The organism is Methylobacterium oxalidis (assembly GCF_007992195.1).
GTDB classification, from domain to species: Bacteria; Pseudomonadota; Alphaproteobacteria; order Rhizobiales; family Beijerinckiaceae; genus Methylobacterium; species Methylobacterium oxalidis.
On the sequence record NZ_BJZU01000065.1, the window covers coordinates 1 to 56,208 of the forward strand.

At 71.8% G+C, this 56,208-nt stretch carries 49 protein-coding genes (1 of these 49 only partly in view); 15 read left to right on the forward strand and 34 right to left on the reverse strand.

Annotated features, from left to right (window positions below):
• Positions 1 to 116: 116 nt before the first annotated feature.
• The 9 genes from MOX02_RS16135 to MOX02_RS16175 are packed head-to-tail and all read right to left on the reverse strand — an operon-like array spanning position 117 to position 12,766.
• Positions 117 to 1,439, reverse strand: a complete 1,323-nt coding sequence (locus MOX02_RS16135) for a nucleotide sugar dehydrogenase (RefSeq protein WP_147026821.1) — start codon at positions 1,437 to 1,439, stop codon at positions 117 to 119.
• 7 nt (positions 1,440 to 1,446) lie between these two features.
• Positions 1,447 to 2,595, reverse strand: a complete 1,149-nt coding sequence (locus MOX02_RS16140) for an ABC transporter permease (RefSeq protein ID WP_147026822.1) — start codon at positions 2,593 to 2,595, stop codon at positions 1,447 to 1,449.
• A complete protein-coding gene (locus tag MOX02_RS16145) occupies positions 2,595 to 3,641 on the reverse strand; it encodes an ABC transporter permease (RefSeq protein ID WP_373866753.1) in 1,047 nt (348 codons plus the stop codon). The genes MOX02_RS16140 and MOX02_RS16145 overlap by 1 nt, the downstream gene beginning before the upstream one ends.
• Positions 3,638 to 5,533: an ABC transporter substrate-binding protein gene (locus MOX02_RS16150; RefSeq protein ID WP_147026823.1), complete on the reverse strand. Its 1,896-nt coding sequence runs from the start codon at positions 5,531 to 5,533 to the stop codon at positions 3,638 to 3,640. Before MOX02_RS16150 ends, MOX02_RS16145 begins: the two co-directional genes overlap by 4 nt.
• A complete protein-coding gene (locus MOX02_RS16155) occupies positions 5,530 to 6,429 on the reverse strand; it encodes a hypothetical protein (protein WP_147026824.1) in 900 nt (299 codons plus the stop codon). The genes MOX02_RS16150 and MOX02_RS16155 overlap by 4 nt, the downstream gene beginning before the upstream one ends.
• Positions 6,429 to 8,270, reverse strand: coding sequence for an ABC transporter ATP-binding protein (locus MOX02_RS16160; protein ID WP_147026825.1), 1,842 nt, complete (start codon positions 8,268 to 8,270; stop codon positions 6,429 to 6,431). The genes MOX02_RS16155 and MOX02_RS16160 overlap by 1 nt, the downstream gene beginning before the upstream one ends.
• Complete coding sequence (locus MOX02_RS16165; RefSeq protein WP_147026826.1) at positions 8,267 to 10,213, reverse strand: glycosyltransferase; 1,947 nt, start codon at positions 10,211 to 10,213, stop codon at positions 8,267 to 8,269. The genes MOX02_RS16160 and MOX02_RS16165 overlap by 4 nt, the downstream gene beginning before the upstream one ends.
• On the reverse strand, positions 10,201 to 11,499 hold the full coding sequence (locus MOX02_RS16170; RefSeq protein ID WP_147026827.1) for a glycosyltransferase family 4 protein: 1,299 nt from the start codon (positions 11,497 to 11,499) through the stop codon (positions 10,201 to 10,203). The genes MOX02_RS16165 and MOX02_RS16170 overlap by 13 nt, the downstream gene beginning before the upstream one ends.
• A gap of 13 nt (positions 11,500 to 11,512) precedes the next feature.
• Positions 11,513 to 12,766: a glycosyltransferase family protein gene (locus tag MOX02_RS16175; protein ID WP_147026828.1), complete on the reverse strand. Its 1,254-nt coding sequence runs from the start codon at positions 12,764 to 12,766 to the stop codon at positions 11,513 to 11,515.
• 136 nt (positions 12,767 to 12,902) lie between these two features.
• Here MOX02_RS16175 and MOX02_RS16180 point away from each other — a divergent pair, with 136 nt between their 5' ends.
• Complete coding sequence (locus MOX02_RS16180; protein ID WP_147026829.1) at positions 12,903 to 15,542, forward strand: ABC transporter ATP-binding protein; 2,640 nt, start codon at positions 12,903 to 12,905, stop codon at positions 15,540 to 15,542.
• Between the two features lie 135 nt (positions 15,543 to 15,677).
• A complete protein-coding gene (locus tag MOX02_RS16185; protein WP_147026830.1) occupies positions 15,678 to 16,382 on the forward strand; it encodes a GntR family transcriptional regulator in 705 nt (234 codons plus the stop codon).
• A 9-nt stretch (positions 16,383 to 16,391) separates the two neighbouring features.
• On the opposite strand, the gene MOX02_RS16190 is transcribed toward MOX02_RS16185, so the two are convergent.
• On the reverse strand, positions 16,392 to 16,820 hold the full coding sequence (locus tag MOX02_RS16190) for a nuclear transport factor 2 family protein (RefSeq protein ID WP_147026831.1): 429 nt from the start codon (positions 16,818 to 16,820) through the stop codon (positions 16,392 to 16,394).
• Between the two features lie 224 nt (positions 16,821 to 17,044).
• On the opposite strand from MOX02_RS16190, the gene MOX02_RS16195 reads away from it, so the two are divergent.
• Genes MOX02_RS16195 through MOX02_RS16210 form a run of 4 tightly spaced genes read left to right on the forward strand, consistent with a single transcriptional unit; the run spans position 17,045 to position 22,574 of the window.
• Positions 17,045 to 18,259, forward strand: coding sequence for an ABC transporter substrate-binding protein (locus tag MOX02_RS16195; protein WP_238178704.1), 1,215 nt, complete (start codon positions 17,045 to 17,047; stop codon positions 18,257 to 18,259).
• Positions 18,260 to 18,287: 28 nt separating this feature from the next.
• Positions 18,288 to 19,157 (forward strand): branched-chain amino acid ABC transporter permease, encoded by an 870-nt coding sequence (locus MOX02_RS16200; protein ID WP_147026832.1) that lies wholly within the window; start codon positions 18,288 to 18,290, stop codon positions 19,155 to 19,157.
• Positions 19,158 to 19,161: 4 nt separating this feature from the next.
• Positions 19,162 to 21,630, forward strand: coding sequence for a branched-chain amino acid ABC transporter ATP-binding protein/permease (locus tag MOX02_RS16205; protein WP_147026833.1), 2,469 nt, complete (start codon positions 19,162 to 19,164; stop codon positions 21,628 to 21,630).
• 56 nt (positions 21,631 to 21,686) lie between these two features.
• Positions 21,687 to 22,574 (forward strand): polysaccharide deacetylase family protein, encoded by an 888-nt coding sequence (locus MOX02_RS16210; protein WP_147026834.1) that lies wholly within the window; start codon positions 21,687 to 21,689, stop codon positions 22,572 to 22,574.
• A 13-nt stretch (positions 22,575 to 22,587) separates the two neighbouring features.
• Here the strand turns inward: MOX02_RS16210 and MOX02_RS16215 are convergent, their stop codons facing one another.
• Positions 22,588 to 23,631 (reverse strand): YihY/virulence factor BrkB family protein, encoded by a 1,044-nt coding sequence (locus MOX02_RS16215; protein ID WP_147026835.1) that lies wholly within the window; start codon positions 23,629 to 23,631, stop codon positions 22,588 to 22,590.
• Positions 23,632 to 23,869: 238 nt separating this feature from the next.
• On the opposite strand from MOX02_RS16215, the gene MOX02_RS16220 reads away from it, so the two are divergent.
• Entirely contained in the window at positions 23,870 to 25,597 is a 1,728-nt protein-coding gene (locus MOX02_RS16220; RefSeq protein WP_147026836.1) for a patatin-like phospholipase family protein, read from the forward strand.
• A 245-nt stretch (positions 25,598 to 25,842) separates the two neighbouring features.
• Positions 25,843 to 26,151 (forward strand): hypothetical protein, encoded by a 309-nt coding sequence (locus MOX02_RS16225; protein WP_147026837.1) that lies wholly within the window; start codon positions 25,843 to 25,845, stop codon positions 26,149 to 26,151.
• Between the two features lie 42 nt (positions 26,152 to 26,193).
• Here MOX02_RS16225 and sorU read toward each other — a convergent pair whose 3' ends face one another.
• The 11 genes from sorU to MOX02_RS16280 form a co-directional block, all read right to left on the reverse strand.
• Positions 26,194 to 26,535 carry a SorU family sulfite dehydrogenase c-type cytochrome subunit gene (sorU, locus tag MOX02_RS16230; RefSeq protein WP_147026838.1) on the reverse strand — a complete coding sequence of 114 codons (342 nt, stop codon included), beginning with the start codon at positions 26,533 to 26,535 and terminating at the stop codon, positions 26,194 to 26,196.
• A complete protein-coding gene (gene sorT, locus MOX02_RS16235) occupies positions 26,532 to 27,767 on the reverse strand; it encodes a SorT family sulfite dehydrogenase catalytic subunit (protein ID WP_147026839.1) in 1,236 nt (411 codons plus the stop codon). The genes sorU and sorT overlap by 4 nt, the downstream gene beginning before the upstream one ends.
• 132 nt (positions 27,768 to 27,899) lie before the next feature.
• Positions 27,900 to 29,309 (reverse strand): chromate efflux transporter, encoded by a 1,410-nt coding sequence (chrA, locus tag MOX02_RS16240; RefSeq protein ID WP_147026877.1) that lies wholly within the window; start codon positions 29,307 to 29,309, stop codon positions 27,900 to 27,902.
• Positions 29,310 to 29,345: 36 nt separating this feature from the next.
• Entirely contained in the window at positions 29,346 to 29,633 is a 288-nt protein-coding gene (locus MOX02_RS16245) for an MTH1187 family thiamine-binding protein (protein WP_147026840.1), read from the reverse strand.
• 102 nt (positions 29,634 to 29,735) lie between these two features.
• Positions 29,736 to 30,764, reverse strand: a complete 1,029-nt coding sequence (gene bcsN, locus MOX02_RS16250) for a cellulose biosynthesis protein BcsN (protein ID WP_238178706.1) — start codon at positions 30,762 to 30,764, stop codon at positions 29,736 to 29,738.
• Positions 30,761 to 32,737 (reverse strand): hypothetical protein, encoded by a 1,977-nt coding sequence (locus MOX02_RS16255; RefSeq protein ID WP_373866754.1) that lies wholly within the window; start codon positions 32,735 to 32,737, stop codon positions 30,761 to 30,763. Before MOX02_RS16255 ends, bcsN begins: the two co-directional genes overlap by 4 nt.
• The gene (locus MOX02_RS16260) at positions 32,734 to 33,861 is read right to left on the reverse strand and encodes a family 8 glycosyl hydrolase (RefSeq protein ID WP_170267897.1); all 1,128 of its coding nucleotides are present in this window, start codon (positions 33,859 to 33,861) and stop codon (positions 32,734 to 32,736) included. Before MOX02_RS16260 ends, MOX02_RS16255 begins: the two co-directional genes overlap by 4 nt.
• 38 nt (positions 33,862 to 33,899) lie before the next feature.
• Positions 33,900 to 36,446, reverse strand: coding sequence for a cellulose biosynthesis cyclic di-GMP-binding regulatory protein BcsB (locus tag MOX02_RS16265; RefSeq protein ID WP_147026842.1), 2,547 nt, complete (start codon positions 36,444 to 36,446; stop codon positions 33,900 to 33,902).
• Between the two features lie 7 nt (positions 36,447 to 36,453).
• Positions 36,454 to 38,838 carry a UDP-forming cellulose synthase catalytic subunit gene (bcsA, locus tag MOX02_RS16270; RefSeq protein ID WP_147026843.1) on the reverse strand — a complete coding sequence of 795 codons (2,385 nt, stop codon included), beginning with the start codon at positions 38,836 to 38,838 and terminating at the stop codon, positions 36,454 to 36,456.
• 410 nt (positions 38,839 to 39,248) lie between these two features.
• Positions 39,249 to 39,989 carry a cellulose biosynthesis protein BcsS gene (gene bcsS / locus MOX02_RS16275; protein ID WP_238178721.1) on the reverse strand — a complete coding sequence of 247 codons (741 nt, stop codon included), beginning with the start codon at positions 39,987 to 39,989 and terminating at the stop codon, positions 39,249 to 39,251.
• A gap of 173 nt (positions 39,990 to 40,162) precedes the next feature.
• Positions 40,163 to 42,592, reverse strand: a complete 2,430-nt coding sequence (locus MOX02_RS16280; RefSeq protein ID WP_147026845.1) for a response regulator — start codon at positions 42,590 to 42,592, stop codon at positions 40,163 to 40,165.
• A gap of 390 nt (positions 42,593 to 42,982) precedes the next feature.
• Here MOX02_RS16280 and MOX02_RS16285 point away from each other — a divergent pair, with 390 nt between their 5' ends.
• Entirely contained in the window at positions 42,983 to 43,813 is an 831-nt protein-coding gene (locus MOX02_RS16285; RefSeq protein WP_147026846.1) for an alpha/beta fold hydrolase, read from the forward strand.
• Positions 43,814 to 43,901: 88 nt separating this feature from the next.
• On the opposite strand, the gene MOX02_RS16290 is transcribed toward MOX02_RS16285, so the two are convergent.
• The 4 genes from MOX02_RS16290 to MOX02_RS16305 all read right to left on the reverse strand — a co-directional run bounded on the left by MOX02_RS16290 (position 43,902) and on the right by MOX02_RS16305 (position 48,055).
• Entirely contained in the window at positions 43,902 to 44,654 is a 753-nt protein-coding gene (locus MOX02_RS16290; protein ID WP_147026847.1) for a TerC family protein, read from the reverse strand.
• 295 nt (positions 44,655 to 44,949) lie between these two features.
• Positions 44,950 to 46,476 carry a tripartite tricarboxylate transporter permease gene (locus MOX02_RS16295; RefSeq protein ID WP_147026848.1) on the reverse strand — a complete coding sequence of 509 codons (1,527 nt, stop codon included), beginning with the start codon at positions 46,474 to 46,476 and terminating at the stop codon, positions 44,950 to 44,952.
• Between the two features lie 31 nt (positions 46,477 to 46,507).
• Positions 46,508 to 47,005 carry a tripartite tricarboxylate transporter TctB family protein gene (locus MOX02_RS16300; protein ID WP_147026849.1) on the reverse strand — a complete coding sequence of 166 codons (498 nt, stop codon included), beginning with the start codon at positions 47,003 to 47,005 and terminating at the stop codon, positions 46,508 to 46,510.
• Positions 47,006 to 47,068: 63 nt separating this feature from the next.
• Positions 47,069 to 48,055: a Bug family tripartite tricarboxylate transporter substrate binding protein gene (locus MOX02_RS16305; protein WP_147026850.1), complete on the reverse strand. Its 987-nt coding sequence runs from the start codon at positions 48,053 to 48,055 to the stop codon at positions 47,069 to 47,071.
• Between the two features lie 374 nt (positions 48,056 to 48,429).
• Between MOX02_RS16305 and MOX02_RS16310 the strand changes: the two genes are divergently transcribed.
• On the forward strand, positions 48,430 to 48,702 hold the full coding sequence (locus tag MOX02_RS16310; protein ID WP_147026851.1) for a DUF2312 domain-containing protein: 273 nt from the start codon (positions 48,430 to 48,432) through the stop codon (positions 48,700 to 48,702).
• A gap of 222 nt (positions 48,703 to 48,924) precedes the next feature.
• Here the strand turns inward: MOX02_RS16310 and MOX02_RS16315 are convergent, their stop codons facing one another.
• Positions 48,925 to 49,185, reverse strand: coding sequence for a DUF6894 family protein (locus MOX02_RS16315; protein WP_147026852.1), 261 nt, complete (start codon positions 49,183 to 49,185; stop codon positions 48,925 to 48,927).
• A 698-nt stretch (positions 49,186 to 49,883) separates the two neighbouring features.
• Between MOX02_RS16315 and MOX02_RS16320 the strand changes: the two genes are divergently transcribed.
• The gene (locus MOX02_RS16320) at positions 49,884 to 50,342 is read left to right on the forward strand and encodes a hypothetical protein (RefSeq protein ID WP_147026853.1); all 459 of its coding nucleotides are present in this window, start codon (positions 49,884 to 49,886) and stop codon (positions 50,340 to 50,342) included.
• Between the two features lie 26 nt (positions 50,343 to 50,368).
• Here MOX02_RS16320 and MOX02_RS16325 read toward each other — a convergent pair whose 3' ends face one another.
• A complete protein-coding gene (locus tag MOX02_RS16325; protein ID WP_147026854.1) occupies positions 50,369 to 50,611 on the reverse strand; it encodes a hypothetical protein in 243 nt (80 codons plus the stop codon).
• A gap of 146 nt (positions 50,612 to 50,757) precedes the next feature.
• Complete coding sequence (locus tag MOX02_RS16330) at positions 50,758 to 51,180, reverse strand: hypothetical protein (protein ID WP_147026855.1); 423 nt, start codon at positions 51,178 to 51,180, stop codon at positions 50,758 to 50,760.
• 100 nt (positions 51,181 to 51,280) lie between these two features.
• On the opposite strand from MOX02_RS16330, the gene MOX02_RS16335 reads away from it, so the two are divergent.
• Both MOX02_RS16335 and MOX02_RS16340 read left to right on the forward strand, forming a co-directional pair.
• Entirely contained in the window at positions 51,281 to 51,598 is a 318-nt protein-coding gene (locus tag MOX02_RS16335) for a hypothetical protein (protein ID WP_147026856.1), read from the forward strand.
• A gap of 257 nt (positions 51,599 to 51,855) precedes the next feature.
• The gene (locus MOX02_RS16340) at positions 51,856 to 52,155 is read left to right on the forward strand and encodes a hypothetical protein (protein WP_373866755.1); all 300 of its coding nucleotides are present in this window, start codon (positions 51,856 to 51,858) and stop codon (positions 52,153 to 52,155) included.
• Positions 52,156 to 52,211: 56 nt separating this feature from the next.
• On the opposite strand, the gene MOX02_RS16345 is transcribed toward MOX02_RS16340, so the two are convergent.
• On the reverse strand, positions 52,212 to 53,045 hold the full coding sequence (locus MOX02_RS16345; RefSeq protein WP_147026857.1) for a L,D-transpeptidase: 834 nt from the start codon (positions 53,043 to 53,045) through the stop codon (positions 52,212 to 52,214).
• A gap of 205 nt (positions 53,046 to 53,250) precedes the next feature.
• Here MOX02_RS16345 and MOX02_RS31295 point away from each other — a divergent pair, with 205 nt between their 5' ends.
• Positions 53,251 to 53,394: a hypothetical protein gene (locus tag MOX02_RS31295; RefSeq protein WP_170267893.1), complete on the forward strand. Its 144-nt coding sequence runs from the start codon at positions 53,251 to 53,253 to the stop codon at positions 53,392 to 53,394.
• Between the two features lie 57 nt (positions 53,395 to 53,451).
• Here the strand turns inward: MOX02_RS31295 and MOX02_RS16350 are convergent, their stop codons facing one another.
• From MOX02_RS16350 to MOX02_RS32960, 4 genes are all read right to left on the reverse strand, one after another.
• A complete protein-coding gene (locus MOX02_RS16350; protein ID WP_170267894.1) occupies positions 53,452 to 53,979 on the reverse strand; it encodes a M10 family metallopeptidase C-terminal domain-containing protein in 528 nt (175 codons plus the stop codon).
• Positions 53,976 to 54,068 carry a hypothetical protein gene (locus MOX02_RS32955; RefSeq protein WP_373866756.1) on the reverse strand — a complete coding sequence of 31 codons (93 nt, stop codon included), beginning with the start codon at positions 54,066 to 54,068 and terminating at the stop codon, positions 53,976 to 53,978. The genes MOX02_RS16350 and MOX02_RS32955 overlap by 4 nt, the downstream gene beginning before the upstream one ends.
• A complete protein-coding gene (locus MOX02_RS16355; RefSeq protein WP_147026859.1) occupies positions 54,065 to 54,616 on the reverse strand; it encodes a CAP domain-containing protein in 552 nt (183 codons plus the stop codon). Before MOX02_RS16355 ends, MOX02_RS32955 begins: the two co-directional genes overlap by 4 nt.
• A 184-nt stretch (positions 54,617 to 54,800) precedes the next feature.
• Positions 54,801 to 55,613 (reverse strand): lytic transglycosylase domain-containing protein, encoded by an 813-nt coding sequence (locus MOX02_RS32960; protein WP_147026860.1) that lies wholly within the window; start codon positions 55,611 to 55,613, stop codon positions 54,801 to 54,803.
• Positions 55,614 to 55,947: 334 nt separating this feature from the next.
• Here MOX02_RS32960 and MOX02_RS16365 point away from each other — a divergent pair, with 334 nt between their 5' ends.
• Positions 55,948 to 56,208: the 5' portion of a hypothetical protein gene (locus MOX02_RS16365; protein ID WP_147026861.1), read on the forward strand. Its footprint extends 177 nt past the window's final position; only the first 261 of its 438 coding nucleotides appear in the window; it begins with the start codon at positions 55,948 to 55,950; its stop codon lies off the right edge, out of view.

Genomic DNA, 56,208 nt, shown 5'->3' on the forward strand with positions numbered 1-56,208 from the left:
TGCGATCTCGATGATCGACGGCTCCTCCAGCGGCGCTTCCTTGGGCGCCGAGGCGATGTTCACCGCCGACACCCTAGAGATCTACCAACACTGACGGCGCGCCGGTCCCCGGCCCGTCAGCACTTGAACACGTTCGCGGCGGCGTTGCCGGTGCGCGCGCAGACGTTGCGCGTGTCGACGACGATCCGCGCGTGCCGGACGAGGGTGGCGTAGTCGACGCCGTCGTGGTCGGTGACAACGAGGACGGCGTCCGCCGCCGCCACGATCTCCGGCGTGAGCGCCGTCGCGGCGCGGCCCGCGAGATGGGGGAACTCCCGCGTCGGCGGGATCTGCTCCACGAACGGATCGTGGTAGGCGACCCGCGCGCCGCGCGCCTCCAGGAGGTCCATCAGCTTGAGGGCCGGGCTCTCGCGCACGTCGTCGATGTTGCGCTTGTAGGCCATGCCGATCATCAGGATCGCGGCGCCGCCGAGGGGCCGGCCGAGCTCCCGGTCGACGAGCAGGGCCAGCCGCTCGACCACGTAGTGGGGCATGCGCCGGTTGACCTCGCCGGCGAGCTCGATGAAGCGCGTGGCGATGTCGTGCTCGCGCGCCTTCCAGGTCAGGTAGAACGGGTCGATCGGGATGCAGTGCCCGCCGAGGCCCGGCCCCGGCTCGAACGGCATGAAGCCGAAGGGCTTCGTGGCCGCCGCCCCGATCACCTCCCAGACGTCGATCCCGAGGGCGTCGTAGACGACCTTCAGCTCGTTCACGAGGGCGATGTTGACGGCCCGGAAGATGTTCTCGGTCAGCTTCACGGCCTCCGCCGCCTCCGCGGAGGAGACCGGCACCGTGCGGGCCACGATCGGGTCGTAGAGCAGGCAGGCGAGGTCGCGGGCCGCCTCGCCGTCGCCGCCCACCACCTTGGGCAGGTCGGCGAGCCCGTAGCGGGCGTTGCCGGGGTCCTCGCGCTCCGGCGAGAAGGCGAGGTGGAAGTCCGATCCGCTCGCCAGGCCGGTGGATTCGAGAATCGGCCGGACGATTTCGGTGGTGGTGCCGGGCCAGGTGGTCGATTCGAGCACGACGAGCTGGCCGCGCCGGAGCGTCCTCGCGATGTCCCGGGCGGTGGCGCGCACGTAGGAGAGGTCGGGCTCGCGCTGGCGCGTGAGCGGCGTCGGCACGCAGATCAGGATGGCGTCGGGCCGGGACAGGCCCGCCATGTCGGCGCTCGCCCGGAACCGGCCGGTCGCGAGCGCCGCCCGCAGGCCCTCGGTGTCGAGATGGGCGATCACCGGCCGGCCTTCGTTGATCAGGCCGACGCGCTCGGCGTTGATGTCGTAGCCCGTGACCCGAAAGCCGGCGCGCACCGCGGCGAGCGCCAGCGGCAGGCCGACATAGCCGAGGCCGATCACCCCGATCTCGGCGGTGCGGTCCCGGAGGCGGCTCGTCAGGTCGGGCATCGTCGGCTCACGTGTAGGGGTCGGCGGCGTCGCGCAGGCCGTCGCCCATGAAGTTGAAGGCGAGCACCGTCACCAGCACCGGCACCACGGGCCAGAGCAGCCAGGGGTAGAGCTGGACGGCGGCGAGGTTCTGGGCCTCGTTGAGGAGCACGCCCCAGCTCGTCACCGGCGGGCGCAGGCCGAGGCCGAGGAAGGAGAGCGCGGTCTCGCCGAGAATCATGGTCGGGATCGCCAGCGTCGCCGAGGCGATCAGGTGGCTCATGAAGTTCGGGATCAGGTGGCGGGCGATCACCCGGGCGGGGCTCGCGCCCATCAGCTCGGCGGCCTGCACGAAATCCTCCTCGCGCAAAGCGAGGAGCTTGGCGCGCACCGCGCGGGCGAGGCCCGGCCAGTCGAGCAGGCCGAGGATGACGGTGATGCCGAAGAACACCCAGAGCGGGCTCCAGGTCGGCGGCAGCGCGGCCGAGAGGGCGAGCCACAGCGGCAGCTCGGGCAGCGAGCGCACCACCTCGATCAGGCGCTGCACGCCCGCGTCGACGACGCCCCCGAAATAGCCGGCGACGCCGCCGAACAGCAGGCCGAGCACGAAGGAGATCGTGACGCCGGCGAGCCCGATCACCAGCGAGATCCGCGCGCCGTAGACCATGCGGGAGAACAGGTCGCGCCCGAGTCGGTCGGTGCCGAGCAGGAACAGGGTGCCGCCCTCCGGCGGGCAGACGAGGTGACGGTCGCCCGGGACGAGGCCGAGGAAGGCGTAGCCGTCGCCGCGGCAGAGGAAGCGCAGCGGCTGGGGCCGGTCCGTGTCGGTCCGGTACACGCGGCGGAAGGTCCGCATGTCGAGCTCCGCCCGGTAGGGATAGACGAAGGGGCCGACGAGGCGCCCCTCGTGGAACAGGTGCACGCCCTGCGGCGGGGCGTAGAGGAAGTCGCCGTTGCGCCGCGCCTGGCCGTAGGGGGCGAGCCACTCGACGAAGGGCACGGCGGCGTAGAGCGCGAGCAGGATCGCGGCCGAGACCACCGCCAGCCGGTGGCGCAGGAAGCGCCGGCCGATGAGGCGCCACGCGGAGGCCGAGCCGGCGCGCCGGTCGCCGCTGGCCTCCGCCTCCGGGTCGAAGGGCGCGGGATCGACGAAGTGGCCGGGCTCGGAGGTGCCCATCAGCGCGCGCCCATGCGGATGCGCGGGTCGAGCCAGACCAGGGCGAGGTCGGAGATCAGCATGCCGACGAGGGTGAGGCCGGCAGTGAACATCAGGATGAAGCCCGCCATGAACTGGTCCTGGCTGCGCAGGGCTTCGAGCAGCAGGGGCCCGACGGTGGGCAGGCTCAGCACCAGGGAGACCAGCACGGAGCCGGAGACGAGGTGCGGCAGCAGGTTGCCGATATCGGCCACGAACGGGTTGAGCGACATCCGGAACGGGTATTTCAGGAGCGCCCGCAGCGGCGGCAGCCCCTTCGCCCGCGCGGTGACCGTGTAGGGCTTGGCGAGCTCGTCGAGGAGGTTGGCGCGCATGCGCCGGATCATCGCCGCGGTGCCGCCGAGCCCGATCACCAGGGTCGGCACGACGAGATGGGCGAGGAGCGAGCGGACCTTCGGCCAGTCCCAGGGTTTGCCGGTGAAGGCCGGGTCGTAGAGGCCGCCGATCGAGAGGCCGAACCAGCGGTTGGCGTAGAACAGCAGGATCAGGGCGAGCAGGAAGCCCGGCACGGCGAGCCCCACGTAGCCGAGCACCGTGACGACGGCGTCGCCCGCGGTGTGCCGGTGGGTCGCCGAGTAGAGCGCGATCGGGATCGCCACCGCGTGCACGAAGGCGAGCGCGGCGAGGTTGACGACGAGCGTCAGCCAGAGCGCGTCGCCCACCACCTCGGCCACCGGGCGGTCGTACTCGAAGGACCAGCCCCAGTCGCCCTGCAGGAGCCCCGAGAAGCCGGCCGGGCCGGGCCACAGGCCGACCCACATCAGGTACTGCTCGTAGACCGGCCGATCGAGCCCGTACTGGCGGATCAGCAGCTCGGCCCTGGAGACGGAGGCCGCCTCGCCGCTCGCGCGCAGCTCGGCGATGCGGTTCGTCAGGTAGTCGCCCGGCGGCAGCTTGATCACCAGGAAGACCAGGGCCGAGATCACGGCGAGCGTCACCGCCATCGTGAGGCACCGGCGCAGGACGAGGCCGAGCACCCGCACGCCCGTCGCCGCGACGCCCGTCATCGGGCGTTCGCCCGGCGCTCGGCGGCGCCGTCCCAGAACACCTCGTCGAGGCGCTGCACGCCGATCAGGGCGGTCGGGTCCCAGGAATAGAGGGCGCGCTCGGGCAGGTTGGCGAGCCGGTCCATCGCCACGACCGGTTGCAGGGCGCCGGCCACGGTGCCGATCACCCACTGGTTCTCGGCGTGGTTGCGCAGCATCTCGCGCCAGATCGCGCCCTGGCGCTCCGTGTCGTCGGTGAGGCGCCACTCCCGCTCGAGGGCGATCAGCCGCTCCACCTCCGGCACGTCGCAGGGCTCGCCGCTGCGCCCGCGCGATTCCACGTTCAGGCTCCAGCGCGGCCAGGCGTAGTGGTCGGGCTGGGCCGGGGTCAGCTCGGCCGGCGGCATGATCGCGGTCGGCACCGCGAGGTCGAGCCCCTGCGCGGCGACCATCACGGTCAGGCCGGCGACGGAGCGGCGGCGCAGGTTGGTGCGCTCCTGCGGCTTGACCATGAGTCGGATGCCGACCTCGCGCCAGAACTCGGCGATCAGGAGGAGGCCGTCGAGGACCATCGCCGCCTCGCCGTCGCTCTCCGCCACCACGTCGAGGGTGCGCCCGTCCTCCATCAGCCGGATGCCGGCCGCGTCGCGGCGGGAGAGCCCCGCCGCGTCGAGGAGCCGGCCGGCCTCCCCGGGATCGTAGGCGGCGTGGAGCGTGCGCAGCTCCGGCGAGAACAGCGGGCTCTCCGGCACGACGGTGTTGTTGCCCTCGGTGCCGAGGCCGAACAGCAGCGTGTTGTTGAGGGTGCGCCGGTCGATGGCGAGGGACAGGGCCCGGCGATAGCGCACGTCCCGGTTGAGCCTGCGCCAGACGGGATCGAGGGTCGTCAGGTTCGGGTAGAGGGCGATCTCGGTGCCGCGGGCGATCGGCCAGAGGTTGGTGCGGTAGCCGTGCGCCGCCTCGCCCTCCTTCAGGCTGGGGATGTCGGTCATCATCAGGCCGCGGAACATCAGGTCCGCCTCGCCCGCGTTGGTCTTGGCGGCGAGGAGCCCCGAGGCGGAGACGTCCATGACGATGCGGTCGAGGTAGGGAAGCTGCGTCCCGGCCGGGTCGACCCGGTGGTAATGGGGGTTGCGCTCGAAGGCGAAGCGGGTGGCGGGCGCCCGGGTGCGGGGCCTCCACGCCTGGAGCGTCGGGCAGTCGGGGTTGCCGAGCTCGTAATTGTCGTCGAGCCGATTGTGGAGCGCGGTCCAGCCCCGCAGCTTCTGGTCCCGGGCCGCGGCCTCCGCCGCCTCCCGGCCGGCGTAGCGCGGGTGGAAGGGCTTCAGGTAGTGGGCCGGCCGGTAGATCAGCGGGTCGCGCGGCGCGGCGAGCGCGGGCAGGAAGCGCGGGTTCGGCCGCTCCCAGAGGTAGCGGATCGTCCGCTCATCCGGGACCTCGACCCGCGGCGGCCTGCCCTCCACGAGGAAGAAGTCCGGCGGCCCGCCCGGGCTCAGCTCGGGATCGTTGGCGACATCCTCCCAGAAGTAGCGGAAATCCTCGGTCGTGAAGGGCGTCCCATCCGACCAGCGATGGCCCGCGCGGAGATGAAAGGTGAAGGCGCCGCCCTCCACGTCGACCCGCTCCAGCACGTCGGGGCGCAGCGTCAGGTCCGGCCCGTAGCCGACGAGGCGGGTGTAGCCGTAGACCGAGAGGTAGCGGACGTCCCGCGCCTTGGCGATCAGGGTGCGGACGGTGCCGCCGGGCGCGCCGACCTTCCGGCCGCGGGCGGCGAGGTCCACAACGAGGGGCGTCGCGGGCGGCCCGGCCTCTATGGCCCCGGCGGCCCGCGGGCCGAGGGTGCAGGTGGCGCCGAGCCCCGCGAGCAGCGCGCGGCGGGAGAGGCCGCTCCCCCCGGGGGGCTGCGCCGTCACCGCGCCTTCCCCGCGTGCGGGAGAGCCGGCGGCGCGCCGGCCTCGTGCAGGGTCACGGCAGTGAGCCGGGCCGGCGCGTAGCCGGTCGCGCGGTGGAGGTCGTCGAAGGCGTGGGCGCGGGCGATGCAGGCGGCGGCCTCGCGCACGAGCGGGTCGTCGGCCGGCTGCTCGAAGGCGCGGCCGTTGCGCAGCCAGCGGATCGGCTCCCGGCCCTCGGCCGCGTCCGTCACCATCGCGATCGTCGGGTGGGCGGGCCCGCCATGGGCGTGGATCCGGTGCGCGGCCGCGTCGTCGTCGAACAGGAGGCGGGTGATGCCCCGCTCCCGCGCCTCGATCACCCTGCGGCCCTGCGAGACGTGGTCGTCGAAGAAGGCCACCGTCGCGGCCGGGTCGATGTCCCGAAGGTCGGCGGCCGACCAGTCGCCGCTCGCGTAGCGCGCGGCGGCGTCGCGATACTGGAGGCCGGACAGGTCCGGGTCGAAGCAGAGGATGGCGGCGTCCGGGCAGGCCTGCCGGATCACCCAGGTCGTCAGCCCGCGGAACACGCCGGACTCGATGACGTGGCGCGGCGCCAGCGCGCGCATCGCCACGTAGAGCTGGAGCGCGCCGTTGAACCCGCTGCCGCCGCGGCGCTGGCGCACGGGCGCCTCCGGGATCAGGGCCCAGAACCGGTCGACATCCGCCCGCACCGCCCCGGCCGGGATGCCGGCGGCGGCGAGGTCGGCCGCCAATCGCTCCGCGGCGCCGGACAGGAGGCGCTCGACCTCCCGCGTCGAGAGGGGCCGGTGCACCCAGTCGGGCGAGGCCGGCACGAGATCGTAGCCGAGCCGGTCGAAGAGCGGCCCCAGCACCCGCCGGCGCAGGCGCTCCATCAGGATCGGCGGACGGGGGTGCATCAGGCGGCCCGCGCGTCGCGCGCCGCGGACCGGCGGACCCGGTGGCCGGGCTCGATCTCCTGCAGGATCCCCGTCTCGTCCGGCGCGAGGCGGAAGGGCTCGGGCCATCTCGCGGGATCGGACAGGTCGCGAGTCACCGCGGCGAAGTCGAGGGGATGGTCGAGGCTCGGGTCGGGGACGGCGGCGAGGAGCGTGCGGGTGTAGGGATGGGCCGGATCGCGGAACAGGACGGCGCGCGGGGCCTCCTCCACGATGCGGCCGCGGCACATCACGCTGATCGTGTCGGCCATGTAGTCGATCACGGCGAGGTTGTGGGACACGATCAGGTAGGAGAGGCCGAGCGCCGCCTGCAGGTCCTTCAGCAGATTGAGGATCTGGGCCTGGACGGAGACGTCGAGCGCCGAGACCGGCTCGTCGAGCACGAGCAGGCGCGGCTCGAGGGCCAGCGCCCGGGCGATGCCGATGCGCTGGCGCTGGCCGCCGGAGAAGGCGTGCGGGTAGCGCCCGAGCGCTCCCGGATCGAGGCCGACCATCGCCATCAGCTCGGCCGGGCGGGACCGGCGGATAGCGGGGTCGAGGCCGTGGATCTCCATCGGCTCGGACAGGATCTGGCGCACGCTCATGCGCGGGTCGAGCGAGGCGTAGGGGTCCTGGAACACGTACTGGACGTGGCGGCGGTAGGCGAACAGGTCCCCGCCCGCGAGGCCGTGCACGTCGCGCGGGCCGCGCCCGTCGTCGAACAGGATGCGGCCGGCATCGGGCTTGAGCGCCCGCATCACCATCCGCGCCAGCGTCGTCTTGCCCGAGCCCGACTCGCCGACGAGCCCGAGCGTCTGCCCCGCCCGGATCTCGAGGGAGGCCTCGGCGACGGCGCGCACATTGCGGGGCGCCGACCAGAAGCGGCCGCTGCGCAGCGTGAAGCTCCGGCTCACGCCCTCGACGCGCAGGATCGGCCCGGCGGGCGCCGGGACGGCGCGGGCTGCGGGAAGCGCGGGCCGCGCCTCGCGGATCGGGGTGAGGCGCTCCCCCGGCGCCATGTCGAAGCGCGGCACCGCGTCGAGCAGGGCGCGCAGGTAGGCGTGCCCCGGACGGCGCATGACGGTCCGGAGCGGGCCGGCCTCCATCAGCCGCCCGCGATAGAGCACCGCGATGTCGTGGGCCATGTTGGCGACGACACCGAGATCGTGCGTGATCAGCAGGATCGACATGCCCGTCTCCTCCTGGAGGCGGGCGAGGAGCGCCAGGATCTGCGCCTGCGTCGTGACGTCGAGGGCGGTCGTCGGCTCGTCGGCGACGAGGAGGGGCGGCCTCAGGATGAGTGCCATGGCTATCATGGCGCGCTGGCGCAGGCCGCCGGACAGCTCGAATGGGTAGGTGGTGAGGGCGCGGGCCGGATCCGGGAAGCCGACCCGCACCAGCGCCTCGCGGGTGCGGGCGTCGGCCTCCGCCCGGCCCGCGCCAGTATGGACGCGCAGGGCCTCGCCGATCTGGTCGCCGATCGTGTGGAGCGGCGACAGGCAGGTCATCGGCTCCTGGAAGATCATGGCGATGCGCCGGCCGCGCAGCCGCCGCATCGCCGGCCCGTCCGCCGGCAGCGCCGCGAGATCGGATGATCGCCCACCATCATCGTACAGGATGCGGCCTTTCGTGATGGTCGCCGCTCTCGGAAGGATCCTCAGGATCGCCTGCGCGGTCACCGACTTGCCGGATCCGGACTCGCCCACGAGCGCCAGCGTCCGCCCGCGCGCCACGTCGAGGGACAGGCGATGCAGCACCTCCACGGGCCCTCCGTCGCCGCGGAACGCCACGGAGAGGTCCCGGATGGACAGGAGCGGGCTCACGACACCCTCGCGCGCAGACCGGAGGCGGAACAAGGCCACGCCGGCGCGGGTGCGTCCATCGCCGGCACCCGGAACAGATGTCGCGGGTCGAGGCACTCAACCGCCGGGTGCCGAGCCAGGAGCGGCAGCAGCCGATCGAGGAAGGCCCAGATCGCCGCGTCGTGGGCGCGGTGATGCGTCAGGATGCCGATCGGTCCCGACGCCTCGGCCACGCGTCGGGAGAGCCGGTCGAGAAGGACCTCGGGGTCGACGAGCGAGCGGGTGCCCCGCCAGTCGATCGGATCGAGATCGACGTCGGCGCGGATCAAGCCCGGCACGGAAGGCCCCGGGACGGACGACAGGCCCGTGTAGCCGAGGCCCGGCAGGGCCGCGGCGAGGTCGGGAGCCAGCCGGTTCCAGGGCGGCACGAAGACGGGGAGCAGGCGGTCCGCGGGCAGGCGCTCGCGGGCGATGCTGAGCGCGGAGGCCGCCTCCCGGGCGCGCACCCCCAGGGGCCGGTCGGCCCCGAACTCAGCGGGCTTGGCGCCGGCTGGGGCGTGGTTCGCGTGGGCGAGGCCGTGCACGGCCGCGCTGACGGTCGGGTCGGCGCCGCTCAGCGCGGCGGCAAGGGATGCCTCGGCCGCCGCCGGGATCGCCGCGACGAGCAGGGGACAGGCGGCGGCGCGCGCCAGGGCGAGCAGCCGGTCGAGGGCGGGCGTCGCCGCGACCGCATCGTCGTCACGCCACCAGATCGCGACGCGGCGGCCCTCGTCGGCGGCCGCGTCGAGGGCCGCGCGCAGACCTGCCAGCCCGCTCTGCCCCCGCACCGGAGGCCGTGCTGTCCGCCCGGCCAGGGCCTCGATGATCGCGACCGAGCGGTCGATCCCGCCGAGATCGATGCCGTGGGGCGGGGGCGGTGCCGCCGCGAGGCTCCGCCGGACGGCGGCGCGGAGGATGGCCCCGTCGAGCCCGGCTTCGGGCAGCACGCCGGCGAGGCCGCGTGCGGCGAGGCGTTCGGCGCGAAGGCGCTGCTCGGTCTCGCGGCCCGCCTCGAACGGCACCAGCAGGGCGGGCGTGCCCGTCGCCAGGAGGTCCACCGCCGTGTTGTAGCCGCAGGCGCTGACCGACAGGGCCGAGCCCGCCAGGAGCGCGCGGAAATCCGGGCGCGACCGACCGATCGTGCCGGCCGGCAGGCCCTCGCCGATCTCGGCCAGCACGGCGTCGGGCACGCCGTGTCCGGCGAGGATGCGCCAGCCGAGATCGGGCGTGCCGCGTGCCGCCTCCGCGGCCGCGCGCAGCAGCCCCGTGCCGGCCGCGCTCGAGCCGGCGGAGACCAGGATTCCGCGGCGCTCCCCGGCGGGCGGACAGGGCACGCCTTCGTCGACGTAGCCCGTGTAGCGGAGGCGTGCGGCCAGTTCCGTGTCGACGGGCCAGGAGGCGTCGAGCGGCGCGAGCGCCGGATCGCCGTGGACCAGCACCGCGTCGTACCAAGCGGCGATCCGCTCGCCCGCTTCCCGGACCTTCGCCGCCCGGTCTGGCGCCACGAGGATGTCGCGGATCGAGGCCAGCACCACGGGGCGCGGGATCCGGGCGCGGGCCGCCTCCAGGAGGGCCAGGAACTCGTCCGCCAGGGCGCGCCGGCCGAAGGGGAAGAGCTCGGTGACGACGGCGTCGGGCCGGCACCGCGCGAACGTCTCCAGCAGCAGACGACGGCGACGGGCGAGGTGATGCTCCCCGGCCGGCCCGCCATCCGCGTCGAGCAGGGTGCCGAAGGCCGTGCCCTCGACGCGCACGGGCGGAAGCTCAACGACCTCGACGCCTTCGAGGGAGACCATCGGCGCCGGGCGGCCGCCGGTGACCAGCACGACCGCGTGCCCGGCGCAGGCGAGGCCGCGGGCGAGCGCGGCCGCACGGGTGAGATGGCCTGCCCCGAGCAGGTGCGTGACGGCGATCAGGACGCGCATGCGCAGTCCTCCGACGCCGCTTCGGCCTCGACCTGGGCCGTAACTTCGCGGGCGAGACCTGCCGACGCGGCGAGACGCGCGGCGATGCGGTCGATCCCCGCATCCATCGTGAAATCCGCCCGCAGCCGCCCGTAGGCGGCTGCAGAGAGACGGGCGCGGAGCGCCGGGTCCCGCGCGAGCCGGTCGATGGCCGCCGCGAGCGCCGCCGGGTCTCCCGGCTCCACGAGGAGGCCGTGCGTGCCGTCCCCGACGAACTCGGTCGTGCCCGCGAACGCGCTGGCGAGGATGGGGAGGCGCTGGCTCGCCGCCTCCATCAGCACGTTCGGCAGGCCGTCGCGGTCGCCGGAGGCGGCGCGCTTCGTCGGCAGGACGAACAGGTCGGCCTCGCGCATCGCCGCGATCACCTCCGGCTGGGAGCGCGAACCGCGGAAGTCGACCCGGCCGGCGAGACCGAGGCGGCGGACCTCCCCGGCGATCGCCGCGGCACGCTCCCCGCTCCCGATCAGCGCGAGGCGCCAGTGCAGGTCCCCCGGCAGCAGGGCGAGCGCGGCGACGAGATCGTCGTGGCCCTTCTTCGCGACGAAGCGCCCGACGCAGAGAAGGCGGAGCGGGTCGGCCGGGTCCGATCCGTCCCGCGGCGCGCGGGCGGGCGGAGGCGCCGGGAAGCGCCCGAGGTCGAGCCCGTGATAGGCGAGCGCGACACGCCCCTCCGGCGCCAGGGCCCGCAAGCGCGCGAGCCCGTCCTTCGTGCAGGTCACGCCCCAGGCCGCGTCCGCGAGCTTGTCGGACAGGTCCCAGTCCGGCGTCGTCCATATGTCCTTGGCGTGCGCCGAGAAGCTCCAGGCCCGTCCGGTCAGGATCGCGCAGTAGCGGGCGACGCTCGCCGGCGTGTGCAGGAAATGGACGTGGAGGTGAGCGAGGTCGCCCGGCATCTCGCGCCCGAGCACCATCGCCTGCCCGATCCGCCGCAGGCGGGAGGCGGTGGGGTCGCGGCGCAGATCGCGCATGGCCGCGGCGAGGAAGGCGCGGAAACCCGCGCGGCGGACGGCCCAGGCGAGCCCGCGCGCCACCCGGAGCGGCTCCCGGTGGAGGTATTCGGGCAGGTAGGCGACCGGCGCGCGGATCTGCGCGTGCATCGGGTGGCGCGCCGCGTCGTGCGGCCGGCGCATCGACCAGATCTCCAGCGCGAAGCCCCGCTGCTCCAGCGCCAGGATCTCCTGCGCGATGAAGGTCTCGGTGAGGCGGGGATAGCCCTTGAGCAGGATCGCGATGCGCCGCTCCGTCATGGGCCGGCCCTCGTCATGGGCAGGCCCTGCGCAAGAGGGCGCAATCCGCCTCCGGTGCCGGCCGGACGTGCTCGCTGAGCGCGAAGATCCGGCTCATGACGTTGGGCAGCCCGTCGAGGAGGCCCGGCACGACGATCCGCGACGGCGGAAGCTGATCCGGCAGGGCACGGAGCGCCGCCGCCATGCGGTCCGCCCGGACTGCGTCCGGCCCGGGGAGGATCCGCGCGAGGCCGAGGCGGTCCGCCGCCACGGCGCGGATCTCCTGCTCCCGCCGCGGATGCGTCCGCGGAACCAGGAGGGCCGGCTTGTCGAAGGACAGGATCTCGCAGAACGTGTTGTAGCCGCCCATCGCGACGATGCCCGCCGCCCGGTGCATCAGGTGCTCGATCTCGCTGTCGAAGGTGATGGCGGCGACCTTCGGCAGCCGCGCGATCCGCGCCCGGAAGCCGGCGCGGAGCGCCGGATCGAGGAAGGGGCCGAAGGCGACCAGGGCGGGCAGCAGGAGACCGGGATCGGCCTCGTAGGCTGCGAGCACGCCGTCGATGAGCGAGACCCCGTCCTCGCCGCCGCCGGGGGTGACGAGGATGAAGGGCTCGCGGGCGATCTCAGGCTCGGCCCGCGCCGCCCGCGGGTCCGGCAGGCCGCGCCTGAGGTACCCCGTGAACCGCACGCGCTCCCGGATCGCGGGCCCGAGCGGCAGCGCCGCCAGAGGGTCGTGGATCAGCGCGACGCCGTAGACCCAGACCTCGTCGTAGAAGCGTGCCAGCGCCTCGGCCGAGCGCTTGCGCGCCCACTCGGCGACGAGGCGCTCGGGCGCGTCGAGCACGTCGCGGATCCCGAGGACCAGCCTGCAGCCGCGCGCGGAGAGCCGCTCCAGCGCGGGCAGCATGTCCCCGTGGAAGCCCGCCGGCTCCTTGTCGACGATCGTGACATGCGGCTCGAACAGCTCGGCCGTGCGCAGGATCGTCGCCGCACGGTCGGCCACCGTGCGGCCGAGATCGGTCCCCGGCTCGCGGCTCGCGTAGCTCCCGTCGGGGCGCTTGGCGACGGGCGGCAGGTGCACCAGGGAGACGCCCTCGGCGAAGGCGAATCGGTCGATCACCGGCGAGCCGGAGGCGATCACCACCCGCGCTCCGGGATCGGCCCCGACGACGGCGTGGGCGATGGCGCGGGCGCGGCGCAGGTGCCCGAGCCCGAACGTATCGTGGCTGTAGATCAGGACGCGACGGTGCGTGTGCGGGTCGTCGACCTCTGGCAGGGTACGCATCTCGATCCCGCAACGCCCCGGATCGACGGTTCCGTCAGCGGCCACTGTTGGCATAAATTGCGCCAGACTGACAATCTGCAACTTGCGATCTTAGCCGTTGCCCCCTCCATATTCGCGCGGAGGTCGATCCGAGACGATGCGCGAATTGCAGCCGAGCCTGTTCGGATACGTCTGGCGCCACTCGAAACGCGATCAGCTCGCGATCTGCGCCGTCGTCCTGGCCTCCCTGCCCTTCTACTTCGCGTCCCTCGACCTGCCCCGCCGCATCGTCAACGACGCCATCATGGGCAAGGCGTTCACGCACGGCGAGCCTACGTCGAGCTTTCTCGAACTGACGATTCACTGGCCGGGCTGGCTCGGCGGCGGCGCCACCACCCTGTTCGAGGGCTTCCAGCTCGGCCGCATCGAGCTGCTGCTCGGGCTCTCGGGTCTGTTCCTCCTGCTCGTCCTGATCAACGGGGCGTTCAAGTTCTGGATCAACCTCTCGAAGGGGGTGCTGGGCGAGCGCATGCTCCGGCGCCTGCGCTTCCAGCTCTTCACGCTGATGCTGCGCTTCACGCCCGAGGCGCAGCGCGAGGTGAAGGCGTCGGAGACCGCGACGATCATCCGCGACGAGGTCGAGCCGATCGGCTCCTTCATCGGCGACGCGATCGTCGTGCCGGTCTTCCTCGGCACGCAGGCCGCCACGGCGCTGACCTTCATCATGATGCAGAACGTCTGGCTCGGCCTCGTCGCCGCGGCCATCGTCGGCGTCCAGATCGTGGTGATCCCGCGGCTGCGGCGCGAGATCATCCGCCTGAGCCGTACCCGCCAGCTCCGGTCCCGGGAACTCGCCGGCCATGTCGGCGAGGTGCTGGAAGGGCTCGACGCCGTGACGCTGAACGACGCGGGCCGGTGGGAGCGGGCCGAGTTCGGCGGGCGGCTACACAATCTCTACGGGCTGCGGCTGCGGATCTACAGGCGCAAGTTCGCCGTGAAGTACCTGAACAACCTGCTGGCCCAGGTCACGCCGTTTCTGTTCTACGCGATCGGCGGCTACTTCGCCCTGCACGGCGAACTGAACATCGGCCAGCTCGTGGCGGTGCTGGCCGCCTACCGGGATCTGCCGCCGCCCCTGAAGGAACTGATCGACTGGGACCAGCAGCGCCTCGACGTCGAGGTGAAGTACGAGACCGTCGCGGCGCATTTCGCGCCCCACCGCCTGCGCGCCGCGGACGCCGCCGACGCGGAGGCGGAAGCCGCGCCGGCCGGGTCGCTGCGGCTGGAGAAGGTCGGCCTGCGGGATCCCCACGACGGGGCGATCGTGGCGGTCGGCGACGCGACGATCCCCCTGCCGGCGCGCGTCGGGGTCCTCTCCCACGACGCCGAGCTCGCGCACGCGATGGCCCGGGTGCTGGCGGGTCTCGACGCGCCGCAGAGCGGCACGATCCGGATCGGCTCCGAGGACATCGCCGCGCTGCCCGTGTCCGTCCGGGCGCGGACCGTCGCCTACGCGGGCCGGAGCCCGATCCTGTTTCCCGGCTCGATCCGCGAGAACGTGGTCTACGGCCTGCACCGCACCCCGACCGAAGCTCTGGCCGCCGACGCGACCTGGCGCGCGGAAGCGCTCCGGACCGGGAACCCGGCCGAGTGCGTCGAGCAGAACTGGATCGACTACGCGACGCTCGGGCTGGAGGGCGCGGACGCCCTCGACCAGCGCATCCTCGCGCTCCTCGGGCGCCTCGGCATGGAGGAGGACCTGTACCGCTTCGGCCTCTCGGCGCTGAGCCGCGTCACGCCCGACATGCCGGTCGGCGCCCGCCTGATCGCGGCGCGCCGGCACCTGCACACGGTCCTCGCCCGCGCCAAGAAGGGCGGCCTCGTGATCCCCTTCGCCTTCGACCGCTTCAACGAGGAGATGACGGTCGCCGAGAACCTGCTCTTCGGCGTGCCGCGCGAGACGGGCCTCATGGAGCGCCTCGCCTTCGAGCCGCGCTTCACGCGGGCGCTGGAGCGGGCAGGCCTGCTCGAACCCCTCGCCGAGATGGGCCTCGCGATCGCCCGCCACCACGTCGAGATCTTCCGCGACCTGTCGCCCGGCGTGGTCCTGTTCCGCCGCTTCTCGCTGATCTCCCCGGACGCGCTGCCCGACTACGTGCGCCTGCTGGAGCGCATCGGCAAGAACGGGCGTCTGCGGGCCGACGACCGGCACGCCTTCCTCACCCTGACGCTGCGCTACACGGAGACGCGTCAGCGCTTCGGCCTCCTCGACGCCGCCCTGCGGGCCCGCATCGTGGCGGCGCGGGGCTCCGTGCAGGCCGCGCTGCGCGGGCCGGACGGGCACGAGATCGAGCCCTACGCGCCCGAGGCGATCAACCCGCGCAGCACCATCCTCGACAACCTCCTGTTCGGGCGCATCAACACCCGGCGCATGCACGCGGAGGCCGAGGTCCGCGAGCACGTGCAGGCGGCCGCGCGGCGTTTCGATCTCGAGATGGCGATCCAGCGCCGCGGCCTCGACTTCGAGGTCGGCAACCGCGGCCAGCACCTGACCGACGACCAGCGCGCCAAGATCGACCTCGCGCGCGCGCTCATCAAGAACCCGGTGATCCTCGTCGTGGAGGATACCGGCACCTTCACAGGGCCCGAGCTCGCGGACCTCTTGGAGGCGCAGCCCGGTCCGGGCCCCTCCCTCGTCTATCTCGGGGCGGACGCGGCGCGCACAGACGTCTTCGACGCGGTCATCGCCGTCGAGCGGTCGGCGCCCGCGCGTGTCCCCAGCCCGGCGCCCGCCTGAGCCTTCGGCGGTCCCTGGCCCGCGACGTGCCTTCGCCGTGGACGGCGCGGGTTTCAGGGGCGCTCCTCGCTTTGGAAGCGGCGGCGCTTCGCCTATCCGAGGGTGAGGGCCCGTCGCGGCCGAGGCAGTGCGCGGATGACGGACGTTCGAGGACGGCGCGAGGGTAAGGACCGCGTGGGGGCGATCTGCCGCTCGCTGCGACGCGCCATCGTCGAGCGCGCCCTCGTTCCGGGCGACCGCCTGCCCGAGGACGCGCTCGGCGAGCGCTTCGGCGTGAGCCGCACCATCGTGCGGCAGGCCCTCGGGCAGCTCGCGGGCGAGGGCCTGGTCGAGCTGCGCCGCAACCGGATCGCGGTCGTGGCGACGCCGAGCTGGGAGGAGGCGCGGGACACGTTCGACGTGCGCATGGGCCTCGAGCGGCTCGTGGTGGCCCGCCTCGCGGGCCGTCTCACCGCCGAGCAGCGGGCGGACCTCGCAGCCCATATCGAGGGCGAGGAGGCGGCGGGCGGCGGGCCCGACGCCGCCTCGATCCGCCTCGCGACCGAGTTCCACGTCCTGCTCGCCGAGATGACCGGGAGCTCGGTGCTCCGCCGCTACGTTGCCGAGCTCGGCTACCGCTGCGCTCTGATCCTGTCGCTCTACGCGAGGCCGCACTCCGCGGACTGCGCGGTGAGCGAGCACCGCGCCATCGTCGCCGCCCTGGTCGAGGGCGACGTCGCGCGGGCGACCGCCCTGATGGACCACCACCTCGACGCCGTGGCCGAGCGGGCGCTGATCGTCGCCGCGCCGATGCGCGACGAGGATCTCGCCCGCCGGCTCGCGCCCTACGTCGAGACCTGAGGGCGCCGCTCAGTCGGCGAGGCCGGCCCGCGTCAGCAGCCGCTCGGCGCTGTCGTTCCAGACCTCCATCGTCACGATCAGCCCATCGCGGACGGTGAAGCGGTCGACGTAGCGGTTGCCCTCGAACGTCGTGCCGTCCGGCCACGCGCCGTAGAGCGTGCCCAGGCTGTAGACCGTGGTCTGCCCCTCGCCCGGCACCACGTCGAGGCGCTCCATGCTCTTCTTCACCCAGGCGTAGCGGTCGGCATTGAACGCCGTGACCTCGCGCGGATGGCGGAAGCGCCGGGCCCCCGTGAAGACGATCTCGAGGTCCGGCGCGATGTAGCGCGCGGCCGTCTCCGGGTCCGGCACCATCGAGGCTTCGAGATAGGCCGTGACGATCGCGGCGGCCTCCCGGGTCGCGTCGGTCGCGCTGCTGTCGCTCGTGTTCTGGCTCATGGGTCGTGCGCTCCCGTTCCGGCGGCCTGTCCCGCCTCGTCTGCCGAGACTGACAGGACTTCGGCGTCGATGCCTGCGAAAAGTGTATGCAGTTTTTCGCGTAACTGTGCACATTTTGTGCGGCACCTGCACGCGATCGATCATGACATGAGAAAATCCGTCTGTACTCTGGTGGCACGGGCGTTGCGGACCGCCCCTGAAGGCCCGCCGGAGACCGAACCGCCATGTCCCTCCGCCAGACGTCCTCCCGCCCGAATCGCTTTCGCCCGACGCGATCCCGGTTCTGCCGCCTCGCCGTTCTGTCGCTCCTCGCGGGTCTCGTGCCGCTCGGCGCGCCCCGAGCCGCGGACCCGGTCAAGATCGGGCTCGTCACCGCGCTGAGCGGCCAGTCCGCGAAATCCGGTGAGGCGATCTCCCGCGGCATCGGCCTCGCGATCGACGAGATCAACGCCAAGGGCGGCGTCCTCGGCCGGCCCCTCGAGCTGGTGGCGCGCGACGACGAGGCCAATCCCTCGAAGGGCGTGCTCGCGGCCCGCGAATTGATCCAGCGGGCGGGCGTCATCGCGCTGATCGGCGGCCTCGACACGCCGGTCTCGATGGCGATCGTGCCGATCGCCAATCAGATGAAGGTGCCCTTCGTCGGCCCCTGGGCGGCCGGCACCGGCATCACCCGCAACGGCGCCGCCGACAACTACGCCTTCCGGGTCTCGGCGGTGGACGCGCTCGTGGACGAGGCCCTCGTCGCCTACGCGGTGAAGACCTACGGCGCGAAGAAGCCGGGCATGATCCTCGTCAACAACGCCTGGGGCGAATCGAACCAGCAGGGCCTCACCGCGGCCCTGAAGGCGGCGAACCTCCCGGCCGCCGGCATAGAGAAGTACGAGGCCAACGACGTCGACATGGTGCCCCAGCTCACCCGCCTGCGCGATGCGGGCGCCGACGCCCTGTTCCTCGTCGGCAATGTCGGCCCCTCCGCGCAGGTGGTGAAGTCCCTCGACCGGATGGGCTGGAACGTGCCGGTGATCTCGCACTGGGGCCCCGCGGGCGGCCGCTTCGACGAGCTCGCCGGCCCGAGCGCCGCCAAGGTCCATTTCGTCCAGACCTTCACCTTCGCGGGCAACGACTCGCCGAAGGCCAAGGCCGTACTCGAGGCGCTGAAGGCCAAGTATCCGGCGATCCGCTCGATGGCCGACGTGACGCCCGCGGTCGGCATCGCCAACGCCTACGATGCCACGCATCTCATCGCGCTGGCCATCACGGCTGCCGGCTCCACGGAGGGGCCGAAGGTCCGCGACGGCTTCTACAAGGTCGCCACCTATCCGGGGCTGATCAAGACCTACGAGAAGCCCTTCGCGCCCGGCCAGCACGACGCGCTCGGGCCGAAGGACTACGTCTTCACCCGCTTCCAGAACGGCGAGATCGTCGCCGTCACGCAGTGACCGGCGCCGGGGACGGGAGGGCACGCCCATGCTGACCAGCGTTCTCGTCAGCGGCCTCGGCCTTGGCAGCATGTACGGGCTGATCGCGCTGGGCTTCCACATCACCTACGCGGTCTCCGGCACCGTCAACTTCGCGCAGGGCAGCGCCGTCACGCTCGGGGCCGTGCTCGGTTACTGGTTCGCGGTCGGCCTCGGCTGGCCGATGCCGCTCGCGGTGGCGGGCGCCCTCGTCGGCTGCGCGCTGCTCGGCCTCGTGGTCGAACGGGCCCTGGTGCGGCCGTTCGTGGTGCGCAACTCCGACGCGTGGCTGCTCGCCACCGTGGCGGGCGGCATCATCCTCGACAACGCCCTCCTGTTCACCTTCGGCAAGGAGCCGCGCAGCCTGCCCTCCGTCCTGGTGGGCCGTCCCATCGAGGTGTTCGGGGCCGGCATCTACCTGCTGCAGCTCGTGATCCCGGTCGTGGGCATCGCGGCGGCCCTGGCGCTGCGGGCGGTGTTCCGGGGCACCGATCTCGGCCGGGTCCTCCTCGCGGTGGCGCAGAACGCGGACGCCGCCCGCCTGATGGGGATCGACGTGCGCCGCACGGTCGCCTGCGCCTTCGCGCTGTCCGGGCTGCTGGCGGGCGCGGCCGGACTGCTGATCGCGCCCCTGTTCTCGGTCTCGGCGGAGATGGGCACGCTGTTCGGCATCAAGGCGTTCGCGGTGGCGATCCTCGGCGGCATCGGCTCGGCCACGGGGGTGGTCCTCGCCGGCCTCCTCTACGGGCTCGTGGAGGCGGGCGTCACGGCGACGCTCGGCTCCACCTACACGCAGATCGTGGTCTTCTCCGTCATCATCCTGGCGCTGGCCCTGCGCCCGGACGGGCTCCTCGGCCGGGCCGCCGTGAACAAGGTCTGAGCCCATGCGGAGCCTGCGCGCGCCGGCGGCCATGCCGCTCGCCATCCTGGCACTCACGCTCGCGGGACTCGGCCTCGTGGCCGCGAGCCACGGCTACAGCCACTTCGTGATCGCGCTGGTGGCGCTCACCGTCGTGGCCGGCACCGGCCTCAACGTGCTCCTGGGGCTGGCGGGACTGATCTCCTTCGGCCATGCGGGCTTCTACGCGCTCGGCGCCTACGCGAGCGCGATCCTGACGCTGTCCGGCGTCAGCTTCTGGCTGGCCCTTCCCGCCGCCGGGCTCCTTGCCGCGATCGTCGGCGCCCTGCTCGCCGTGCCGGCCATGCGCGTGAAGGGGCCCTACCTCGCCATGATGACGATCGCCTTCGGCTTCCTCGTGGAGCACGCCCTGATCGAGGGCGGGGAACTCACGGGGGGCCAGAACGGGCTCATCATCACCTCCGGGCCGGTCCTGTTCGGCGAGACCCTGGCCGAGCGCGGCCTCGCGATCCTCTCGGTGATCGGCGCTGGCATCAGCCTCTACGGCTTCCACCGCCTGCGCCTCGCCCGGCTCGGGCGCGCCATGCGCGCCGTCCGGGACGCGGAGGCCGCGGCGGCCTCCCTCGGCTTCGCCCCCGTGCGGGTGAAGACGGCCGCCTTCGCGATCTCGGCGGGCCTCACCGGGCTCGCGGGGGCGGTGCTGCCGCCCCTGATGCTGTTCATCGCCCCGAGCTCCTTCCCATTCTCGCAGTCGATCCTGTTCGTGCTCTCCGTGGTGGTGGGCGGGGCCGGCACGGTGCTCGGGCCGCTCTGCGGCGCCCTCGTCACCGTCCTCCTGCCGGAGCTCCTCTCGGGCCTCGCCGAGTACAGGCTGATCTTCTTCGGGATCACCACGCTGGTCGTGCTCTGGCTGGTCCCGGCCGGCATCGTCGGCACGCTGGCCCGGCTCCTGCCCCGCGCGCCGGACGAGCGGGCACCGCAGCCGGACGCGGCGGAGCGCCTGCCCGAGCGCGCGGGCGGCGACCCGCTCGTCATCGAGGGCATCGGCATCAGCTTCGGCGGCATCCGCGCGGCGCAGGGGGTCTCGCTCACGGCGGAGGCCGGGCGCGTCACGAGCATCATCGGCCCGAACGGGGCCGGCAAGACCACCGTGCTCAACATGGTCTCGGGCTTCTACCGGCCGGATGCCGGCGCGATCCGGCTCGGCGCGCGCGACCTCGCGGGGGCGCCCGCCCACGCCATCGCCCGGGCCGGCATCGCCCGCACCTACCAGACCACGCGCCTGTTCGGCTCGCTCAGCGTGCTCGACAACGTGGCGCTCGCGGTCGCGCCGGGCAGCCTCCTGCGCCGGACGGCCGCCGCGGACGCCCGCAAGGCCGCCGCTCTCCTCGCCTTCGCGGGCTACGCGGGGCCTCTCGGGCGGGCGGCCGCCGAGCTTCCGCATGTCGACCGCCGGCTCGTCGAGATCGCGCGGGCGCTCGCCGGCGACCCGAAGGTGCTGCTGCTCGACGAGCCGGCCGCCGGCCTGACGCGGGCCGACACCGACCGGATCGGCGCCCTCCTGCGCCGCATCGCCGGATCGGGCGTCGCCGTCATTCTCGTCGAGCACGACATGCCCCTGGTGATGGGCACCTCCGACCACATCCTCGTGATGGATGCGGGCCGCCCGATCGCGAAGGGCACGCCGGCCGAGGTCCGCCGCGACCCGGCCGTGCTGCGCGCCTATCTGGGCGGCGCCGAGACGCCGGCGCGGCCCCGCCCCGCCCCCTGGCAGGCCCCCGCCGACCCGGTCCTGGCGAGCCACCGCCTGAGTGCCGGCTACGGCGCGGCGCCGGTGCTCGACGACCTCGCCCTGGCGGTCCGCCCGGGCGAGACGGTAGCGCTCCTCGGCGCCAACGGCGCCGGCAAGTCCACGGCGATGCGGGCGCTGTCGGGCCTGCTGCGCCCGGTCGAGGGCGAGATCGTCCTGTCGGACCGTCCGGTCGCCCAGCTTCCGGCCCACGCCATCGCCCGCCTCGGCCTCGCCCTCGTGCCGGAGGGGCGGCAGGTCTTCCCGGAACTGACCGTCGTCGAGAACATCCGGCTCGGCGCCCGCAGCCGGGGCGGCCGCATCGACCCGGCCGAGGTCGAGGCCCTGCTCGACCGCTTCCCGCGCCTGCGCGAGCGCGCCTCGAGCCGGGCGGGCCTGCTCTCCGGCGGCGAGCAGCAGATGCTCGCCATCGCCCGCGGGCTGATGGCGCGGCCGCGCATCCTGCTCCTCGACGAGCCCTCCCTCGGCCTCGCGCCCTCCATGATCAACACCCTCTACGGCGTGGTGGCGGACCTGCGCGACCAGGGCGTCACGATCCTGATCGTCGACCAGATGGCGGCCCTCGCCCTCACCGTCGCCGATCGCGGCTACGTACTGGAGCAGGGCCGCGTCGTGGCCGAGGGCAGTGCCGCAGAGCTCCAGGCGGACAAGGGCCTGGAGGCGGCCTACCTCGGAGCGGCCTGACGAACCCCCTCGAACACCCGGCGGCCGCCGCGGGCGGGCCGGGCAGCGGAGCGCGCATGCCCACGACCTCGGACCACGGACGCTACGCCTACAGCGCCCTGCCCGACCGGCCCGTCTACGACTGGCCGGGGGCTAGGCGCCTCGCCGTCTATCTCGGCCTGAACCTCGAGACCTTCGCCTTCGGCTCCGGGCTCGGAGCCGAGCTCGCGCCGGGCGGCCCCCAGCCGGACGTCCTCAACTACGCCTGGCGCGATTGGGGCAACCGGGTCGGCGCGTGGCGCGTCCGCGACATGCTCGACGAGCTCGGCCTGCCGGCCGGCGTGCTCGTCAACAGCAACCTCTACCGGGACTGCCCGGGGCTGGTGGAGGCGTTCCGGGCGCGCGGCGACGAGATCGTCGCGCACGGGCGCACCAACGCCGAGCGGCAGGGCGAGCACGACGAGGCCGGAGAGCGCGCCCTCATCGCCGAGGCGACGGCAGTCATCGCGCGCGCCGAGGGACGGGCGCCGGCGGGCTGGCTCGGCCCCTGGATCTCGCAATCCCCCCTCACGCCGGATCTCCTGGCCGAGGCCGGCTACCGCTACCTGCTCGACTGGGCGCACGACGACCAGCCGGTCTGGTTCGCGACCCGGAACGGCAGGCGCATCCTCTCGGTGCCCTACCCGCAGGAACTGAACGACATCCCGGCGATCGTCGCACGCAAGGATTCCGGCGCGCAGTTCGCCGAGATGATCGTCGACACCTTCGAGGAGATGCTGGAGCAGTCCCGCGCGGCCCCCCTGGTGATGGGCATCGCGCTGCATCCCTACATCGTCGGCCAGCCCCACCGCCTGCGGCCCTTGAGGCGGGCGCTCCGCCACATCGCGGAGCGGCGCGAGGCGGTCTGGCTGACGACACCGGGCGCCATCGCCGAGCACGCGGCCGGGCTGCCCGCGATCCCCTGAGCAGCCCTGCGCCTCAGGGCTGCGCCGGGCCGACCGTGTCGGCCGCGCGCGCCCGCCGCTGGCCGAGCGGCTTCGGCCGGCCCGCCGTGCTGTCGCGCGCGGTCTGCCGCTCCAGCTCGGCGTTCAGCTCCGCGCCGAGCAGCACGATGACGAGCGACAGCCAGATCCAGGTCATGAAGCCGATGCCCGCGCCGAGGGACCCGTACACCCGGTTGTAGCTGTCGAAGCTCGCCACGTACCACGAGAACAGGACCGAGCCGGCGACCCAGCCGAGCGCCGCCGCGACGCTGCCCCAGGTGACCCAGCGCCACTTGGCCTCCCGCCGGCTCGGGCCGTACCGGTAGATCAGCGACAGCCCGAGGCTGACGAGGACGAGCAGCGCCGGCCAGCGCGCGACGCGCATCAGCGTGTCCGTGGACGAGCCGAAGCCGAGCCGATCGAGGGTCACCGGCAGCAGCACCACCATGCCGATGGCGGCGAGCGCGAACAGCAGGCCGCTCAGCGTGAACAGGAAGGTCGTGGCGTAGAACCGCACCAGCGTACGCTTCTCGCGCTCCTTGTAGATCACGTTGAGGGCGTCGAAGAGGGCGCTGACGCCGGAATTGGCGCTCCAGACCGCGATGAGCAGGCTGACGAGAGAGGCGGTGCTGAGGCGGCCGGTGCTCTGCTCGGCAATGCGCCCGAGTTGGTCGGCGAGGAGATCGAGCACGCCGCTCGGCAGCACCCCGGCGAGCAGGCTCAGGTGCTTGCCGATGACGCCCGGGTCCGAGAACAGGGCGTAGAGCGAGACGATCGCCGCGAGGCCGGGGAAGGTCGCCAGCAGAGCGAAGAAGCTGACGCCCCCGGCCGTCGCGAGGACCCGGTCCTGCGGCACGGACGCGACGATGCGCCAGAGCACGTCCCGCCAGCCGAGCGCCGGGATCTCCGAAGGCTCCGCGGCGGTCCGGCCGCGACCCGGCTCGTCGGCGCGCTCGCGTGCGCGCTCCAGGGCCGCCGCATCGGGCGGGCGCGTGCCGACCGAGAGCCAGTCCTCGCCCTCGGTCTCGTCCGGATCCATCGGCGCCTCGCGCTGCGGTGATGTCGTCCGGCCATCATACCGCCGGAGCGGCCACACCGCGCGGCCCACGGAGCCGCAACCGTACCGCGCGCCGCGGGGGCGAAGCGGCATGGTAGGATCGACCGGGCGTGGCGGGGGCCGGGACAGGAACGGCCGGCGTTCGGGACAGCACGATGAAGCCTGCACGCGTCCGCGACACCGCCCGGCCCGCACGCCGCCGCCCGAGGCGGGAGGCCGGATGAACCTTCCGGAAATCCCGTTCCTGGCAGGGCTCGGCCCCGCGGCGGCCGAGGCCGTGCGCGAGCGCTTCGCGGCGGTGGCGGTCGCGGGCGGGCGCCCGGTCTTCGAGGAGGGCGAGGAGGGCGACGCGCTCTACACGCTGGTCTCGGGCGCCGTCGGCATCTCGACCCGCGATCCCGCAGACGGCCGGGCGCGCCGGATCGCGCGGCTCATCCCACCCGAGACCTTCGGCGAGATGGCGCTCCTCTCGGCGGAGCCGCGCTCGGCCACCGCGACGGCCCTGCGCGACACGCACCTCCTGCGGCTGACCCGCGACGCCTTCGAGGACGTGGTCGAGCGCCACCCCGGCACGCTTCTCTACTTCGCCCGGCAACTGGCCGCCCGCCTGCGCGCCGCCTCCGACCGCCGCCCGATCGAGCACAGCCCGCGCAGCTTCGCCGTGCTAGCCGTCACCGAGGGTCTCGACGCCGCCGCGTTCGGGCAGACGCTCGCCCACGCCTTCGACGAGACCCTGGCCGGTACGACGGGCTGCCTCGACGCTTGGCCGGAAGGCGCGGACGAGACGTGGTTCCACGACTACGAGACGCGCCACGCGCGCACGATCTTCGCGGCGCACCGCATCACCGACTGTCCCTGGTGCCAGCTCTGCCTGCGCCACGCCGACCACATCCTGCTGCTCGCCGAGCCCGGCCAGCCGCCGCGGCCGGGAGCGCAGGACTGCGTCGCGCGTGTCCGCTCCGACTGGATCCGGATCGACCTCGCGGTGCGCCAGGACGCGCGGGCGGCCCTGCCCCGGCCGCTGCACCCGGCGGTCGCGGCGCTTCCGGCGACCCTTCGGCTCCAGGTGCGGGATGGGCACCCGGACGACCTCCGCCGGCTCGCCCGGCTCGCCAGCGGAACGGCCCGCGGCCTCGTGCTGGGCGGCGGCGGGGCGCGGGGCTTCGCCCATATCGGCGTGCTGCGGGCCCTCCACGAGGCCGGCCTCGCGGTCGACTTCGTCGGCGGCACCAGCATGGGCGCGGTCATCGCCGCGAGCGTTGCGATGGGCCTCGGCCCCGATCCGATACGGGCGCAGATCGCGGCGACCTTCGGTGGCCGGAATCCGCTCAACGACTACACGCTGCCCTACCATGCGCTCACGCGCGGGGCGAAGGTCGATGCCGGGCTGCGGCACCGCTTCGGCAGCGCGCGCATCGAGGACCTGTGGCTGCCCTTCTTCTGCGTGTCGTCGAACCTCACCACGGGCACCGCGATGGTCCACCGCAGCGGCGACCTCGCGGGGGCGCTGCGCGCCAGCATCGCGATCCCGGGCCTGCTCCCGCCCGTCCTGTCGGAAGCGGGCGTGCTGGTCGACGGCGGCATGATGAACAACCTGCCCGCCGACGTGATGGCCGGCCTCGGCCGCGGGCCCGTGCTGGCTGTCGACGTCGGCAGCGACCTCGCCTTCCAGGCCATGCCGCGCCGCTCCTGGCGCGGCCACGTCGCGCGCCGCCTGCTCGGCTCGCCCGACGCGATGCCGGCCATCGCGCCCCTGCTCCTGCGCGCGGCGACCGTCTCGAGCGACGCGCAGACGCTGATGGCGGTCAGCCGCGCGAGCGTGGTGCTCAAGCCGCCGCTCGCAGGCATCGACCTGCGGGCCTGGTCGAGCTTCGAGATCACGGCCGAGCTCGGCTACCAGCATGCCCGCGACGCGATCGCGACCGGCCGGCTGCGGGGCTGGGCCTGACGCAGGTGTGTGCCACAGCTCCCGGAACGAGGTGGCACCCGGGAGCGCCGGCGCGAGGTACGTAGTCGCTGCGGGACGGCCGTCGCATTCCCGCGTCGATTTCGCGGTTTCCCGTCTGGCCGGATCCGGCCGGGTGCTTCACACCTCGTCCTGCCGAGCCCGCATCCGAGGGGATCGCGGGCAGAGAGGATCGAACCGCTCGGCCATCGCGGCGTTTATAGCGGCTGACGAGGAGGAAACGGGACATGAAGGCATTGATTGCAGTCGCAGCCTTGGGTCTGAGCCTGGTTGGGCCAGCCCTGGCGCAGCCCTACGGCGGCGGCGACTACGGCTACCGTGACCGCGGCGACCGCTACAGGGACCGCGACTACGGCTATCGCGACCGCGACGATTACCGGGACCGCGGCCGCGGCAGGGATTTCGCGTTCGACGAGCGCGAGTACCTGCGCTGCAATCCGGATGTGCGCCGGGCGGTGGCCACCGGCCGGATGGAATCCGGTCTGCTGCACTACCGCGTGCACGGCCGCCGCGAGGGCCGGCGCCTGAGCTGCTGACGGACGATACGGCGCCGCGGCCTGCACGACCGCGGCGTCGTTCTACCGGGCCTTGCCCGCCACCGCGGCGACGTAGGCCGAGACCGCCTCGACCTGCTCGGGCGTGAGATCCTCGAAGGCCGGCATCACGCCGATGCCGTTCTGAACGGCCGCCTTGACCCGCCCCGCGTCGGGTTTCAACTCGTCGAGCACCGGCCCGACCTGCCCCGTCGTCCCGGCATCGGCCAGGGTGTGGCAGGCGCCACACCGGGGCTCGGCCTGCTCCAGGAAGACCTGCCGGCCGAGCGCGACCGCATCGGCGCCGGCCGGCCCGGACGAGAGCAGGAGGCCGGCGAGCACGCCGGCGCCCGCGAGGCGTCCGCAGAGAGTGGCGAACCCGCTCATGCCACCTCGACCGTGAGCGCCGGGCCGCGCCAGCCGTTGTGGCTGTAGCCGCCGCCGTTGATCTCCGATTCCTCCGGCTGCACGTTGCCCTTCGCGTCGGTGGCGCGGCTCGCCAGGACGTGCCGGCCCGCGGGCAGGTCGACGGGCAGCACGAAGGCCCGCCACGCGAAGCGGCCGAGATCGGGCCCGACGAAGGCGGCCTCCCGCCAGGTCGCGCCGCCGTCGACCGAGACCTCGACGCGCGAGACCGCGTTCATGCCGCCGAAGGCGACGCCGACGATCTGGTTGCGGCCGGCCTTGGCGCCCTCGAGCGGCGCGGTGATCCAGGAGCGCACCGGCTGCTCCCAGACGGAGGGCTGCGACGGGCTGCCCTTCTCGCCGACCCCGTGCATCCGGTAGCTCGACGCCTGGATCTTGGCGTCGGTCTCCTGCTCGGTGAGGGCGACCGTCTTCACGTACTTGATGTTGTTCACGCCCGAGTAGCCGGGCACGATCATCCGCAGCGGGCCGCCATGGGCGAGCGAGATCGGCTTGCCGTTCATCTCCCAGGCGAGGATCACGGTGTCCAGGTTCGCGATCGGCACCGAGCGTTCGACGATCACGTCCTTGGGCTTGAGGCCGGCAGGCAGCTCCTCGCCGCCCGTGCCGGTGATGAAGCGCGCTCTGCCGTCCGCGCCGCCGAGCGCCTCGACCACCGCCTTGAGGGGCACCCCGCTCCAGATGACGCAGCCGGCCGCGCCGACCGTCCAGGGCGTGCCGCTGATCTTCTGGCCGCCCGTGAGCTTGTCCTGGAAGTACTTGCGGCCGTTGCCGGAGCATTGCAGCACGGTGGCGACCGTCGCGAGGCCGAGGCCCTTGAGCTCGGCCACCGTGAGGGTCCGCGGCTCGCGAACGCCCGCGATCTCGACCCGCCAGCCGTCCCGATCGGCCAGGATCGAGTCCGGCGGCGGGTTCACGTTGTTGCGGATGTAGAGCCGGTCCTCGTCGGTGACGAGGCTGGTGCCGATGGCGCCGCGCTTCGTCTCGATCGTCTGGTTCGAGTGGACGATCAGCGTCTCGGGGTCCTTCCACGCCACGTAGGCGGGCAGCGGCTTCGCGGCCGGCGGAGCGGCCGGCGCCTGAGCCGGAGCCGGTTCCTGGGCCGAGGCCGCGGATCCGAACCCGGCCGCCACCGCGAGGCCGGTGCCGCCCGCCAGGAAACCGCGGCGGTCGATGACACCCTTATCGCCCATCATCTCCTCCAGAAAATATTCTTCTTCATGTCGTGTTCGCACGAGAAGCTTATTCTGTCGAGCCGCCGAACCGAACGTGGCGGCCGGGATCGCGTACATCGGCTCGGATCTGTTCAGGAGATCGCGAAGCGATCAGACGAGCCCCGACAGGCGCAGGGCGACGCCGGCCGCGCTGCAGGCCGCGAGCGTCGGCAGCATGCCGGCCCCGAACCGGAACACCGCCACGAGTGCCCCAAGGGTCAGAGCGAGGGCGAACGGGTCGAGGCTCGCGAGGTTCGGCACGTCGAGCCGAAGCGGGCCGAGCCACACCGGGCGTACCTCGGCAAAGACCGTGTGAAGCGCGAACCAGACGGCGAGGTTGAGTATCACGCCGACCACCGCGGCGGTGATCGCCGCCAGGGCGGCCGCGAGCGCCCGGTTGCCGCGCAACCGCTCGACGTAGGGCGCGCCCACGAAGATCCAGAGGAAGCAGGGCGCGAAGGTGACCCAGGTGGTGAGCAGCCCGCCGAGCGTGCCGGCGACGAGCGGCGGCAGCGCACCGGGCGCCCGGTACGCGGCGAGGAAGCCCACGAACTGCGTGACCATGATGAGCGGTCCCGGCGTCGTCTCGGCCATGCCGAGGCCGTCCAGCATCTCGCCGGGCCGCAGCCAGCCGTAATGGTCCACGGCCTGCTGGGCGACGTAGGTGAGCACGGCGTAGGCGCCACCGAACGTCACCATCGCCATCTTCGAGAAGAACACCGCGATCTGCCCGAAGATGTCGCCCGGGCCGAGCAGGACGAGGATCGCCGCGACCGGCAGCAGCCAGATCGCCGCCCAGAGGGCAAGGACCCGTGCGGTCCGGCCGGGCGACGTATGCTCCTGCGGAAGCTCGGCGTCGGCGAGCAGGTAGGGACCGTCGTCCGCCGCCGCGCTGCCGTGGCCGCCGCCCGCCTGGAACTGCGGCAGGCCCGCCCGTCCGCCGAGATACCCGACGAGGGCTGCCGCCAGCACGATCACCGGGAAGGGAATGTCGAGGAAGAAGATCGCGACGAAGGAGAGGGCCGCGAGCGCCACCATCACCGGTCCCCGCAGGGCCCGGCGCCCGATCCGCAGCACGGCCTGCGCCACCACGGCGAGAACGGCCGCCTTGAGGCCGAAGAACAGGCCGGCGACGAGGCCGACATTGCCGTAGAGCGCATAGATCCAGCTGAGCGCCATGATCGCGACGACGCCCGGCAGCACGAACAGGCCGCCGGCCACGAGGCCGCCGCGGGTGCCGTGCATGAGCCAGCCCACGTAGGTGGCGAGCTGCTGCGCTTCCGGCCCGGGCAGGAGGGTGCAGAAGTTCAGCGCGTGCAGGAACCGGCTCTCCGAGATCCAGCGCTTCTCCTCGACGAGGACGCGGTGCATCACGGAGATCTGCCCGGCCGGACCACCGAAGGAGAGCGCGGCGATGCGCGCCCACACCGGCAGTGCCTCGGCGAGGGTGACGGGCCGGGGCGGAGCACGTCCGGCCGCGTCCCGGGCCGGCACTTCTTCGCCGATCGCGGCGCTCTCCATCACGCGGTCTTTCCTCGCCTCGTCCGTGGCGGCCCGTCAGGACACGGCTGTGAGCTTGTCCGCCATCGACTGCTGCTTGTCCCGCCGGGTCGAGAAGATCATCGTGAAGAAGGTTCGCTGGACTCCGAGCTCCGCCAAGCGCGCCTCGCAGCGCTCGGCGAGATCGCAGATGTCGCGCAGCTCGCCCTCGATGTTGGTGCCGTTCGGGTGCATCGTCGCGGTCAGGCCGCTCGCCTCGATGATCGCCTTGATCTCGCGCACGTAGGGCGAGACGGACGGGCCGACGCCCATCGGCACGATGCACAGGTCTGCGGCAACTCTCATCGCTGGATCCTTCGACGCGCGGACCGGCGCGAGCCTCCCGCCGGCCGAGCGGATCTGTAGGCCCCGGCGCAGGACCGCGCAATTCCGCGCGGGACGAGGGCCTCAGGGCCCACGCTTCGGGGGCGGCTGGTAAGCCTCGGACGGCAGGTCGCGGGAGAGACTCTCGCCCGTGCTGCGTCCCGGCGCCGGGCTCGGCGTGAGGCTGGTGCCCGGCGCCTCGGCCGGACGCAGCCCGTCCGTGATGTAGCGCTGCGGCCCGCCGCCGCTCGGGGCTGGCGGTGGGACGGCGGCGGGCGCGCCCGCCTCGGGCGCCGACGGAGCGAGGTAGCGCCGGCCGGTATCCGTGGGGCTCGGCTGCGGCGGCGGAGGCGCGGGCACGCGCGACTGCTCCACCTTGGGCGGCGGTGGGGCCGGCGGCGCGGCCGGCAGTTCCGGCTTCGGAGGCGCCTCCGCCGCTGGTGCCGGCCGGGCGGTCCGCGGTGCCGGCGGCTTGCGTCGCACCGGAGGCCGCGGCGCGGCAACGGGTGCACTGCGGACGCCCGTCGGCAGGCTGATGACCATCCGCTCGACCGCACCGACGAGATCGTCGAGGCTCGCCCGGGCGGTGCGGCAGAGCCGGATCCGCAGCGAGAGGGCCCGCCGCCCGTCCCGCCACTCGGGCAGCGGCCCGAACAGACCACCCTGCACCTCCGCGCGCGGGCCGGCGCGGGGCCGCTCGAACCATTGCCACGCGTAGAGGCAATCGGGCCCGAGCGCGATGCCGACCGGGCCGTAGGCGTTCCGGCGGGGGGCCGCCAGCACGCGCATCGGCTGGCCGGGGAAGCGGACCGCGATCTCGCCCTCGATGCCGAACTGGCTCGGCTTGGCGAGCCGCGGCGGGAAGGCGAGCAGGAGGTCGCCGGTCTCGTTGCGCAGCGCGATCTCGGCGTGGTTGCGTCCGTCGCCGCCCTCGTACTGGATGCGCTGATCGAACCCGTCCCGAACGGGGGTCGTGACCACCGCCGTCACGGCACCGGCACCGGGCATGTGCAGGACGGGTGCCGCGCCCTGCGCGCGAGCGGCACCCGCCCCGAGAGTGAGCCCGCAGGCGAGCGCGGACGCCGCGGCGAGACCTCGAAGCGGCAGGATCAAGGAAAGGCTCTCGGGTTCGGGGCAGCGCGCTCGGAGGTGGACTTGCCCGGCACCGAGAAGCGGTCGCTCTCGGGCGCGCTGGAGCGGGTGCGCTCCGCCTGCTGCTCCTGCCACAGCGTTCCCTGCGGCGGGGACGCGAGGCCCTCGGGCTTGTCGAGGCCGTTGTCGCCGGGAAGCAGCGCGTAGCCGAAGCGCTCGTAGGGCATGGTGCCCGCCCCCGCCACGCGGCGCGCCACGAGGGGTGCCGGGCCCGTTGCCGGCTCGCGGGCGTAGGTGCCCGCCGGCACCGGCTCGGCGAGCGCCCGCTGCGCGGAGGCCGGCGGGTAGCGCAGCGGGTTCTCGAGCGGGACGGCGAGCGGGAACTCGCCGCGCTGGACGGCGGAGGGCCTCGCGTCGGTCCGCGCCGCGACGCCGGAGGCGTCCGGCCGGGGAACCCTGCCGTAAATCTGCGGCTCGGGCTTCTGAGCCGGGGGCGCCGCCGCAGCGCGGGCCGGCGGGGCAGGCTGCGGCGCGCAGGCCAGGGGCGGGCCGCCCTCGTCCTCGCGGAACAGCATGTCGACGACTTTCGGGAACAGGCCGTCGTAGCGGTTCACCGTCTCGAGATAGGGCCGCTGGCGCTTCAGCCGCTGCAGGGTCAATGCGTAGCCGAACACCGTGCTCTCGCCCGGCATCCAGGCGACGGCGCGCTGGAACCATTCGAGGGCCGCATCGAACTGGCAGGAATTGTAGGCGTACCAAGCGAGCCCCTGCGCCCCCTCCCCCGAGCCCGAAGCCATGACGACCTTGGCGTAGCGCTCGATGCGCGCGGGCTCGATGAAGGGCGGGCTCGGCAGCGTGAGCTTGCGCTCCAGGATGTCGATGAACAGGATCTCGTTGCCCACAAACCGGTCGCGCCAGGCGTAAGCGACTTCCTCGGCCTCGCGCATCATGTTGAGCTCGCGCAGGGTGTGGGCGAGCCCGTGCGCGACCATGGCATCGCCGCCCCGCGCGATGGCCTGCTTGAACCATTCGAGCGCTTCGCGGAACTGCCGGCGCTTGTAGGCGTACCAGCCGAGAAGGCCGGTCTGGCTCGGCTCCCCGACCTTGCGGGCGTAGGCCTGGAAGGCGGTGAGGTCGGCGAGCGTCAGGGCCTGGGCCGGCTCGTCGTGCAGGAAGGCGGCGATGCGGGCGCGGGTGATGTCGATGCGGATCGCGTCGAATTCCGAGCGTCCCTCGGCGTCCTGGCGGCCCAGGGCGATCAGGCGCTCGGCCTGGTCCATCTTCAGATGCGCCATCGCCTTCTGGATCGTCGCGAGGCGCGCGCCGACGTCGTTGCTGGTGTCGAGCACCGACTTGTAGAGATTGAAGGCGTCCTCGCTTGCGCCGCTCGCGGCGAGCGCGTCCGCGATCGTCCAGATGCTCTCGACGTCCGCAGGATCCAGGGCGGAGGGATCGGCCCTGTAGAAGGCCACCACCTCGTCCGCGGTCCGCCCGGCCATGCCCTTGATCCGGGTGCGGAACTCCGCCCGCCGAAGCTTGCGCGCCAGTTCCTCGGAGGGCTGCCAGGACGGGTCGAGCGAGCGTCGGGCGGCGATCGCCGCTCGCAGGTCATCGAACCGCCCGGCGGTGAAGAGGTCCCAGAACGGCGCCTCCTCGGGCGGGCTCGGCTGCAGGCTGTCGAGGTCTGCGGGCTCGGTCCAGCCCGGATAGAGGCGCTTCAGGCGGGCGATCTCCGCCTTCATGCGGACGGTCTGCTTCTGCGAGGCGTAGTAGCGCAGGGCGCTCTCGTCGACCATGCCCGAACTCCCGGACGTGTCGGGGTCGACGAGGATCGCGGGCGCCCGCGCGCCGTCGCCGTAGACGATGCCCGGGGGCGCCTCGGGCGCGGTGGCGGGCTGCGCCGGCTGGGCGGCGAGCGGCGCCGCGCTGGCGAGCACGAGCACCGCCGCGAGCCCGATCCAGGGCTGCCGCGAGAGGGTGGGCGGTGGGGTCACCGTTTCACGCATGAGGGATAGCGCATCCGGGCCGCGATCAGCGCGAGGAGGTGCAGGGTGGTCGGATAGTAGTTCTGATTGCCTTGAACCGAGTCGAGCCCTTCGGGAAAGGGTGTGCCGTCGATCGCGCAGGCTACGAGCGCCGGCAGCGCGGTGTAGCCGGCCTCCGTCAGCCACTCGACGGGGCGCCCGTTGGCGGTGTCCACGATCGGCAGCCGCTCACGGTCGATCCCGCCCCAGAGGGTCCGGAAAGGGGCGAGATCCTCGGGCCGCCCGACGCCGGCCCAGGCGAGATAGAGCGGGATGCGGATCGCGTTGTAGGAGAACAGGGCGGGGAAGCCGTCCGCCGGGCGCAGCGCCTCCTTGGCCGAGATCCACTCGGTCGGCAGGCTGCTCGGCCCGAACCGGGCCTGCCGGAGGATGTCGACGCCGCTGCGGATCACGGCGGCCCAGTCGTACTCGGGCGCCACGATCGGAAGGCGCTGGAAGGCCGGGAACACCCAGTAGGACAGGTTCAGGAGGGGGCCGTCGGCGCGCTCGCGAGCCGAGAAGCCCGACATCGCCGGCAGGATCAGGGGCCCGTGCGAATCCTTGAACAGGATCGTCTTGCGCCCGAACTCGACCGCGATCCGGCGCGCGGCGGTGCGGTAGGCGGGCTCGTTCCAGGCTTCGGCGGCCTCGGTGAGGGCCCAGGCGACGAGGATGTCGCCGTCCGTGGCGTTGTTCATGTCGGCGACCGCGGGCCGGTGGTCCGGCGTCCAGCGCCAAGCCAGCAACTCGTCCGAGCGCACCATCAGGTTGGCGCGGGTCCAGCCCCAGATCCGCTCGAAGGTCGCCCGGTCGCCCGCCGCCACCGCGAGCAGCAGGCCGTAGCCCTGGCCCTCGCTGTGGCTGATCCGGCCATTCGCCGTGTCGATCACGCGGCCCTGCTCGGTGACGAAGCGGGACCGGTAGGCGCGCCAGCCCGGATGGTCGCCGAGCGTGTCGGCGAGCGGGATCCCGCTGGCGGCCGGCGCCGCGCTGCCGGGACGGGACGTGCTCGGGACGGCGGTCGCGGGCGGCACGGCGCTGTTTTCCGGTTCGGCCAGCGCCGGCCCGAGCGCGAGCCACGCCGCCGCGATCATCACGAACGGGATGCGGGACCGGCTGCGCGCGCGCGGCATCACCCGTTCTTCCTTCCGAGCTGGCGCACGAGGCTCGTCGTGGCGAGGCCGAGGCAGAGCGCCATCAGCAGCGTCATGCCGACGTAGGAGGCCGGGTTGAGGGAGAGCCACGCGGCCGAGACCAGCCGGAAGTTCGCCAGCGCCCACGGCTGCGTCTCGACGAGCTCGACCCGCTCCGGCTCGACGATGCTGAGGCTGCCGTCGGAAGCGTCGAGGAAGGCGGCCCTGCCGACAAGGCGCGTCCACACGACCGGGTCGACGAGGCAGGAGACCGACGCCTTGAGCATCGAGGCGTTCGGGGCTGTGACCAGTACGGTGCGGCCGCCGAGCTTCTCGCCAGAGCCTTCCGCGAGAACGAGGGAGGCGCGCGGGTTCACCGGTACGGTTTCCGCCTCGACCGGCCAGCGCAGGAAACCCTGCACAGTCTCCCGCGCCTGCGCGGCGCGCCGGGTGAGATCGACCCACGCCGTCCCCAGGACAGCCGGGATGGATCCGGTCCCGCGCAGGTTCTCGCCCCAGCGCGCCAGGGGGTCCGGGTCGGCGTCCGCGCGGGGAGCCTGCGGCGCGGGCGCCGGGGCCGGTGCGGGCGCCGGCGCGACCGCCGCCACGCGGAGCGGCATGGTGGCGGGCGGGAGCGCGCAGCGCATCGGCAAGTTGCGGCGCAGCCGGTCGAGGGTGAGGACCCCTTCGGTGCCGAACGGGCCGGGCGCCGCCACGGTCTCGGCGCGGCCCTCCCAAATCCGGCGGATCTGCTCCGGATCGAGGCCGACGGCCTCGATCGTCAGCGGATTGAGGGCGCGCGCGGGGGCGACCACGAGGCTCACGGCGCCGTCCGGCGCCCGCTCGTCCGAGGTCACCTCGAAGTCGATGACGCGCTTGGCCGCGATGGCGAGCCGGGCGGCCAACATGGCGGCGGCATCCGCGGAATCGCGGTCCGGCGTCGGCAGGACGAGGCGCGGCCGCACGCCCTCGGCCACGAAGGGCACGGCGCCGGCCTTGATGGCGGCGAGGTCGGGACTGCGGGTGGCCCGGGCCAGGGCGGGGATGTCGAGGCGGGTGCGATCGAGGAACAGGAAGCGGGCCTGCCGGGCGCTCGGCGCGAGCATGTCGCAGGCGCGGTCGGCGGCCATCGGAAGATGCGCGGAAATCTCGACGCGGTTCAGACCGGGCCGCCACAGGCTCAGGGGGAGCGGGATGGCGTTGTCCTCGAAGACCTCGCCCCGCGTGTAGGGCAGCGGCACACTGGCCGCGTTGCGGCCGTTCACGTCGACGACGATCTGAGCGCTCGGATCGAGCCCGGCCGCGTAGCCGCCGGCGAGGTGGAGCATCACCTTGCCGTAATCGGCCGGGACGAAATCGGCCGGAAACCGGATCTCGAACCCGACGCGCAGCAGGCGGCCGTTGAACTCGCGGGTGGCCACGCCGAGGCGGTCGAGGGTCAGGCTCTCGCCGCTGGAAATGGAGAAGCCCCGGGTCAGGCTCGCCGTGCGAGCTCCGTCGAGGGTGCCCGCCGCGTCGCCGGTGGCGGCAAGCGTCGCGATGGCTTGGCGGATCTCGGCGTCGTTCGTGCCCGTCACCACCAGGACCGGCGCCCGGTTCCCTCGCGGCGCCAGCAGGGCGAGCTTCGGGCCGGTGACCGGGCCGATCTCCTCGACGCCCTCGACGCCGCGGATCTCCGCCGGCGTGCCGACCAGGAGGTTGACGCCGGTGCGACCCGCGATCGGCGGCCCGAAAGTCACGGCAGGGCGCGCGAGGCGCCCGACCAGGGCGACCGCCTGCACCGCGCCGATCATCCGCTCCAGCCGCTCCAAGCTCGGCTTCTCGGTGAGGACGACGCCGACGGGCAGGGCCCCGCTCTCGTCGGGCTCGAGGGCCGCCAGCGACTTGAGGTCGAGATCGGAGGCGGGTGCCACCACCAGCCCGGACCGGGACGAGTCGATCTGGGTCCAGAGCTCGTAGGTCGCCTCGGGCGAGCAGTCGACCCGGTGGCGCTGGCTCGCCGTGAAGTGCACGGCATTGTAGCCGCCCTTGAGGAGACCTTCGGGAAGCGCGAACTCGACGACCTTCACGGCGCCGGGAGCCTGGATTCGGGTCCATCCGACCTTGGTGCCGTTGACGAGCGCGGTCAGCTCCGAGTTCTCGGGCGCCACCGAGATCGCCGACAGGTACGACACGCGCAGGCGCGCCGACGGGCCGCGCGCTTGGGCCTCGGTCAGGAAGACCGGGAATTGCAGGGCGTCCTCCTCCCCCGCGAGGCGGTAGCCGCGGGTCCCGGCGGGGAAGCGGCGCGCCGCCGCGATGGTCGCCTGGACGGAGAGCCGCCGTGCCGCCTCCGCGCCCGGATCGGGCCGCTGCGGGGGTCCGGGCTCCGGCCGGGATGGCGGCGGCGGGGATACCCGCAGGGCATCGCCCGCGGGCGGCACCGTCAGCCGCTCGGCCGGGCCGGCGCCGAGGAAGCTCTGCGCCCGCGGCTCCGCCACCGGTCCGGCGCAGCCGAGGGCGAGACCGATCCCGAGGGCGATCCGGACGCGCGCGAGGGCTCTCATCGGCGCCTCACAGGGCACCCCGGCGGCGACCGCCCTCGGCCGCGAGAAGGCGCTCGTTCTCGAATTCCAACATCAGGCGCACCCAGTCGCCCTCGGCCTCAGCCGGGACGGGGGCGGGGCGCGCGGGCTCGGCGGGGCGGGCCGGCGGAGCGGGCGGGAGGGTCGGCCGCGCGGGAACCGGCGCGGGCTCGTCGTAGACCGGGACGGGTGCCGCGGCGGTCTCGTCGGCGACCGGCCCGGCCTCGCCGGCGAGCGCGTAGCGCAGGGCCCGGAAGGGCTCGACGAGGCCCCACCACACGAACTGGAGGGTGCCGGTGACGATGTCCTTGTGGCGACGGCGTCGCAGTTGGAAGCGCAGCATCGCGTCCGCGTCGGCGTACATCAGGCCGGCGAGCGCCGCGTAGTCGCCGGTGCGCAGCGTGCCGAAGTCGAGGCGGCAGACCGCCTCGTCGCCGCTGCGGGAGACGCCCGCGAGGGTGACCGGCAGCGCTGCCGCGGCGCGCGCACTGTCGATCGGGGTCACCGACAGCGCGCCGGTCATCGGGCGCTGGCCGGCGCCGGGCGCGAGGAGCGCGGTCGGCAGGCGCAGGGTGCAGCCCTCCGCCGAGACGCGCTCGATGGCGACGTCCACGGCCCGGCCGCCGAGGCTGAGCACGCCGCGCCGGGCGATCGGCAGGGAGGGCATCCGCTCCGTCTGCCGCCGCTCGGCGCAGACGCCGAGGGCGGCGCCCGCGGTCAGGAGGTTGAAGAAGTTCCAGAGGCCCACCACGAGCATGAGGTTCGTCACGCCCGGCTCGAACAGGTAGCGCCAGCCCGCCACGAGGCAGCCGGTCAGCAGGAGGGCGTAGACCGCGAAGAACGGCAGCGCGAGCGGCGAGAGATGGTCGTGGTCGAGCGTGGCGCCCTTGCTGGTGACGTTGAAGGTCGGCTTGCGCGGCGACACGATCACCGACGCGATGGCCTTCGAGAGGTACAGGCCCTGGATGTACTCGTACAGCTCGGAGACGAAGGGCCAGCGGAACTTCCCGTAGACGTAGTTCTGCATCATCAGGTTGATGACGATGTAGGTGGCCGTGTAGGCGATCGACTCGTCGACGCTCGCGACGAAGATCTTCAGGTCGAAGAAGATGTGCAGCAGCGGCGCGAACATGAAGATCAGCCGCGGCACCGGGAAGAACCAGAACGTCATGCTCGACAGGTAGGCGACCTTCTGGATCGGCTTGAGCCCGGCCTTGAAGGCGGGGTTCTTGAGGAGCAGGATCTGGAACATGCCCTGGCACCAGCGCGAGCGCTGGCCGATGAAGTCGGCGAGCGTGTCGGGCTGGAGGCCGGCGATCAGCGGCCGGTCGACGTAGGCGCTGGTCCAGCCGCGGGCGTGCAGTTCGAAGGCGGTCTCGCAATCTTCCGTGATGGTGATGCCCGAGAAGCCGCCGGCCTCGTCGAGGGCCGTCCGGCGCAGGAGCGCGGCCGATCCGCAGAAGAACGAGCCGTTCCACTTGTCGAGGCCGCGCTGCGTCACCGCGTAGAACATCTCATTCTCGGACGGCATCCGCTCGAAGGTGCGCAGGTTCCGCTCGATCGGGTCGGGGTTGAGGAAGGCGTGCGGCGTCTGGACGAGGAACAGGCGCGGATCCTCCAGGAAGTAGCCGACCGTCTCGCGCAGGAAGGAGCGGAACGGAACGTGGTCGGCGTCGAACACCACCACGATGTCGCCCGTGGCCTGGGCGAGCCCGTTGTTGAGGTTGCCCGCTTTCGCGTGGAGATTGCGCTCGCGGGTGAGATAGCGGGCGCCGAGTTCCGCGCAGAGGGCCTGCAGCTCCGTGCGCCGGCGGCGCGCGGCCGCGGCCTTCCCGGGATCGGCGTCGGCGCATTTCTGGTCCGTCCCGCCGTCGTCGAGCAGCCAGACCGTCAGCTTGTCCGGCGGGTAGTTCATCTGGCGGGCGGCCGCGAGCGTCATCGCCAGGATCGACGCGTCCTCGTTGTAGCTCGGCACGAAGACATCGACCGTGGGCAGCGCCTCGGCCCGCTGCGGCGGCGGCGGGCGGCGGCGCAGGGGCTCGGCGTTGATGATCAGGCTGACGAACAGGATGAAGACGCAGTAGAGCTCGCCGACGAGCAGGAGCAGCCCGAAGCCGAAGCTGACGGGATCCCCCGGCGAGGGCAGCGTGTCGGTGACCCGCCACAGGATGTAGCGGAGCACGACGAGGCTTCCCATCGCCAAGAAGACGAAGCGCGTGCGCGGACCGTCAAAGAACAGCCACAGCACGACCATCGCCATCATCGCGGCGAGGCTCATGGCGAGCTGGTTCTGCGTGCCGACAGGCTGGCTCAGCAGGACGAGGCCGGCGACCGTCGTTCCCATCCATGCCAACCACCGCACCGCCCGTATCACGCCAACCTCTCCCGTGCCGCGCTCCGGCACATCATCGGATTATGTCCATTTCTCGTTCAATCCACGAAATCCCCTTCCTCTGGCCTGCCGATCCAGCGTCTTTGGAGAGATCAATTCAGTCTGCAACAATGTGAGGCGACTGAGAAACCAGCCCTGATTCAGCATGAATTTCTAGCACAGATAGAAAATTCTTCCCATACGCTGGATCCAGACAGAAACTGCTCTGGATTTGCTTAGAATTGCTTTGATCGACTCAAACCAGTGTTCAAGTCTGATGATCTAGCGCGGCGGCCGGTCTCGCCAGTGCCGGCGCCCGCCCCATCCCGGCCCATGAACCGCGCAGGCATGGAAAACAGTTTTCCGTCGGCGGAACGAGCGAGCGTGTGCGGGCTCCCGCACTCCCGCCCGGCTCAGAATTTCGCGCGCGCTTCGACAGACGAGTAGTAGCCGGAGCCCTGGACACGGTCGTTCACATAACCGGCGGCGATCGACATCTGCACGGGGCCGAAGGTCACGCCGGAGAGATGCGCGCCGACGCGGTACTGGCGGAAGAAGTCGTCGCCGAGGAACAAGGCCTCCGGGCCGATATAGACGCCGTCCGCGACCATGTAGCCGACGCGGAAGCGCGAGTAGTAGGCGTTGAACTTCGTCGAGTACGAGCCGTAGGCCGAGACCATCGTCCGGTCGGTCGGGTTCGCGTAGAAGCTGCCGGCGACCTTGAGCCCGACACCGGTGCCGACCACCGGGTTGCCGGGATCGGGGATCGAGAGCTGGTTGCTGCGGACGTTGAAGCCGATGAAGCCGGCGAGCGCCGCGTCGCGCCAGATCCACTCGTAACCCGTCAGGAGCGCGCCTTCCTGCTGGTACCCGGTCACTCGGGAGGCGACGGCCTGACCCGGGTAGGAGTAGGTGCCGGCCAGGGCCTCGACGCGCACGCGCACGCCGCTCTGAGTCGGCGGGCCGCCGGGCGATGCGGTGACCGTGAGCGAGCCGAAGGCCGAGCTGTTCGAGGTGACGCTCGTCGAGCCGTCGACCGCCACGGCCCAGCTGTCGTCGACCGCCTGCTGCTGGGCCCCCGTGTACCAGTCGACGGCCCCCTGATTCGCCGGCAGGTCGGCAGCGATGACTTGGTCGGCGCCGGTGAGCGACACGGCCGCGGCGAGAACCGACCTCCGGAGGCCGCGGTTCGTTCGGTGGCGGATGAACGTTCCCACGGCCGCCCCCTCCTCGGATTCCGGTGCAACACTCAACCGATTTATCCGCGACGAGGGTTAACAATCGCTCATCTTCAGGTTGCGAAATCGAGATTCTGACAACGCCCGGATCAGGCCGCGCGGGCCACCGGCGCGGCGACCGTGCCGAGAAGGGCGGCGAGATCCTCCTGCCGGAACGGCTTGTCGAGCTGTAGGAATCTGCGGGCGGCGGCCGGCAGGTGCCCGTGCGGGCTCGCCAGGACGATGCGGATTTGGGGATGGCGCTCGACCACCGTCGCGGCGAGTTGCAGGCCGGTCATCACCGGCATCGACTGGTCGGCGATCATGGCGTCGTAGGCGGCGTTCTCGGCCAGGAGCGCGAGGGCGTGCGCACCCGAGGCCGCCTGCACGACGGCGTGGCCGAGATCCGTGAGCGCCTCGGCGAGGCTCGTCCGCACGAGGCTGTCGCTCTCGACGAGCAGGATGCGCAGGCTCGGCTGCCACGCGGGCGCGGCGGCCTCGGCCTCGCGCTCGGCCGCGGGCAGCCAGATCTCCGCGAGGAAGGCGGCCTCGCCGGTTCCATCCGCGGCGACGCGCCAGCCACCGCCGACTTCGGCGAGGAGCCGGGACACCGTCTCGAGCGCTTGGCCCGAGCCGGTCCGCGGCCGGGCGCCCGGCACCGGGCGGCCGCTCGCGAGGAGTACCCGGACATAGGGGCGCGGCGGCAGCCCGAGGCCCGGAGGCTTGCCGGCCTCGTGCTCGGCCGCCCCCACCGCGAAGCCTTCGAGGCCGACATCGCGGAAGTGAAACGCGACGTTGAGGAGCGCGACTTCGAGGAAGCGCTCGCTGCAGAGCACCTTCGGCAACCCTTGCGGAAGGCGGTCGATCACCGGCGTGCCGCGCAGAACATTCGTCTGGAGGAAGGGCAGGATCGCGGCGACAGTGGCGGCGAGGTCGCTCTCGGCGAGGCTCTCGCCGTCGCTCCGCACGAGGCTCAGGATCCGGCGCGTGAGCGCGGAGCCGCGTAGCGCCCCGGCGAGCGCGCCGTCGACGAGGCGGGCCTGCTCGGCGTCGAGGGCGTGGCGGCGCCGGAGGACGCCGAGATTGGCCAGCACGACGGTGAGCACGTCGTTGAAATCGTGCACGATCCCGTCCGTGACCCGACGCAGGACGAGGCTGCGCCGCCGCTCGTTGGCGCTGCCCGCGAGGTCCGGGACCGTCGCGCCGTCCTCGGCGAAGGCGCGGCTCAGGGCGTGGACCCGCGCCGCGGCTCGGCCCTCCGGCTCGCCTCCGCGCAGGAACCGAACGAGCACGCGGCGGCCCCGCTCCGGCCCGGCGGGGCGGGTACGCAGGACGACGTCGTGCGGGCCGTCCGCTTCGAGCGCCGCCTTGACCGAGAGATCGAGGAGGGCGTGATCGGCCGGGTCGATTCGGTCGGCGAGATCAGACCATTCGGCCGTCCTGTCCACGGTCGCCGGAGCACCGACGACGTCGCGGTCCGACCAGATGACGCGCCGGGTCTCCGGATCGATCTCCCAGTAGGTCCAGCCCGACATCGACTCGAAGGTCTGCAGGCGTCCCCGGATCCGGTCGATGCCGGTTCCGGCACGGGCAAGGCGGGACTCGGCGCTCTGCGCGCGGCCCGCAACGAGCCGGGCGACCGCGTCGATCTCGCTGACGGGAGAGGCCGATGCCTCCTCGGCGGCGGGCTCCGCCACGAGCCGTCGGAGCGGCCGGGCGGCGCGGCCGCCGAGCGCGTAGCCGAGGCCGGCCGCCGCGAGCACGACGGCGAGGCCGAGCCCGAGCGTGCGGCCGGCGCCACCGGCCGCGGCCTCCATGCGTGTAGCGCGGGCCGTGACGAGCCAGCCCGGGCTCGCCAGTTCTCCGAAGCCGCGGGTCGGGGCCACCGCCTCGGCCTGCCCCCTGCCGTCCGGCGACGGGGTGCCGGCAAGGTTCCGCCCGTCGGCGGCCGTGACCTCGAAGGCGGCACCCTCCGGGAGATCGAGAGCGCGCCGCACGCGCTCCTCGATGCGCGTGAAGAAGCCCGCGTCAGCCCGCAGCACGACCTGTCCGGACCGGGCCGGCGCGCCGAGGGAGAGCAGGAGTTCGAAAGGACCGGCGGCCCCGTCGGCCGCCGTCACGACCATGATCTCCGCGTTGCGGACGCGCGCGGAGACGGGCCGCGGCCCGAGTCCGGTTCCGACGCGGCGCGGATCCTCGGCCGCCCGCACCTCCCCGGCCGGCCCGACGAGCGAGACCGCCTGATAGCGGGGCTTGATGGCGATCCAGTCCCGCAGCATCGCGGAACGAACCGCATCGGAGAGGCCGGCATCGTTCGGCTGCAGCAGGAGGGCCACGCCGCGCGCGTCGACGACGGCCTCGTGCAGCCCGTCGTCGACCGCCTCGGCGAAGGCGCGCGCCGCCGCGTCGACGCGCGGGTCGCCCGCAGCGAGACGCGTCCCGGCGAGGCCGAACCAGGTGAGGCCGAAGGCCAGTGCCGCGATCCCGGCCAGCTGCAGGGCGTTCCACGCCTTCAGCGGGATCCGGACGGAGTCCAGCATGACGTCGCTCCGCGGTCACGCCGCGCCGGTCGATGGCAGCCGGAATCGGCTCCCTTGCTCGCTCAACGAGTGCGTGCAGCGCTTAAGGAGCGGTTAACGGCCGGCCGATCGGTTCGTGCAGGCCCCTCCCCACCCACCTTGGCGATGAAGGACGCGGCCGGTCGAATTGTGCATGATCTCCGCTTCGGAAAGAATATGTTTCGATCGTTTCGCTTTTCGGCGGACGTTGCAGGCGGCAGATTGTGTGCATCGCCGAAGCGTCGCAACTTGCGGATGAGGGACGGCGAATCAGAACAGTGAGACCGGGCGTACGCCCGGCCAACCGGCGCGCTTCACGCAACGACGGCGCACCCGGCGCGGTGCGCTCACGCCAACGGACCGAGGTTCATCATGCCCACGATCACGACGCAGGACGGGACGGAGATCTTCTACAAGGACTGGGGACCCAGGGACGCGCAGTCGATCGTGTTCCATCACGGCTGGCCGCTCAGCGCCGACGACTGGGACAACCAGATGTTGTTTTTCCTCGGCGAGGGCTACCGCGTCATCGCCCACGACCGCCGCGGCCACGGCCGCTCGTCGCAGACCACGACCGGCAACGAGATGGACACCTACGCGGCCGACGTCGCGGAACTCGTGGCCAAGCTCGACCTTCGGAACGCCGTCCATGTCGGCCACTCCACCGGCGGCGGCGAGGTCGCACACTATGTCGCCCGGGCCGAGGCCGAGCGCGCCGCGAAGGCCGTGCTGATCGGCGCGGTGCCGCCCGTGATGGTGCAGTCCGAGAAAAACCCCGGCGGCCTGCCGATCGAGGTGTTCGACGGCTTCCGCGCCGCGCTGGCGGCGAACCGGGCGCAGTTCTATCGCGACGTGCCCTCCGGCCCGTTCTACGGCTTCAACCGGGAGGGCGCGCGGATCTCCGAGGGCGTGATCGCCAACTGGTGGCGCCAGGGCATGATGGGTGGCGCGCAGGCGCAGTACGAGTGCATCAAGGCGTTCTCGGAGACGGATTTCACCGAGGATCTCAAGGCGATCGACGTGCCCGTGCTGGTGATGCACGGCACCGACGACCAGATCGTGCCGATCGCGGACTCGGCGCTCCTCGCCCACCCGCTCCTCAGGAACGGCACCCTCAAGACCTACGAGGGCCTGCCGCACGGGATGTGCACCACCCACCCGGATACCATCAACCCCGACCTTCTGACCTTCATCCGCGGCTGAAGGCGCTTGTCGGGGGCCGGGCGACGTCCCGGCCCCGCAGGACAGGGATCCGCGGCGTGCCCGGGTCGGGCCGAGGCGCTCCCGCGCCTCAGCTTCCGACCATGTCGGCCTCGGCCTTGCCGACCGCGTCGGCCTGCTCGTGCGCCACGTCCTCGGCGGTCTTGGTGCGGAGCAGGCTGCCGATGACCACGACGGCACCCGCACCGAGCGCGGCCAGCGCGTAGTGGAAGCCGCCCTGCAGGCCGGCGGGCAGGGCCTCGACGACGTGCTGGTGGATCAGCCGGTCCGAGGCGATCATCTCGCCGGCGACCCAGCCCAGGAGGCCGCCGCCGAACCAGATCAGGATCGGGAACCGGTCGATCAGGCGGGTGATCAGGCTCGCCCCGACGATCAGGAGCGGGACCGACAGCGCGAGGCCGATGATGAAGAGCTCGTCGTGGCCCTTGGCGGCGCCCGCCACGGCGACGACGTTGTCGAAGCTCATCACCGCGTCGGCGACGACGATGGTCCAGATCGCCCTCGGCAGGCTGGCGTGCTCCTTGACGTGGCTCCCATCCTCGTCCTCGCCCCGCACGAGCTTGACCGCGATATGCAGCAGGATCAGGCCGCCGACGACTTTGAGCAGCGGGACCGCCAGGAGGTGGGAGATGATGACGGCGAAGATGATGCGCAGCAGCGCCGCCGCCACCGCTCCCAGGATCACCCCGATGCGCCGCTGCCGCTCCGGCAGGCCCCGGCAGGCCAGCGCGATCACCACCGCGTTGTCGCCCGACAGGATGATGTCGATCCAGATGATCTGCAGCAGCGACAGCAGGAACGAGGAGGACAGATAGTGTTCCACGAAGGCCTTCCTTGGTCGGACCGGCGGGAGGGTTGACCTGACCGGCGCACCCACCGAATCGGGAGCCAATCTGTCGAGATGTTCGAGCGAGATCTAACGCGGCGCGCGCACCGAGCCGAGATGCTGCGCGGTGACCGTTCACAGGAGCGATGAGACGAAGCGCGGCCCTTCTACAACGGCCGGCGACGAGCGGTATACCGCCCGTCGCCCGGAGGGCGGCGCTCTCTCGAGTCCGTCTCGCGACGCCCCGGGACGAGGCGTTCGGCAGGAAGACCCGATGATCTGATGCGCGCGATCAGGGCGTCATCGGCGCCGGCCGGCTCAGGCCGATCTTGCGCGCGATCCGCTTGCGGACCTCTCCGAGCGGCCCCCAGAACAGGAGCAGAAGCGCCAGGATCATCAGCGTCGAGACGAGGCCATTCGAGAAGAAGACCGAGAGGTTGCCGCCCGAGCCGAGGAGCGCCTGCCGGAACGCATCCTCGGCGCGGTCTCCGAGGACGAGGGCGAGCACGAGCGGCGCCAGCGGATAATCGAGCTTCTTGAACACGTAGCCGACGACGCCGAAGACCAGCATCAGCCAGATGTCGAAGCGCGACGACTCGACCGTGTAGGCGCCGATGGCGCAGACCACGAGGATGATCGGCGCGACGAGCGCGAAGGGGATGCGCATGATCGCGGCGAAGACCGGCACGGTGGCGAGCACGATCAGGAGCCCGGCGATGTTGCCGAGATACATCGAGGCGATCAGGCCCCAGACGAACTCCTTCTTCTCGACGAAGAGCAGCGGGCCGGGCTGGAGGCCCCAGATCATCAGGCCGCCGAGGAGCACCGCCGCCGTCGCCGAGCCCGGGATGCCGAGGGCCAGCATCGGCAGCAGGGCCGAGGTGCCGGCGGCGTGCGCGGCGGTCTCGGGGGCGAGGACACCCTCGACCTCACCGCGCCCGAACGACTCGGGCGTGCGGGAGAAGCGCTTGGCGAGGCCGTAGCCCATGAAGGAGGCCGCGATGGCGCCGCCCGGCGTGACGCCCATCCACATGCCGACGACCGAGGAGCGGATCAGCGTGGCCCAGTAGCGGGGCAGAGAGGCCCAGGTCCGCAGGACCACGGCGAGGTCCATGGCGGCGCGCTTGCCCTTGAAGTGCAGGCCCTCCTCGATGGTCAGCAGGATCTCGGAGACGCCGAACAGGCCGATCACCACCACGAGGAAGTCGAAGCCTTTCATCAGCTCGCTGGTGCCGAAGGTGAGCCGCAGGTCGCCGGAGATCGTGTCGAGGCCGACGGCCGCGAGCAGGAAGCCGAGCGCCAGCGAGGCGACGATCTTGGCCTTGTTCTCCCGGCCCATGCCGATGAACGAGCAGAAGGTGAGGAAGAAGACGCCGAAGAACTCGGCCGGCCCGAAGCGCAGGGCGAACTTGGCGACGAGGGGCGCGACGAAGGTGATGAGCACGACGCCCGAGAGTGCCCCGATGAAGGAGGCGGTGAAGGCCGCCGTCAGCGCCTCCCCGGCCCGCCCCTGCTGGGCCATCGGATACCCGTCGAAGGTGGTCGCGACCGACCACGCCTCCCCGGGGATGTTGAACAGGATCGACGTGATGGCGCCGCCGAACAGCGCGCCCCAGTAGATCGACGAGAGCAGGATGATCGCCGAGGTCGGGTCCATGCCGAAGGTGAGCGGCAGCAGGATCGCGACGCCGTTCGGGCCGCCGAGGCCGGGCAGCACGCCCACCACGATGCCGAGCAGCACGCCCACCACCATGAACAGCACGTTGTGCCATGTCAGAGCGACCTGGAATCCCAGGAGAAGCTGGTTGAGGTCGTCCATCGCTGATTCCTGAATGACGTCGATGCGGGCGTCAGTAGCCGAGCATGGTCTCGATCGGTCCCTTCGGCAGGGGGACCCGGAACTGCAGCTCGAACACCCAGAAGATGATGAGCGGGGTGAGAACGACCGCGAGGAGCGTCTGCCACCACCGGAACGAGCCCAGCATCAGCATGAAGAGGGCCATGAACAGGGCCGAGGCGAGGTAGATGCCGATGAAGGCGATGGCCAGGACGTAGAGGAACAGCGGCACGAAGACCTGGGCCACGAGGCGCAGCTGCTCGTAGGTGACGAAGACGCTCTCCTCGCGGCGGAACGCGCTCCAGAGCGTGGCGAGCGCCGCGATGGCGAGGATCCAGGCGACGCGCGCCGGGAAGAAGCCGTTCTCCGGGCCGTTGTCCCAGCCGGCGCCGCGCTCGTAGGAATCCCAGAGGGCGAGCGCCGCGACACCCATCAGGGCCAGGGACACGATCGTTTCGACGAGACGGCGCGAGATGCCGCGCTCGGTGGTCGAGGGTGAAGCTTCCGCCATGACAGGTCTTCCGCGCGATGAAGGGAACGGCCCGGCGCGGGTCCGGGCCGTCGGTCGACGAGACTAGTTCGTCGCGATGAAGCCGGCCTTGGTCATCAGCTCCTTGTGCTTGCGCTCGTCCTCGGTGAGGAAGTCGACGAAGGCTTGACCGGAGCGGAGATCGGGCACCAGGGCGTTGCGCTCCAGGTAGGCCTTCCAGTCGGGGGTCTCGGCGACCTTGCGGAACAGCTCGACGTAGAAGGCCTGCTGCTCCGGAGTGACCTTGCCGGGCATGAACATGCCGCGCAGCATCTGGTAGGTGACGTTGAGGCCCTGCGACGGGCAGGTCGGGATGTCGGACCATGCCATGTCCGCCGTCACCTTCTGGGTGTACTCCATCGGCTTCTGCGAGAAGACGCAGAGCGGCTTCACCGCGCCGGACCGCCAGTTCGCGACCTCCTCGGCCGGGTTGTTCATGTTCGCGTCGATATGGCCGCCGGCGAGCTGCACCGACGACGGGCCGCCGCCCTGATAGGGCACGTAGGTGATCTTGGCGCCGCCCACCTGCTCCATCGTCACCGAGATGAGATGGTCCTCGCGCTTGGAGCCGTTGCCGCCGGTCTTGAGGGGCGGGTTCGCGGTCTTGGCCGCGTCGATAAAGTCCTTGGCGGTCTTGTAGGGGCTGGCGGCGTTCACCCACAGGACGAAGGCGTCCTGGGCCATCATCGCGACCGGGGTGAAATCCTTCCAGCTCACCGGAAGCTTGGTGGCCAGCGGCGTCATGTAGATGCCGCTCGACGTGGTGATCAGCTTGTGGGGGTCGCCGGCCGACTTCTGGATGTCGAGCATCGCCTCGCCGCCGGCGGCGGCCGGCTTGTTGACGATGATGATCGGCTGCTTGACGAGGTTGTTCTTCTGGATCGCGCCCTGGATCGTGCGCGCCATCTGGTCCGACGAGCCGCCGGGCGGGAACGGAACGATGATCTCGATCGGCTTGGTCGGTTCCCAGGCCTGCGCTGCGCTCACGGGCAGCAAGGCCGCCGCGATCGCGGCTGTCACGGCAACTCTCATGGCGTATCCTCTCGCGGTGCTCTTTCCGGCACCATGTCTATCTTGGGATTCGAAGACCGTGGAACCCACCGACGTGCCCTCGATCGGGCCTTCTTGGCGTATGTCGGCCGAGCTGCCGCCGGCCCGCATGAACCGGCACCCGGCGTCGCGCCGTGGCGCCGACCGGGCTTTTGAACTTTGAATTATTCGTCCTGGGCACGCAAGCGTCACGGTGGGCGGGTCGCGCCGCAAGCCACACCTGTCGTGAGCCTTCCAGGCCGCGGCCTCGTGTCTCCGAGGCGGGGGACGCCCGTACGCATCACTCATCGGCGGCCTTAACCTCGCCCTTACGGTCTTCGCCGAGGTTGCTCGTCCGGATCAAGGAAGGAGCAACCATGACCGACACCGTTGGGATCGCCGGCGACCGCATCCGCTCCATCGTGGAGCGCGTCGAGCGGGTGGAGGAGGAGATCAAGGATCTCATGGAGGCCAAGAAGGAGATCTTCCTCGAGGCGAAAAGCGAGGGGCTCGACGTGAAGATCCTCAAGGAGATCATCATGCTGCGCAAGCAGGACAAGGATGAGCGCGACGAGCACGAGACCCTGCTCGAAGTCTATCTCCGCGCGATGGACGCGCCCACCCCGGCGCCAATCAGCCAGGCGGCCTGACGCCGCCCGCACGGTGGCCGGGCGGAGCGGCCCTCCGAGAACCTTCTCCGCGACCTCAGGGTCGCGGAGAAGGCTCACCGTTCCTCTTGGTCGCGCGATCGTCTCGCGCAGGCGTCACCGGATCGAAGCATCGCCCGGCGGACGCATCGTAAGGTCAAGTTTTGAAAAGCCCGGCACTGCCGACCATCGTCGCAGGCAACGGATTAGGCAGAGGATGTAGCCTCAGGCTGCGGCCTTCAGGCAGTTCTTCGCACGGTCCACCGCCGTCAACCTGATCTCGCAGGCGAGAACCGCCTCCCGCGACGCGTCGAGAACTTCGATTCGCAGTGGATGATGAATGTATTTTTCAGGCTGATCCGCAGCAACTTCACACAGAGTTCGGAGTGCTTCCGCGAGGGCAGCATCCTGATCGAAACATTCTGTCCCGCCGTCATCACGTACTGAGAATTCATGGTCAGCAACGTTAAAGAAATACCGGGCCATTGATTGACCTTCCAACTCCGAATGTTTCTGGGGGAGAGAACTATACGCGGACGCACGACGAATCAGGCGCCTTAAGCATCATATGAATGATGATTCTGCTATGTTCAATCTGCAGAGACAGTGCGGAATGGTACTAGTGACGAAGAGTTAGTTCCCCGCGTTCTGAACCCCATCCGCGCGCCGGCTATAAAAATGTTAGGGCTGATAAATCCTTAGCCGGTGCGCCGCGCGCCGGAGGCGGCTGCGCTTACCGCGGACCGAGGCAAGAATTCGACGCTCAGGTCGCGTCGCCAACCGTCGCTGTGGCCTTCCGGTTACGCTGCTCGGCCGCCGGCTCGGCGCGGAAGACCCTGACGGGGCCGCGTTATCCCCGGTCCATCACGACCGCAGCAACCCTTTGGTCACCTTTCCGTCCTGTGATCCAGCGATCACACGACGGGATGCCCTCCATGAGCACCACGGTCTTCGATCCGGTCAGCGGCCAGATCGTCATCATTCCGAGACCGAAGCCGCGACCGCGGCTGGGACGACTGGTGTCGCCGGCGTGACCGTGCGCGAGCGTACGGCATGCGGAACGTGGAAGCTTGGCCTTCGGTTGTCATGACATGAGAGTGAGCTTCGCCATACTGGGCGTATCGGCGATATCCGCGCTGCTGATGACTGCGGGATTTCGCACGTCTTCACCGATTAGTGCCGCGATGGCCCCAGCCGCCTCGGTGGAGGCCACGAGGCAGTCCAGCGCGGCGGACGGGCGGGGAGCACCCTCCCAAGCATGGATCGACCCACCGCGGCGCCTCGTCCGTGCGCGCGGCGAGGAAACGGGCGCCGCGGCGGAGGGACCACGCGGTCCGGAGCCGGCCACGACGGGCACCCTGACTCACGTCGCGGCCGCCGTGGTGCCGGGCATCGAGGGAACCGCGCACGCGCCGCTTCCCGCGCTGAAGCGCGAGCGCACGGCCGCCCCGGCCGTGAAGCGGCCCTCCTCGGCCCAGAGCCTTCGAAAGGCCCAGGCCCGGAAGGCAGCTCCACCGGCGGAGAGCCCCCCTCGACCTGCCGAGCAGCAGGCGGCGGCTCCGCGCCCCGTCGCGCTCGCCGGACCGCTCGGGGATATCCTGCGCGGCCTCGGCTTCGTCGAAGGCCAGAAGCCCGCCCCCTGACGCGCCCGCGTCCCAGGTCTCACGGTTCAGAAGGGCCAGGCGGGCTCCTCTGCCTCGCCGGTCAACCTCTCGCCCGGGGCGATAAGCTCGACGATCTGATCGAGCGGTTGCAGCACGCGTATGGTCCGGCCCGCCGCCGTGATGAAGGTCTCGTTGCGGAGCGGGTCGGTGTCGCTCAGCGCCTGCACGCTCGTGACCCGCAGGAGGTGCCGGCAGCCGTCCCCGTCCTGCACCTGCAGGTAGCTTCCTAGCCGTCGAACCGCATCCATCACCGCTTCTCGTCGTGCCGAGGTACCCAGTCGGGACCGGCCCGCAGCACGATCCGCTCGGTCCGACCTTGTGTTCTGGTTTTGTTCTAGCACAGGTCGGGCCGGGAGCGAACGCCGCCTCGCTTTCCGGGCACCTCCCCTTCAGGTCAGCGTCCGCTCCTCGGGCGGAAGGACCGGAACAGGCGCAGGACCTTGTGGCCCGCGCTCAGAACCTCCGAACGCTCGTCGGCATCGGTCTCGGGGGCTGGCACCGACCCGGCGTCCGGATCCGTCGGCAACGACCCGCTCGCCCGCTCGCGATGAATGCGCATCAGCACGTCGAGGGCGAGGCGCGGGATCGGATGGGCGTTCTCGTCGAGGATCAGCACGCCGTCGGCAAGGGAGCGCACCGTTTCCTCCGACACCGGCCGGCGCGACATCATCTCGGCCATGGCCTGCTCGGCAAGCCGCGTCGTCAGTTCGGCAACCGTCTCGAGTTGCTCCGGCCGCGGTTTGAAACCCTTGCTCATGGAGAGAACGCCTCCTGGCGCGTACGCCGCCATCGATCTGCTCAAGGTGTTGAGAGCCATCTCGTTTTCTTTCCGAGTAATGGCTCAGCTCTGTCCTATGCGCCGCGCTTCATTGACGGAGCCGTAAGCCGCGGCAACAAACCCCGCCGCATCGAGAACGGTGGAGGCCCGGGGGTTGTCAACGGCGAATCCGACCTACGACTTTGAAACGATCAAGAGCTTCCTTGGTCCCGGTGACCGCGTGCTGTTTTACAAGCCTCATCGCTCCTTCGGCTTCACGATCGACAGCGACGAGAACGCGGCCGCCGTGCACGATCTGCTCGCACGCGATCTCGGGCTCGATCAGGCCGACATCGAGGAGATGTTCTGCAACGGCGACGGATCACAGATCATCGCGCGGATAGCGCCATCCGCCACCGTCCGGTCGACCACGAAGTTCGGCAACGCCTTCGTCTCGAATCTGACGCCGGAGGATTGACGGGACGATGGCCACAGCCTCGCCACGTAATGCTCCCGTCAGACGGCGCGTGAGCGCCGCCGATAGTCTTCAATTCCTTTCTCAATCGATGTCCGATCTTCGGCGCATCTCGGCTATCCGTTGAGGCCGGGGTTACCACACTCGCGAAGAGCGTCCGCATCTTAAGACGATCTTGCTCAGGTTCAGGCTCGGTTCAGGCTGCAGACCCTCACATGGCAGGCGCTGTCTCAAGGGGCTTGCGGATCTCACACAAGGGGATGATCGTGAAGAAACTCGCTCTCTCGGCCGCTGCCGCGGCCTTCGCAGGCTCGCTCCTCGTCGCACCCTCCGCCGAGGCGCGCCCAGGCTATCGCGGCGGCTACCACGGCGGCTACGCCTACCGCGGCCACCGGCACTACGGCTACCGGCGCGGGCCGGGTGTCGGCGGTGCGCTGGCGGCCGGCGCCGCCCTCGGCATCATCGGCGGCGCGATCGCCGCCTCGCAAGCTCCGCGCTACTACGCACCGGCTCCGGCCTACGGCTACTACGGCCCCGGCCCGTACTATTACGGCTACTGAGGCCGCCGCGCGGCGCGGCCGCTCGAAGCCCTGAGCGAGCCGCCTCGGCGGCTCGCCTAGCAGGCGCTGCAGATCGGCTTGGCAACCTGCGCGCCCCTGCTGAGGAGTTGCCCCATCAGCCCCTCCCGATCCACCGCCGGGGGCGGCGCCTGCGCCGCCGCGGAGGTTCCCGCCTCAGCGGTTGCAGGTGCGCTCGCCGCGATGCCAGCATTCGTGGCCTGGGTGAGCCTGGCGGCCGGCGCTGCGGCCGGGATCGGGGCCGAGGCGATCGTATCGGATCGCCACCGCGCCCGCGCCGCCGCGGATTGCTGAAGCACCGCGAGCGGATTGACGCCGGGACCGGCTGAGCCCCCGCCGGCCATCGGGCCGTCGTCGCCATCCACCACAACCTGCGTCTTCGCCAGTCCCTCCGCGCGAACCAGCGCGAACAGGAGGCCGGCATTGCGCGGCGCCAGCCGAACGCAGCCGTGCGAGGCCGGCCGGCCGAGCAGGCGGCTCTGCTGAGTGCCGTGGATCGCGTGGCCTTCTCCGGTGAAGAAAATGGCGAAGGGCATCGGGGCGTTGTCCCACTCCCGCGAGAAGTGATGCCGGCTGAGCCGCGAGGGCTGGAACGTGCCGCTCGGCGTGTCGTAGCCGGACGCTCCGGTCGAGACCGGCCAGTCGTGGCGCTGCTGGCCGTCGACTGTCACCGACATGCGCTGGCTCGCCTTGTCGATCCGGATCAGCACGTCGGCCGAGGCACCCGGGATGATCGCGGCCGCGAGAAGGAACCCGGCGAGCGCGAGTCCAGGCCGACCGCGCCGGCGCGCCCTCGTCGGGCGAGCGACGCCGAGGCGACAGCACTCAGCGTCCGAACGGTCGAGCCCCCGGTGTTCCCGCACCTGTTCCATACACGCGCTCCGACTGCCAACGAGGTCATGCAGGTTGTCCGATCTCGGCAGCACTGGAAAGGGGGTCGCGGCGGTGCGAGCGGCCTAGCAGGATCGCGCGGTCGCGGGCGCCGCCGCGCACTTTGCTTGGCCCGCGTGAAACTTTCGGCCCGCGAGACTCGTATCGATTGCGTCGGGACACCGGAGACAGAGTTCGGAGGAGCGCGTGGATCATCGTTCGCGATGCGGCTCGGAGATGACGCCCGGCGCAGGGTCGCTCCGGCCGCCCCTGGCCGACCGGGTGTTCGTGGCCGTGTGCACGATGGGCGTGCTGACCTTCGAGGTCGCCTTCTGGCTCGCTCTCAGCTGAGGGCCGGACGGGCATTCGAGATCGGCCCCCGGGGTCGAGCCCGGGGGCCGATCTCGTTCACGGGACGAAGTCCGCGCTGACGAAGGTGTGGGCGCCGACCGCCTTGATGGCGAAGTCCGCGGAGCCGTCGCCGTTCACATCCCCGGCGAGGTAGGTGTTGCCGCCCGCCTGATACGCCTTCGGCTCGCCCGCGGCCTTGTGGAAGCCCTGCGTGCCGATGAAGGCGAAGCCCTGGTCGCCGCTGGCACGGGTGTTCGCGTCGATGGCGGCGAGGTTGATCCGGTCGGCACCGTGGACGAAATCACCGACCGTGTCGCCGTTGGCCTCGGACACGGTGTCGAACACGAAGGTGTCGCGGCCGGCGCCGCCGTACAGGAGATCCCGGCCGGCATTGCCGTTGATCAGGTCGTTCCCGCCCTCGCCCCGCAGGGTGTTGGCGCCTGCGTTTCCCGAGAGGGTGTTGTCGAGGCCGTTGCCCGTCCCGTTCAGGTTGCTGCTGCCGGTCAGGATCAGGCGCTCCACGTCCTGGCCGCTGAGCGCATAGGTCACCGAGCTGACGACCGTGTCGGTGCCCTGCCCGGTCACCTCGTGGGCTTTGTCGCCGGTCTGGTTGCGTAGTAGGTGTCGTTGCCGGCGCCGCCGTGCAGGGCGTCGTTGCCGGATGTCCCGTTCAGGACGTCGTTTCCGCTGGTGCCGGAGACGGTCGATCCGGCTGCGAGGGCGCGGTCGCGGGCGGCGTCGCGGTCCCGACATCGTCCCCCTCTGCGCGCTCCGCGGCATTCGGCGTGCCGAAGTTCTGCGTGACGAACACGACCTTGTAGCCGTTGATCGTCCCCTCCTTCAGGCCGGTGCCGATCTCCTCGAATGAGCCGTTGACGATGTTCGCGCAGTGGCCGGGCGAGTTCATCAGGTTCGCGTGCAGCTGGCGCACCGTCGTCTCTGTCATCTCACCGCTCACGTAGGCGATGTTCTCACCCCAGCCCTGTGCTCCGTAACCCGCTGTCGCCATGCGGGCGCCGGAATTGGAGCCGTTCACGCCGGTGTGGGAGAAGGTATCCGTCTGATCCATCCAGGCGCTGTGAGCATCGGACGAATTAAGAAATTCTCCGTCGAATGTGGGTGCCCGAGCCCTGCCTTTGCACGAGCCTCGTCGACGAGCTGCAGAAAGAGGGTTTCGAGGCCGGTTGGAGTAGCCACTATCGCCATTTCTCCTTGATAACATTCTGAGTCTGGCATAACTTGCTTATGCATGTATTTTTGAATTCTCCGGAACGCAGGGCCCCGCTTGGTGCGGGAATGTGTTGAGAATGTAATTCCGAGCGCCGCAGCGACGCGCATGGGCGCATTCAGCACGGGTCGCTGGCTTTGCGATTCGGTATTCGGGAACGCGCCTCGGATTCGGGCGCCTACCGGAGGGAGATGCCGGCCAACGGATCGGCCGAGGCGAGCACGTCCTCGCCCTGGCGCCACTCGTCCGCGGCCCGGCCGGTGACCTGCGCGACGTAGGCTCGGGTCTCCCGCGGCAGGGAGGAGCGCCCGGCAAGCCAGTCGCGGACGCGCTGGGCCCCCGCATTGTAGGCGGCCGCCGCGAGGCCGAGATTGCCGAACCGGATCCGATGCTCGCGCAGGAGCTCGGCCGATTTTGGGATGGCCTCGTAGGGATTGAACGGATCGGCGAGGCCACGCTCGCTCGCCGTCGCGGGCATGAACTGGGCGACGCCCTGCGCGCCCGCGCGGCTGACCGCCTGATGGTTGAGGCCGCTCTCCTGGCGGAGAAGGCGCATCAGGAACTCGACCGGCAGCCCGTTGACCACGGCCGCGTCCGCGATGAACGCCACCATGCGCTGCCGGTCACCGAAGAAAGCCGCGGTCCAGGCGTCCTCGACGGTCTGGAAAGGCGTCGCCTCGAGCTGCGGGCCGGAACCGTCGGAAGGGTGGCGTCGAGCGTAGGCGTGCGCGGGTCCCGTCACCATCGTCAGCGATACGAGGCTCGGCAACGACCGGGCGGGCTCCGGCTCCGGAAAGGCGAGCCGGGTTGCCGGCCGGAAGGGCCTGAGCGCGGCCCGATCTGTCAGCCCGCTCGGCATGAGAATGAAGACGCCTGCCAGGGCCGAGGCTGCCGCGCCGCCGAGGAGCGCGCGCCGAACCGTCCGGACCCGGACGCGCCGCGCCATGCCCGCCCGGTACTCTCCCTCGCACGTCTGCCGCAGGGCGCGCATGTCCGGCTCGATCCCCTGCCGAAGGCGCGCGGACCGGCGCCCCTGCGGGCCGCCGAACGGCGCTGTCCTCGGATCCTGCGACGCTTGCATGCGCCAAGGGGCGGCTCAAGTCCGACCGTGCGACAGACCAAGAAAGGTAGCTTGAGTACCGAGACCTCACGGATCTCGACGTGGAACCGTCGTTTCCTGTCGCGGACGAGCAACCTGCCGAAATGCGCGAGAATTCGAACCTTGCGACGCCGCCCGTAAGCAACCCTTAATCCTAACGCGGCACTCTCGCGGCCTGGATCGGAAGGCCTTCTGCCTTCCGAGTACGAGGCTGCGGAGTATCTCGATGCGGCGCTTACCCGCCCTCCCCCACTGGGTACAGGCGGCTCTCCTCGGCCCGAAGCCGAGGCCGGTCGTCCTGCTGGCGGCCTGTCTCGGCGTCGCGGCCATCGCGGGCTGGGGTGCCTTTGCCGGCAAGGCGTGGGGTCAGCGCGACCTCGCGGAGCAGGTCGACCTGCTTCAAGGCGACCGCGCGCGGCTGATGGCCGGCCTCAAGCAGATCGAGCAGACCAATGCCGAGCTCGTGCGCGACGCGCAGGAGAAGCTC

Excerpts from the sequence above, each read along its gene's own strand:
- MOX02_RS16180 (WP_147026829.1), top strand. The coding sequence starts at position 12,903 with ATGCGCGAATTGCAGCCGAGCCTGTTCGGATACGTCTGGCGCCACTCG.
- MOX02_RS16175 (WP_147026828.1), bottom strand. The coding sequence starts at position 12,766 with ATGCGTACCCTGCCAGAGGTCGACGACCCGCACACGCACCGTCGCGTC.
- MOX02_RS16325 (WP_147026854.1), bottom strand. The coding sequence starts at position 50,611 with ATGGATGCGGTTCGACGGCTAGGAAGCTACCTGCAGGTGCAGGACGGG.
- MOX02_RS16165 (WP_147026826.1), bottom strand. The coding sequence starts at position 10,213 with ATGCGCGTCCTGATCGCCGTCACGCACCTGCTCGGGGCAGGCCATCTC.
- MOX02_RS16310 (WP_147026851.1), top strand. The coding sequence starts at position 48,430 with ATGACCGACACCGTTGGGATCGCCGGCGACCGCATCCGCTCCATCGTG.
- MOX02_RS16170 (WP_147026827.1), bottom strand. The coding sequence starts at position 11,499 with ATGACGGAGCGGCGCATCGCGATCCTGCTCAAGGGCTATCCCCGCCTC.
- MOX02_RS16200 (WP_147026832.1), top strand. The coding sequence starts at position 18,288 with ATGCTGACCAGCGTTCTCGTCAGCGGCCTCGGCCTTGGCAGCATGTAC.
- MOX02_RS16300 (WP_147026849.1), bottom strand. The coding sequence starts at position 47,005 with ATGGCGGAAGCTTCACCCTCGACCACCGAGCGCGGCATCTCGCGCCGT.
- MOX02_RS16220 (WP_147026836.1), top strand. The coding sequence starts at position 23,870 with ATGAACCTTCCGGAAATCCCGTTCCTGGCAGGGCTCGGCCCCGCGGCG.
- MOX02_RS16135 (WP_147026821.1), bottom strand. The coding sequence starts at position 1,439 with ATGCCCGACCTGACGAGCCGCCTCCGGGACCGCACCGCCGAGATCGGG.
- MOX02_RS16280 (WP_147026845.1), bottom strand. The coding sequence starts at position 42,592 with ATGCTGGACTCCGTCCGGATCCCGCTGAAGGCGTGGAACGCCCTGCAG.
- sorT (WP_147026839.1), bottom strand. The coding sequence starts at position 27,767 with ATGGGCGATAAGGGTGTCATCGACCGCCGCGGTTTCCTGGCGGGCGGC.
- MOX02_RS16285 (WP_147026846.1), top strand. The coding sequence starts at position 42,983 with ATGCCCACGATCACGACGCAGGACGGGACGGAGATCTTCTACAAGGAC.
- MOX02_RS16265 (WP_147026842.1), bottom strand. The coding sequence starts at position 36,446 with ATGAGAGCCCTCGCGCGCGTCCGGATCGCCCTCGGGATCGGTCTCGCC.
- MOX02_RS16145 (WP_373866753.1), bottom strand. The coding sequence starts at position 3,641 with ATGACGGGCGTCGCGGCGACGGGCGTGCGGGTGCTCGGCCTCGTCCTG.
- MOX02_RS16215 (WP_147026835.1), bottom strand. The coding sequence starts at position 23,631 with ATGGATCCGGACGAGACCGAGGGCGAGGACTGGCTCTCGGTCGGCACG.
- MOX02_RS16195 (WP_238178704.1), top strand. The coding sequence starts at position 17,045 with ATGTCCCTCCGCCAGACGTCCTCCCGCCCGAATCGCTTTCGCCCGACG.
- MOX02_RS16340 (WP_373866755.1), top strand. The coding sequence starts at position 51,856 with ATGATCGTGAAGAAACTCGCTCTCTCGGCCGCTGCCGCGGCCTTCGCA.
- MOX02_RS16190 (WP_147026831.1), bottom strand. The coding sequence starts at position 16,820 with ATGAGCCAGAACACGAGCGACAGCAGCGCGACCGACGCGACCCGGGAG.
- MOX02_RS16345 (WP_147026857.1), bottom strand. The coding sequence starts at position 53,045 with ATGGAACAGGTGCGGGAACACCGGGGGCTCGACCGTTCGGACGCTGAG.
- MOX02_RS16305 (WP_147026850.1), bottom strand. The coding sequence starts at position 48,055 with ATGAGAGTTGCCGTGACAGCCGCGATCGCGGCGGCCTTGCTGCCCGTG.
- MOX02_RS32960 (WP_147026860.1), bottom strand. The coding sequence starts at position 55,613 with ATGCGCGCCCTGCGGCAGACGTGCGAGGGAGAGTACCGGGCGGGCATG.
- MOX02_RS16245 (WP_147026840.1), bottom strand. The coding sequence starts at position 29,633 with ATGAGAGTTGCCGCAGACCTGTGCATCGTGCCGATGGGCGTCGGCCCG.
- MOX02_RS16295 (WP_147026848.1), bottom strand. The coding sequence starts at position 46,476 with ATGGACGACCTCAACCAGCTTCTCCTGGGATTCCAGGTCGCTCTGACA.
- MOX02_RS16155 (WP_147026824.1), bottom strand. The coding sequence starts at position 6,429 with ATGCACCCCCGTCCGCCGATCCTGATGGAGCGCCTGCGCCGGCGGGTG.
- chrA (WP_147026877.1), bottom strand. The coding sequence starts at position 29,309 with ATGGAGAGCGCCGCGATCGGCGAAGAAGTGCCGGCCCGGGACGCGGCC.
- sorU (WP_147026838.1), bottom strand. The coding sequence starts at position 26,535 with ATGAGCGGGTTCGCCACTCTCTGCGGACGCCTCGCGGGCGCCGGCGTG.
- MOX02_RS16210 (WP_147026834.1), top strand. The coding sequence starts at position 21,687 with ATGCCCACGACCTCGGACCACGGACGCTACGCCTACAGCGCCCTGCCC.
- MOX02_RS16205 (WP_147026833.1), top strand. The coding sequence starts at position 19,162 with ATGCGGAGCCTGCGCGCGCCGGCGGCCATGCCGCTCGCCATCCTGGCA.
- MOX02_RS16355 (WP_147026859.1), bottom strand. The coding sequence starts at position 54,616 with ATGTTATCAAGGAGAAATGGCGATAGTGGCTACTCCAACCGGCCTCGA.
- MOX02_RS16315 (WP_147026852.1), bottom strand. The coding sequence starts at position 49,185 with ATGGCCCGGTATTTCTTTAACGTTGCTGACCATGAATTCTCAGTACGT.
- MOX02_RS16330 (WP_147026855.1), bottom strand. The coding sequence starts at position 51,180 with ATGGCTCTCAACACCTTGAGCAGATCGATGGCGGCGTACGCGCCAGGA.
- MOX02_RS16185 (WP_147026830.1), top strand. The coding sequence starts at position 15,678 with ATGACGGACGTTCGAGGACGGCGCGAGGGTAAGGACCGCGTGGGGGCG.
- MOX02_RS16140 (WP_147026822.1), bottom strand. The coding sequence starts at position 2,595 with ATGGGCACCTCCGAGCCCGGCCACTTCGTCGATCCCGCGCCCTTCGAC.
- MOX02_RS16225 (WP_147026837.1), top strand. The coding sequence starts at position 25,843 with ATGAAGGCATTGATTGCAGTCGCAGCCTTGGGTCTGAGCCTGGTTGGG.
- MOX02_RS16260 (WP_170267897.1), bottom strand. The coding sequence starts at position 33,861 with ATGATCGCGGCGGCGTGGCTCGCGCTCGGGCCGGCGCTGGCCGAACCG.
- MOX02_RS16320 (WP_147026853.1), top strand. The coding sequence starts at position 49,884 with ATGGCCCCAGCCGCCTCGGTGGAGGCCACGAGGCAGTCCAGCGCGGCG.